At 66.9% G+C, this 57,671-nt stretch carries 52 protein-coding genes and 1 pseudogene (2 of these 53 cut by a window edge); 22 read left to right on the top strand and 31 right to left on the bottom strand.

The window, feature by feature from the left end; all coding sequences use genetic code 11:
* Nucleotides 1-898 carry the 5' portion of a histidinol dehydrogenase gene (gene hisD / locus ACWEFV_RS04670; RefSeq protein WP_450069206.1) on the bottom strand. Its footprint begins 431 nt before the window's first position, so 898 of the gene's 1,329 nt are visible here — the first part of the coding sequence; its start codon is at nt 896-898; its stop codon lies beyond the left edge, outside the window.
* A gap of 104 nt (nt 899-1,002) precedes the next feature.
* Here hisD and ACWEFV_RS04665 point away from each other — a divergent pair, with 104 nt between their 5' ends.
* Nucleotides 1,003-1,413: a nitroreductase family deazaflavin-dependent oxidoreductase gene (locus ACWEFV_RS04665; protein WP_135454472.1), complete on the top strand. Its 411-nt coding sequence runs from the start codon at nt 1,003-1,005 to the stop codon at nt 1,411-1,413.
* Nucleotides 1,414-1,434: 21 nt separating this feature from the next.
* On the top strand, nt 1,435-2,070 hold the full coding sequence (gene rhtB, locus ACWEFV_RS04660) for a homoserine/homoserine lactone efflux protein (protein ID WP_450069205.1): 636 nt from the start codon (nt 1,435-1,437) through the stop codon (nt 2,068-2,070).
* Between the two features lie 112 nt (nt 2,071-2,182).
* Here rhtB and ACWEFV_RS04655 read toward each other — a convergent pair whose 3' ends face one another.
* Entirely contained in the window at nt 2,183-2,593 is a 411-nt protein-coding gene (locus tag ACWEFV_RS04655) for an SRPBCC family protein (protein ID WP_450069204.1), read from the bottom strand.
* Between the two features lie 99 nt (nt 2,594-2,692).
* Between ACWEFV_RS04655 and ACWEFV_RS04650 the strand changes: the two genes are divergently transcribed.
* The gene (locus tag ACWEFV_RS04650; RefSeq protein WP_450069203.1) at nt 2,693-3,511 is read left to right on the top strand and encodes a helix-turn-helix domain-containing protein; all 819 of its coding nucleotides are present in this window, start codon (nt 2,693-2,695) and stop codon (nt 3,509-3,511) included.
* On the opposite strand, the gene nadC is transcribed toward ACWEFV_RS04650, so the two are convergent.
* The 3 genes from nadC to nadA are packed head-to-tail and all read right to left on the bottom strand — an operon-like array spanning nt 3,508 to nt 7,006.
* Nucleotides 3,508-4,365, bottom strand: a complete 858-nt coding sequence (gene nadC / locus ACWEFV_RS04645; protein ID WP_450069202.1) for a carboxylating nicotinate-nucleotide diphosphorylase — start codon at nt 4,363-4,365, stop codon at nt 3,508-3,510. The two genes, ACWEFV_RS04650 and nadC, sit on opposite strands and share 4 nt — an antisense overlap.
* Entirely contained in the window at nt 4,365-5,966 is a 1,602-nt protein-coding gene (locus ACWEFV_RS04640; RefSeq protein ID WP_450069201.1) for an L-aspartate oxidase, read from the bottom strand. Before ACWEFV_RS04640 ends, nadC begins: the two co-directional genes overlap by 1 nt.
* Nucleotides 5,963-7,006 (bottom strand): quinolinate synthase NadA, encoded by a 1,044-nt coding sequence (nadA, locus tag ACWEFV_RS04635; protein WP_135454459.1) that lies wholly within the window; start codon nt 7,004-7,006, stop codon nt 5,963-5,965. The genes ACWEFV_RS04640 and nadA overlap by 4 nt, the downstream gene beginning before the upstream one ends.
* 46 nt (nt 7,007-7,052) lie before the next feature.
* On the opposite strand from nadA, the gene ACWEFV_RS04630 reads away from it, so the two are divergent.
* From ACWEFV_RS04630 to ACWEFV_RS04620, 3 genes are all read left to right on the top strand, one after another.
* The gene (locus ACWEFV_RS04630) at nt 7,053-7,745 is read left to right on the top strand and encodes an NUDIX hydrolase (protein WP_167857845.1); all 693 of its coding nucleotides are present in this window, start codon (nt 7,053-7,055) and stop codon (nt 7,743-7,745) included.
* Nucleotides 7,746-7,787: 42 nt separating this feature from the next.
* Complete coding sequence (locus tag ACWEFV_RS04625; protein ID WP_450069200.1) at nt 7,788-9,119, top strand: lipase family protein; 1,332 nt, start codon at nt 7,788-7,790, stop codon at nt 9,117-9,119.
* Between the two features lie 102 nt (nt 9,120-9,221).
* Entirely contained in the window at nt 9,222-9,386 is a 165-nt protein-coding gene (locus ACWEFV_RS04620) for a hypothetical protein (protein WP_450069199.1), read from the top strand.
* 52 nt (nt 9,387-9,438) lie between these two features.
* Here the strand turns inward: ACWEFV_RS04620 and ACWEFV_RS04615 are convergent, their stop codons facing one another.
* The 3 genes from ACWEFV_RS04615 to bioB all read right to left on the bottom strand — a co-directional run bounded on the left by ACWEFV_RS04615 (nt 9,439) and on the right by bioB (nt 11,434).
* Entirely contained in the window at nt 9,439-10,113 is a 675-nt protein-coding gene (locus ACWEFV_RS04615; RefSeq protein ID WP_450069273.1) for a DUF2567 domain-containing protein, read from the bottom strand.
* Nucleotides 10,114-10,175: 62 nt separating this feature from the next.
* Nucleotides 10,176-10,415: a biotin synthase auxiliary protein BsaP gene (gene bsaP / locus ACWEFV_RS04610; RefSeq protein ID WP_167857844.1), complete on the bottom strand. Its 240-nt coding sequence runs from the start codon at nt 10,413-10,415 to the stop codon at nt 10,176-10,178.
* A gap of 11 nt (nt 10,416-10,426) precedes the next feature.
* Nucleotides 10,427-11,434 carry a biotin synthase BioB gene (gene bioB, locus ACWEFV_RS04605; protein WP_135454451.1) on the bottom strand — a complete coding sequence of 336 codons (1,008 nt, stop codon included), beginning with the start codon at nt 11,432-11,434 and terminating at the stop codon, nt 10,427-10,429.
* A 96-nt stretch (nt 11,435-11,530) separates the two neighbouring features.
* Here bioB and ACWEFV_RS04600 point away from each other — a divergent pair, with 96 nt between their 5' ends.
* Nucleotides 11,531-12,148 (top strand): TetR family transcriptional regulator, encoded by a 618-nt coding sequence (locus tag ACWEFV_RS04600; RefSeq protein WP_450069198.1) that lies wholly within the window; start codon nt 11,531-11,533, stop codon nt 12,146-12,148.
* An 11-nt stretch (nt 12,149-12,159) separates the two neighbouring features.
* On the opposite strand, the gene ACWEFV_RS04595 is transcribed toward ACWEFV_RS04600, so the two are convergent.
* Genes ACWEFV_RS04595 through ACWEFV_RS04580 form a run of 4 tightly spaced genes read right to left on the bottom strand, consistent with a single transcriptional unit; the run spans nt 12,160 to nt 15,897 of the window.
* Nucleotides 12,160-12,669, bottom strand: coding sequence for a 2'-5' RNA ligase family protein (locus tag ACWEFV_RS04595; protein ID WP_450069197.1), 510 nt, complete (start codon nt 12,667-12,669; stop codon nt 12,160-12,162).
* A gap of 1 nt (nt 12,670) precedes the next feature.
* Complete coding sequence (gene bioD, locus ACWEFV_RS04590) at nt 12,671-13,348, bottom strand: dethiobiotin synthase (RefSeq protein WP_135454445.1); 678 nt, start codon at nt 13,346-13,348, stop codon at nt 12,671-12,673.
* Nucleotides 13,345-14,493 (bottom strand): 8-amino-7-oxononanoate synthase, encoded by a 1,149-nt coding sequence (locus ACWEFV_RS04585; protein WP_450069196.1) that lies wholly within the window; start codon nt 14,491-14,493, stop codon nt 13,345-13,347. The genes bioD and ACWEFV_RS04585 overlap by 4 nt, the downstream gene beginning before the upstream one ends.
* 60 nt (nt 14,494-14,553) lie before the next feature.
* A complete protein-coding gene (locus tag ACWEFV_RS04580) occupies nt 14,554-15,897 on the bottom strand; it encodes an adenosylmethionine--8-amino-7-oxononanoate transaminase (RefSeq protein ID WP_450069195.1) in 1,344 nt (447 codons plus the stop codon).
* A gap of 46 nt (nt 15,898-15,943) precedes the next feature.
* On the opposite strand from ACWEFV_RS04580, the gene ACWEFV_RS04575 reads away from it, so the two are divergent.
* From ACWEFV_RS04575 to treZ, 4 genes are read left to right on the top strand one after another with little or no spacing between them, the layout of a single operon-like run.
* Nucleotides 15,944-18,115: an acyltransferase family protein gene (locus ACWEFV_RS04575; RefSeq protein ID WP_450069194.1), complete on the top strand. Its 2,172-nt coding sequence runs from the start codon at nt 15,944-15,946 to the stop codon at nt 18,113-18,115.
* Nucleotides 18,116-18,119: 4 nt separating this feature from the next.
* Nucleotides 18,120-20,288, top strand: coding sequence for a glycogen debranching protein GlgX (gene glgX, locus ACWEFV_RS04570; RefSeq protein ID WP_135454438.1), 2,169 nt, complete (start codon nt 18,120-18,122; stop codon nt 20,286-20,288).
* Nucleotide 20,289: 1 nt separating this feature from the next.
* On the top strand, nt 20,290-22,557 hold the full coding sequence (gene treY / locus ACWEFV_RS04565) for a malto-oligosyltrehalose synthase (protein WP_450069193.1): 2,268 nt from the start codon (nt 20,290-20,292) through the stop codon (nt 22,555-22,557).
* The gene (gene treZ, locus ACWEFV_RS04560) at nt 22,550-24,283 is read left to right on the top strand and encodes a malto-oligosyltrehalose trehalohydrolase (protein ID WP_450069192.1); all 1,734 of its coding nucleotides are present in this window, start codon (nt 22,550-22,552) and stop codon (nt 24,281-24,283) included. The genes treY and treZ overlap by 8 nt, the downstream gene beginning before the upstream one ends.
* On the opposite strand, the gene ACWEFV_RS04555 is transcribed toward treZ, so the two are convergent.
* Nucleotides 24,277-24,768, bottom strand: a complete 492-nt coding sequence (locus ACWEFV_RS04555) for a winged helix-turn-helix transcriptional regulator (protein WP_450069191.1) — start codon at nt 24,766-24,768, stop codon at nt 24,277-24,279. The two genes, treZ and ACWEFV_RS04555, sit on opposite strands and share 7 nt — an antisense overlap.
* 52 nt (nt 24,769-24,820) lie before the next feature.
* Between ACWEFV_RS04555 and ACWEFV_RS04550 the strand changes: the two genes are divergently transcribed.
* Nucleotides 24,821-25,987, top strand: a complete 1,167-nt coding sequence (locus tag ACWEFV_RS04550) for an MFS transporter (RefSeq protein ID WP_450069190.1) — start codon at nt 24,821-24,823, stop codon at nt 25,985-25,987.
* 49 nt (nt 25,988-26,036) lie between these two features.
* Here the strand turns inward: ACWEFV_RS04550 and ilvA are convergent, their stop codons facing one another.
* Complete coding sequence (gene ilvA, locus ACWEFV_RS04545) at nt 26,037-27,317, bottom strand: threonine ammonia-lyase IlvA (RefSeq protein ID WP_450069272.1); 1,281 nt, start codon at nt 27,315-27,317, stop codon at nt 26,037-26,039.
* Between the two features lie 150 nt (nt 27,318-27,467).
* Between ilvA and ACWEFV_RS04540 the strand changes: the two genes are divergently transcribed.
* Together ACWEFV_RS04540 and ACWEFV_RS04535 are read left to right on the top strand one after the other, a co-directional pair.
* A complete protein-coding gene (locus ACWEFV_RS04540; RefSeq protein ID WP_450069189.1) occupies nt 27,468-27,905 on the top strand; it encodes a lipoprotein LpqH in 438 nt (145 codons plus the stop codon).
* 73 nt (nt 27,906-27,978) lie between these two features.
* Complete coding sequence (locus tag ACWEFV_RS04535) at nt 27,979-28,209, top strand: hypothetical protein (protein ID WP_135454428.1); 231 nt, start codon at nt 27,979-27,981, stop codon at nt 28,207-28,209.
* On the opposite strand, the gene ACWEFV_RS04530 is transcribed toward ACWEFV_RS04535, so the two are convergent.
* Nucleotides 28,203-28,607, bottom strand: coding sequence for an SRPBCC family protein (locus ACWEFV_RS04530; RefSeq protein ID WP_135454426.1), 405 nt, complete (start codon nt 28,605-28,607; stop codon nt 28,203-28,205). The genes ACWEFV_RS04535 and ACWEFV_RS04530 overlap by 7 nt on opposite strands.
* Before the next feature lie 136 nt (nt 28,608-28,743).
* On the opposite strand from ACWEFV_RS04530, the gene ACWEFV_RS04525 reads away from it, so the two are divergent.
* Nucleotides 28,744-29,577, top strand: coding sequence for a class I SAM-dependent methyltransferase (locus ACWEFV_RS04525; RefSeq protein ID WP_450069188.1), 834 nt, complete (start codon nt 28,744-28,746; stop codon nt 29,575-29,577).
* Between the two features lie 11 nt (nt 29,578-29,588).
* Here the strand turns inward: ACWEFV_RS04525 and ACWEFV_RS04520 are convergent, their stop codons facing one another.
* Entirely contained in the window at nt 29,589-29,969 is a 381-nt protein-coding gene (locus tag ACWEFV_RS04520) for a MerR family transcriptional regulator (RefSeq protein ID WP_450069271.1), read from the bottom strand.
* 64 nt (nt 29,970-30,033) lie between these two features.
* On the opposite strand from ACWEFV_RS04520, the gene ACWEFV_RS04515 reads away from it, so the two are divergent.
* Nucleotides 30,034-30,516: a PPOX class F420-dependent oxidoreductase gene (locus ACWEFV_RS04515; protein WP_450069187.1), complete on the top strand. Its 483-nt coding sequence runs from the start codon at nt 30,034-30,036 to the stop codon at nt 30,514-30,516.
* Here the strand turns inward: ACWEFV_RS04515 and dnaE are convergent.
* The 7 genes and pseudogenes from dnaE to lspA all read right to left on the bottom strand — a co-directional run.
* Nucleotides 30,482-34,033 (bottom strand): DNA polymerase III subunit alpha, encoded by a 3,552-nt coding sequence (dnaE, locus tag ACWEFV_RS04510; protein WP_450069186.1) that lies wholly within the window; start codon nt 34,031-34,033, stop codon nt 30,482-30,484. The two genes, ACWEFV_RS04515 and dnaE, sit on opposite strands and share 35 nt — an antisense overlap.
* A 69-nt stretch (nt 34,034-34,102) precedes the next feature.
* Entirely contained in the window at nt 34,103-34,750 is a 648-nt protein-coding gene (locus tag ACWEFV_RS04505; protein ID WP_450069185.1) for a TetR/AcrR family transcriptional regulator, read from the bottom strand.
* A gap of 72 nt (nt 34,751-34,822) precedes the next feature.
* Nucleotides 34,823-35,998 (bottom strand): RNA polymerase sigma factor, encoded by a 1,176-nt coding sequence (locus ACWEFV_RS04500; protein ID WP_450069184.1) that lies wholly within the window; start codon nt 35,996-35,998, stop codon nt 34,823-34,825.
* Nucleotides 35,999-36,027: 29 nt separating this feature from the next.
* Entirely contained in the window at nt 36,028-36,405 is a 378-nt protein-coding gene (locus ACWEFV_RS04495) for a YciI family protein (RefSeq protein WP_450069183.1), read from the bottom strand.
* 31 nt (nt 36,406-36,436) lie between these two features.
* The gene (gene rarD / locus ACWEFV_RS04490) at nt 36,437-37,336 is read right to left on the bottom strand and encodes an EamA family transporter RarD (RefSeq protein ID WP_450069182.1); all 900 of its coding nucleotides are present in this window, start codon (nt 37,334-37,336) and stop codon (nt 36,437-36,439) included.
* A gap of 50 nt (nt 37,337-37,386) precedes the next feature.
* Nucleotides 37,387-38,310 (bottom strand): RluA family pseudouridine synthase, encoded by a 924-nt coding sequence (locus tag ACWEFV_RS04485; RefSeq protein ID WP_077739357.1) that lies wholly within the window; start codon nt 38,308-38,310, stop codon nt 37,387-37,389.
* A gap of 164 nt (nt 38,311-38,474) precedes the next feature.
* Nucleotides 38,475-39,086: pseudogene (lspA, locus tag ACWEFV_RS04480) on the bottom strand (signal peptidase II); the annotation flags it as partial.
* A gap of 45 nt (nt 39,087-39,131) precedes the next feature.
* Here lspA and ACWEFV_RS04475 point away from each other — a divergent pair.
* Together ACWEFV_RS04475 and ACWEFV_RS04470 are read left to right on the top strand one after the other, a co-directional pair.
* A complete protein-coding gene (locus ACWEFV_RS04475; RefSeq protein ID WP_450069270.1) occupies nt 39,132-40,100 on the top strand; it encodes an asparaginase in 969 nt (322 codons plus the stop codon).
* Between the two features lie 22 nt (nt 40,101-40,122).
* Nucleotides 40,123-40,587, top strand: a complete 465-nt coding sequence (locus ACWEFV_RS04470; protein WP_450069181.1) for a hypothetical protein — start codon at nt 40,123-40,125, stop codon at nt 40,585-40,587.
* Here the strand turns inward: ACWEFV_RS04470 and ACWEFV_RS04465 are convergent.
* A complete protein-coding gene (locus tag ACWEFV_RS04465) occupies nt 40,569-41,951 on the bottom strand; it encodes a DNA polymerase IV (RefSeq protein WP_450069180.1) in 1,383 nt (460 codons plus the stop codon). The two genes, ACWEFV_RS04470 and ACWEFV_RS04465, sit on opposite strands and share 19 nt — an antisense overlap.
* Nucleotides 41,952-41,983: 32 nt before the next feature.
* Here ACWEFV_RS04465 and ACWEFV_RS04460 point away from each other — a divergent pair, with 32 nt between their 5' ends.
* The gene (locus tag ACWEFV_RS04460) at nt 41,984-42,202 is read left to right on the top strand and encodes an RNA-binding S4 domain-containing protein (RefSeq protein ID WP_450069179.1); all 219 of its coding nucleotides are present in this window, start codon (nt 41,984-41,986) and stop codon (nt 42,200-42,202) included.
* 25 nt (nt 42,203-42,227) lie between these two features.
* On the opposite strand, the gene ileS is transcribed toward ACWEFV_RS04460, so the two are convergent.
* Both ileS and ACWEFV_RS04450 read right to left on the bottom strand, forming a co-directional pair.
* Nucleotides 42,228-45,383 carry an isoleucine--tRNA ligase gene (ileS, locus tag ACWEFV_RS04455; RefSeq protein WP_450069178.1) on the bottom strand — a complete coding sequence of 1,052 codons (3,156 nt, stop codon included), beginning with the start codon at nt 45,381-45,383 and terminating at the stop codon, nt 42,228-42,230.
* A 313-nt stretch (nt 45,384-45,696) separates the two neighbouring features.
* Nucleotides 45,697-46,263 (bottom strand): hypothetical protein, encoded by a 567-nt coding sequence (locus ACWEFV_RS04450; RefSeq protein WP_450069177.1) that lies wholly within the window; start codon nt 46,261-46,263, stop codon nt 45,697-45,699.
* A 135-nt stretch (nt 46,264-46,398) separates the two neighbouring features.
* Here ACWEFV_RS04450 and ACWEFV_RS04445 point away from each other — a divergent pair, with 135 nt between their 5' ends.
* The 3 genes from ACWEFV_RS04445 to ACWEFV_RS04435 all read left to right on the top strand — a co-directional run bounded on the left by ACWEFV_RS04445 (nt 46,399) and on the right by ACWEFV_RS04435 (nt 50,695).
* Complete coding sequence (locus ACWEFV_RS04445; RefSeq protein ID WP_450069176.1) at nt 46,399-46,767, top strand: XRE family transcriptional regulator; 369 nt, start codon at nt 46,399-46,401, stop codon at nt 46,765-46,767.
* A gap of 47 nt (nt 46,768-46,814) precedes the next feature.
* Complete coding sequence (locus tag ACWEFV_RS04440; RefSeq protein WP_135454393.1) at nt 46,815-47,549, top strand: hypothetical protein; 735 nt, start codon at nt 46,815-46,817, stop codon at nt 47,547-47,549.
* A gap of 164 nt (nt 47,550-47,713) precedes the next feature.
* Nucleotides 47,714-50,695, top strand: a complete 2,982-nt coding sequence (locus tag ACWEFV_RS04435) for an MMPL/RND family transporter (protein WP_450069269.1) — start codon at nt 47,714-47,716, stop codon at nt 50,693-50,695.
* Nucleotides 50,696-50,720: 25 nt separating this feature from the next.
* Here ACWEFV_RS04435 and ACWEFV_RS04430 read toward each other — a convergent pair whose 3' ends face one another.
* The 5 genes from ACWEFV_RS04430 to pks2 form a co-directional block, all read right to left on the bottom strand.
* Nucleotides 50,721-51,911 carry a PE-PPE domain-containing protein gene (locus ACWEFV_RS04430; RefSeq protein WP_450069175.1) on the bottom strand — a complete coding sequence of 397 codons (1,191 nt, stop codon included), beginning with the start codon at nt 51,909-51,911 and terminating at the stop codon, nt 50,721-50,723.
* Nucleotides 51,912-52,039: 128 nt separating this feature from the next.
* Nucleotides 52,040-52,744: a GAP family protein gene (locus ACWEFV_RS04425; RefSeq protein WP_450069174.1), complete on the bottom strand. Its 705-nt coding sequence runs from the start codon at nt 52,742-52,744 to the stop codon at nt 52,040-52,042.
* Nucleotides 52,745-52,774: 30 nt separating this feature from the next.
* Nucleotides 52,775-54,499, bottom strand: coding sequence for an AMP-binding protein (locus ACWEFV_RS04420; protein ID WP_450069173.1), 1,725 nt, complete (start codon nt 54,497-54,499; stop codon nt 52,775-52,777).
* Nucleotides 54,500-54,535: 36 nt separating this feature from the next.
* Nucleotides 54,536-55,951, bottom strand: a complete 1,416-nt coding sequence (locus ACWEFV_RS04415; RefSeq protein ID WP_450069172.1) for a condensation domain-containing protein — start codon at nt 55,949-55,951, stop codon at nt 54,536-54,538.
* Nucleotides 55,952-55,985: 34 nt separating this feature from the next.
* On the bottom strand, nt 55,986-57,671 hold the 3' end of the coding sequence (pks2, locus tag ACWEFV_RS04410; RefSeq protein WP_450069171.1) for a sulfolipid-1 biosynthesis phthioceranic/hydroxyphthioceranic acid synthase. It continues 4,593 nt past the right edge of the window; the window shows 1,686 of its 6,279 coding nt (coding positions 4,594-6,279); its start codon lies beyond the right edge, outside the window; it ends in the stop codon at nt 55,986-55,988.

The following is a 57,671-nucleotide window of genomic DNA, read 5'->3' as shown; positions in this document are numbered from 1 at the left end:
GCTGGCGGGTGAGCTCGCGATCGGTGGCCTCGGCCAGCGCCTCACTGTCGGTGACCAGCACGCTGGCCGCCATCTCGTCGTGCTCGGCCTGGCTGATCAGATCCGCGGCGACGTGTACCGGATCGGCCGTGTCGTCGGCAAGGATCGCGATCTCGGTCGGGCCCGCCTCGGCGTCGATGCCCACCTGCGAGCGGCAGATCCGCTTGGCGGCGGTCACGTAGATGTTTCCGGGGCCGGTGATCATGTCGACCGGGGCCAGCTCGGCACCGTCGGTGTCGGTGCCGCCGTAGGCCAGCAGCGCCACCGCCTGCGCACCACCGACCGCCCACACCTCGTCGACACCGAGCAGTGCCGCGGCGGCCAGGATGGTCGGGTGCGGCAGGCCGTCGAATTCCGCCTGGGGCGGGCTGGCGATCACCAGCGAATCGACGCCGGCGGTCTGCGCGGGCACCACGTTCATCACGACGCTCGACGGGTAGACGGCGTTGCCGCCGGGCACGTACAGCCCGACGCGCTCGACCGGCACCCAGCGTTCGGTGACGGTGGCACCGGGCGCCAGCGTGGTGGTGGTGTCGGTGCGGCGTTGATCGGCGTGCACCGCGCGCGCCCGGTCGATCGCGACCTGCAGCGCGGCGCGTACGTCGGGGTCGAGGTCGGCCAGGGCGGCAGTGAGCCGGGCCGCGGGGACCCGCACGGTGTCGGGGCGGATGCCGTCGAAGGTATGGCCGTAATCCAGGGCGGCCTCGGCGCCATGCTCGGCGACCGCCTCCACGATCGGGCGGACCTTGGGCACCACTGCGTCCACATCGACTCCGCCGCGGGGCAGCGCGGATCGCAACTGCGCGGCGTTCAGCACGCGGTTACGCAGGTCGATACGGGACATCTGAAACTCGGCCATCGGTTCAATTGTCCCTGATCAGTCCAGTTGATAAAAATCCGTCGTCCACTGCCGCCGGCACGACCCGCCGTAGGGTAGTTCCAGACTGCCGAATGGAGCCCTAGATGTCCGCGAAAGACCACCCGAACAACGCCCCCGGCGTACCGATGCTTATGCCACCTGCGCTGGAGCGGTTCCAGATCAAATACATCAACCCGCTGGTGAAACCCTTTTCCAGGCGCTTGCCTGGTTTCACCGTGATCAAGCATCGGGGTCGCACCTCCGGTACGCCGTACGAGACGATCGTCACCAGCTACCGCAAGGGCAATGTCTTCGCGGTGACGCTCATGCACGGCAAGACCAACTGGGTGAAGAACGTGATCGCGGCCGGCGGGGCCGACGTGCACCTGTTCCGCGGCGACATCAAGATCACCAACCCGCGCGTCCTGCCGGCGGGCACCGACGATCCGACCCTCCCCCGGATCCCCCGCAGCGCGGCCCGCCGGATGGGCGTCTTCGTCGCAGATATCGTTTGACACGGTCGCCAGACTGCATACATGACCTGGCAGATCTGGCTCGCGTTTCTCGGCGCGTCGATCGCCATCAGCGTGTCCCCCGGAGCCGGGGCGATCCAGTCGATGGCGACCGGCCTGACCCATGGCGTACGGCGCGGGTCGTGGAGCGTGCTCGGACTCCAGATCGGTCTGCTCCTGCAACTGGTGTTGGTCGCCGTCGGCTTGGGCGCCCTCGTCGCCAAGTCGATGTTGGCCTTCCACATCGTGAAGTGGATCGGTGTGGCCTATCTGATCTACCTGGCGATCCAGCAATGGCGTAGCGCCTCGCAGGACCTTCGCGACCGGATGGGCGGCACCGGCGAGCGCGGCCGGCCGGCCTTGGTGATGCGCGGATTCCTGGTGAACACCACCAACCCGAAGGGCTTGGTGTTCCTGGTCGCGGTACTGCCGCAGTTCGTGGTGCCGACGGCGCCGTTGCTGCCGCAGTACCTGGCGATCGGGGCGACCATGGTCGCCGTCGACGTGGTCGTGATGAGCCTCTACACCGGTCTGGCAGCCCGGCTGCTCACCTGGCTGCAGACACCGCGGCAGCAGACCATCCTCGGCCGGGTGTTCTCCGGGCTGTTCGCCACGGCCGCCGTGGTGCTCTCGCTGGTGCGCCGCGGCGCGGCGGCCTAGGAGCCCTCTGTCGAGCACCAAACCGAGGATTTCAGCCACATACTGACCGGAATCCTCGGTTGAGTGCTCGAAGCCTGCCGTGATCACCGACCGGCAGGCTCCGCAATCCCGGCTAGCCAGTCGACGTGTTCTCCATCGCGCTCTTGATGATCGGCGCGGCCTGCTCCATCGCGGCCCGCAAGGGACCGGCGGCGTCGTCTGGCAGGACATCACGCGACCACAGGAACCGGCAACGGTGCGGGCCGTCGGCCACCACCTGCATCACCGCATTGTCGTGTTCGGGGCGCGCGGCGTCTCCGATCAGTGAGTAGGCGATTCGACGAATCGGCTCGTCGCGGCTGACCAGGCGCTCGCGGGCAACGAATCCGTCCGCGAACGTCACGACGCGAACATCGCCGTCAGCCTCAGAAGACGCCACGAAGCCCGGTGCCATGCGTACCGGGCCCTCCGCCCAGTCGCCGATCACCTGCCAGACCCGCGAACTGTCAGCTTCAACGTCGAACTCAATGTGGATTGATGCCATGGCACCAGTCTGGTCGGGCGCCGGCCCGGTGTCTTGAACATTCTTGCGGGCTGTCGGTGCCGTCCGCGGCTGTCGGTCCCGATCGCTAACGTGCAGAAGGTGTTGACCGCCCAGACGCTGATTTCCCGGCCGGATTTCAGCATCGCCACCTGGAGCTGCACCGGCGAGCACGCTGACTGGTCCGAGCCCGAACGCCCGGTCGACGGGCGGTTCGTTCTGGTGCGCTCGGGGCGCTTTCACCGTCGTGGATCGGGCGGCGCGGTGGAACACGATGCGACGCTCGGCTACCTCGGTACACCCGGGGAGCCCGAACATTTCGCCCATCCGCACGGCGGCGACGCCTGTACGTCGTTGCAACTCAACGCCGAAAACTGGTGGCAACTCGCCGGGGAGCCGGAACGGACCGGCCCTGCCGCCGTGTACGTGGACGCCCGGCTTGAACTGGCGCACAGGCGGCTTCTGGCCGCCGGTCGCGCTGATCCCGACTACCAGCTCGCCGAGGGGCTGGTGCAGCTGGTCGGTGCGGCGCTGCGTTCGGCGGCGCAACGGCCGATACCGGCCGGATCACCGGCTCGGCTCTCTGAGCGGCGGTTGGTGGCACAGGCCCGCGAGGCGATCAGACAGGCCGATGACGCTGCCGTGGGCCTGTTCCCCCTGGCAGCTACTCTCGGCGTATCCCCGTACCGGCTGAGCCGCTCGTTCAGCAATGAACTCGGGGTGTCGGTGACGCGGTACCGCAACCGGGTCCGGGTCGAACGGGCGCTCGACCACCTACACCGCGGCGAATCCACGATGGCCGACGTCGCGGCCACGCTGGGCTTCGCCGACCAGGCTCACTTCTGCCGCACGGTGCGCGCGCACACCGGGTGGACGCCCACCGCGACCCGACGCGAATTACGCCGAGCCGCTGCGGATTAGGTGTCCAGGCCGATATCGAGCACCCGCACCGAATGGGTGAGGGCGCCGATCGCGAGGTAGTCAACACCGGTTCCGGCGTAATCGGCGGCGCTGTCCAGCGTCAGGCCGCCCGAGGATTCCAGCAGCGTCTTGGGTGAACGCGTGTCCCGGCGCTGAACCGCAATCTGGGTCTGCCAGACCGGGAAGTTGTCCAGCAGCACCAGTTCCACGTCGGCCGAGAGCACATCGTCGAGTTGTTCGAGCGAATCCACCTCGACCTCGCACGGCAGGTCCGGCGCCTCGGCCCGGACGGCCTTGAGCGCGGCCAGCACCGACCCGGCCGCCGCAACGTGGTTGTCCTTGATCAGCGCGGCGTCGCCCAGTCCCATACGGTGGTTGACGCCGCCGCCGACGCGTACCGCGTACTTCTGCAGCGCACGCAGGCCCGGCAGCGTCTTGCGGGTGTCGCGGATCTTGGCGTTGGTGCCGGCCACCGCGTCAACCCAGGCCGCGGTCGCGGTGGCGATCCCCGACAGGTGGCACATCAGGTTCAGCAGCGTGCGCTCGGCGGTGAGCAGCCCGCGGGTCGGCGCCTCGACCGTGAGGATCGCCGAACGGGCGTCCAGCCGGGCGCCGTCCTCGACGCGGTCGATCACGCGGTAGCCGTCAGCGCCGAGCACCTCGTCGAGCACCAGCAGCGCGATGTCCACACCCGCGGCCACGCCCGGCTCCCGGTTGACCACCGAGGCGGTGGTCATGGCATCGGCACCCACGGTGGCCAGCGTCGTGATATCTGGTCCGTAGCGCAGGTCTTCTTCGAGCGCCCGCGTGATCGTGGCCCGAGCCTCGGCCAGCTCGATATCCGAAAGTGCCATCAGCACACCACCGTTGCGGTGTCGAGGGCGGGACAGCCGGCTACGGCGCGAATCGTCACGGAATGCTCCTGAGCGGGGTCGGTTTCGGGGTAATCGCCGCGATGGTGGCAGCCACGGCTTTCGGTACGGGCCAGGGCGGCCACGGCAATTGCGCGTGCCGTCGCGGTGAGGGCAGCGTCCTCGAAGCTCTGGCGGTTGGCGGGCTGCACCGAGCGCGCATCGGCAAGAACGGCATCGAGCTGACGTAGGCCTCCGGCGTTGCGGACCACAGAGGCATGTTCAGACATGGCGTGCTGCAAGGCATCTCGGTCAACCGAGCCATAAGGCCGGTCCTGCGGTGCCTGTGCACGCACCGAACCTGCTGCGCCGGCGTGCTCGGCGGCGAGCCGGCCGGCCCGGCCGCCGACGACGAGTCCTTCCAGGAGGCTGTTGGAGGCCAACCGGTTGGCTCCGTGCATCCCCGTGCGGGCCACTTCCCCCGCGGCGAAGAGCCCGGGCAGTTCGGTGCGTCCATGCACGTCGGTGACCACGCCGCCGCAGCTGTAGTGCGCGCCCGGAACCACCGGGATGGGTTGGTGGGTCGGATCGACACCGGCCGCCGCACACGCCGCCGCCACCGTGGGAAACCGGTCGGCGAACTGGGCGATACCCCGGGCATCGAGGTACACGCACGGGTCGCCGGTGGCGCTCAGCCGGGCGTCGATGGCTGCAGCGACCACGTCCCGCGGAGCCAGGTCCCCCATCGGGTGCACCCCGTCGGTCACCGAGTTACCTTGCGAGTCAACGAGTATGGCGCCTTCACCGCGCAGCGCCTCGGTGATGAGAGGGCGACGCCCACCGCTGTTCTCGGCATACAACATGGTCGGGTGGAACTGAACGAACTCGATGTCGCGGACCGGAACACCGGCCCACAGCGCGAGAGCGATGCCGTCACCCGTGGAGCCACTGGGGTTGGTGGTGGCCGCGTACACGTGACCGAGGCCCCCGGTGGCCAGGATGACCGACGGCGCGTGGATGATCCCCAAACCGTCCTCGTTGCGGACCAGCACCCCGGTCACCGTGGCGTCGTCGCGCAGGACCTGCAGCGCCACATGGTCACGGCGGATGTCGAGATTGGCCGCCGCAGAGTCGAGAGCCCGCTGCACTTCGGCCCCGGTGGCATCGCCGCCGGCGTGGATGATCCGGCGCCGGGTGTGTCCGCCCTCGCGGGTCAGCGCCCAACGCCCGGGAGCGGTCTCGTCGAACTGTGCGCCGTCGGCCACCAAATCAGCCACCGCGTCATAGCCGGCCGCGACGATGGAGCGCACGGCATCCGGGTCACACAGGCCGCCCCCGGCGGCGACCGTGTCGGCGACGTGCGCCTCGACGGAGTCGTCAGTGTCGGGCAGCACCACGGCGATCCCGCCCTGGGCGTAGAACGTCGCGGTCTCGCGGGCCTTGCTGAGCACCACCACCCGGCGGCCGCGGCGATGCGCGGCCAGGGCCGCCACCAGGCCCGCGACCCCGGTGCCGACGACGACGACCTCAGCGCGCTGTTGCCACAGCGTTGAACTGCCGCAGGCGAAGCGGCTCGATCCCCGGGCGCTGCCCGTCGGGGTCATTCGCCGCCGCCGGGCTGGCCAATCGCAATCATGCGCTGCACGCTGGCACGACCCAGGCGAGCGGTTTCGGGATCGACGTGCACCTCGTCGGCGCCTTCGACCAGGCTCCGCAGCAACGCGGCCGGGGTGATCATCTTCATATAGGTGCACGAGGCGCGGTCGTTGACCGCCAGGAACTCGACTTCGGGTGCAGCCCTGCGCAACTGGTGCAGCATGCCGACCTCAGTCGCGACGAGAACCTGCCGCGCCCGAGTCTCCCGAGCGGCGTCGAGCATGCCGCCGGTGGACAGGATCTTCACCCGCTCCTCCGGGACCGCGCCCTCACCGGCGAGGTAGAGCGCCGAGGTGGCACATCCGCATTCGGGGTGCACGAAGAGTTCGGCGTCGGGGTGCGACCGGGCCTGGTCGGCCAACTCGTCGCCGTTGATCCCGGCGTGCACGTGGCATTCTCCGGCCCAGACGTGCAAGTTCTTGCGGCCGGTGACGCGCCGCACGTGTGCGCCCAGGAACTGATCCGGGCAGAACAGCACCTCGCGGTCCTCGGGGATCGAGGCCACCACCTCGACGGCATTCGACGAGGTGCAGCAGATGTCAGTCAGGGCCTTCACCGCAGCGGTGGTGTTGACGTAGGAGACGACGACCGCGCCGGGGTGCTCGTCCTTCCAGGCCTGCAGTTCGTCGGCGGTGATCGAATCGGCCAGCGAACAACCGGCCCGCTGATCCGGAATCAGCACGGTCTTGTCCGGGCTGAGGATCTTGGCCGTCTCGGCCATGAAGTGCACGCCACAGAACACGATCGTGTCCTCGGGGGCCTCGGCGGCGATACGCGAGAGCGCCAGAGAATCACCGACGTGGTCGGCGACGTCCTGGATGGCCGGCAACTGGTAGTTGTGCGCCAACAGCGTCGCACCGCGCAGCTCGACCAAACGGCGGATCTCAGCGGCCCATTTCTCGTCGCCGTCTACGCCGGAATAGCCACCGGGGCCATCGACGATCTGATCTGCCAAGCCCCCCGCAAGGGTGCCATTGAGAGCGGTCACGCCGACCTCCTCCACTGAGTCAGGTTTTCGACTTATAATCGAAAACATGCCACATATTAGCACCGCGCACGAAGTGCTTGCCGCCGTGTTCCAGGTTCGCGGCCTCGACACCAGGCAGCCCACCCTCAACGTGCTGCTGTGGCAACGCGCGCTGGATCCGGAGCGGGGCAAATGGTCTCTGCCGGGCGGGCGACTGGAGGACGACGAGGATCTGACCAGCTCAGTACGGCGACAGCTGGCCGAGAAGGTGGACCTGCGCGAGATCGCCCACCTCGAACAATTGGCGGTCTTCTCCGATCCCGCCCGAGTGCCCGGGATACGGACGATCGCGTCCACATTCCTGGGCCTGGTGCCCTCCTCGTCCACCCCGACCCTGCCGCCGGACACCCGCTGGCATCCGGTCAGCGATCTGCCCCCGATGGCGTTCGACCACGCGCCGATGGTCGAACACGCACGCACCCGACTCGTGGCCAAGATGTCGTACACCAACATCGGATTTGCCTTGGCGCCAAAAGAATTCGCCCTCTCCACGTTGCGTGACATCTACAGCGCGGCGCTCGACCATCAGGTCGATGCCACCAACCTGCAACGGGTTCTGGAACGTCGCAAAGTGATCACCCCGACCGGCACCACCGCGCGATCCGGCCGCAGCGGCGGGCGCCCGGCAGCGCTGTACCGCTTCACCGAATCCAGGTATCGCGTCACCGACGCATTCGCCGCGCTGCGCCCGCCCGGGTGAGTCGACTGGATTCTTAGACCCTTCTTAAGCAAGAATGCCCGGATGGACTTGGGCAGTGCGGCCAGCGTCTCCGGAGCCGAATGGATCGGTCGGGCACCTCACGAGGTGCTCGACCGGGCGGCGCGACCCCGGCTCCCCCACGACGATGCGTTCTACGTCCCGCCTGCGGGTTTCCAGCACGCCGAGCCTGGCACCGTCCTACGCAGCCGCGATGTCGAACTGGCGTTTCTTGGCCTGATTCCGCAGCGCCTGCAGGCCACGCAGCTGCTGTACCGCTCCACTGACCGCAACGGCATCCCCGAAGCCGCCGCCACCACCGTCATCGTCCCGGTCGACGCGGCACCGGACTGCCCGGTCGTGTCGTACCAGTGCGCGATCGACGCCATCTCGGCCCGGTGCTTCCCGTCCTACGCCCTGCGCCACCACGCCAAAGCCACCGGCTCCCTGGCCCAACTGGAATTCCTGCTGATCTCGGCCGCCCTAGCCGAGGGCTGGGCGGTCTCGGTTCCCGACCATGAGGGTGTCAACGGCATGTGGGGCGCGCCCTACGAGCCGGGCTACCGGGTGCTCGACGGCCTGCGTGCGGCAATCAACACCGAACACCTGTCGCTGTCACCGTCGGCGCGCATCGGTCTGTGGGGATACTCGGGCGGCGGCCTGGCCAGCGCCTGGGCCGCCGAGATGGCCGGCAGCTACGCACCTGAGCTCAACATCGTCGGCGCCGTCCTCGGATCGCCCGTCGGCAATCTCGGAAACACCTTCCGCCGGCTCAACGGCACCGTGTTCTCGGGCCTGCCGGCCCTTGTGGTGGCCGCCCTCTCCGACATCTATCCCAGTCTCAACCGAGTCATCGCCGAGCACGCCACGACCGAGGGACGCAAAATCCTGGACCGGTTGCACCGCATGACCACCGTGGAAGCCATGGTGCAGATGTTCCGGACCGACATGGCCGACCTGGTCGACATGCCACTGGAGGAAATCCTCGACGGACCCGAAGTCAGTGAGGTGTTCGAGGACACCAAACTCGGTGTGGCCGTGCCGGTTCCGCCCGTCCTGATCGTGCAGGCCGTGCACGACGAGATCATCTCGGTCGGCGACATCGACGAACTCGCCGACACCTATCTGGCCGGCGGCGCCGACGTGACCTACCACCGCGACATGTTCAGCGAACACCTGCTGTTGCACCCATTCTCGGCGCCGATGGCGCTGCGCTGGCTGAGCGACCGGTTCGCCGATCGCCCGCTGACCGCAAACCTGGTGCGGTCCAAGTGGCCGACGCTGCTCAATCCGATCACTTACATGGGCATGGCACGGCTGGCCCGAATCGCCACCAAAGTCGCCTTGGGGCGCACGGTCCGACGACGCCCACTCTGACCTGCCTGGCGCCGGCAGAAATCGGGGTAGATGCGGTATGTCCGTCAGCCCCGACGGTGGCCCTATGCGGCGGCGTCCATCGTCTTCGTCATGGCTATATGTATGCGGCAACCCCAAGGGCGGCCCGCGCACTGCACCGGGGTGAAACACGCGAATTTTCTATCGACGAAGCCCTACACCGGACCCGGGGCATGGGTGTTCTTCGTCGGATACGGGACGTCGTTGGCCACCCTGGTTCTGGTCGCCATGCTCACCAACCGCAGGTAGTACCGCCGCTACCCATATCTGGCCGACTCTCCGCAGCAGCCCGGGAATCGAATCAAGACCCCGGCGGACTGACCACCGGCGGGATCACCGGATAGGTCGGCGTCTGAACCGGGGGCCAGGCGCCCAGGTCATCGCGCACCGTCGAGACCGCGATCAGCGCGTAGACCATCGCTGCCATGGCAGCCGGGAACAGAATCGTCCCCGCGATCTGCAGCGGCGTATGCCCGAAAAACACCGACGCGGCTTCCACCACGTAGTGGACACGGTGTTCCGGGGTGACCGGTGCGCCCGCGATATCGAGCGAACCGAACCTCCAGTGTGCAAGTGCCGCACCGACTCCCGCCGCCACCGCCGTCGCCACCGCACAACCGGTGACCAACGCAGCCACCATCACCGGCCCGCGATGCGCGGTCCACTGCCACACTGCCACCGCGGCCACGACCGCCATGACGACGAGCAAACCGACGAACATGAACGCCGACGTGAAGAAATGGTCAGACTCACCGCCCAGATAGGCGTGCACCCGGTCGCCGCTACGGGTCAGAGCCACCACGCCGTGCACGCCGGGGGCCACGAAGGCCCACAGGGCACCGAGGACGGCACCAACCACGGCCAGTGCACCAATGACGATCAGCACCGCCCGCTCCCGCGAAACTCGCGGTGCGCCGGGGATATTGGCGGGCGCCAGGCCGACAGACAGCATCTGCTCTTCGCCCGAGAGGCTCATCGGTGCCTTCTGCTCTTCGCCCGAGAGGCTCATCGGTGCCTTCTGCTCTTCGCCCGAGAGGCTCATCGCCGCGTATCCAGGTCCGTCGAATCCACCTGCCCATGCCTCGAGCACTTGGCCCACCACCCGGTCGGCCGCACTTGCACGATCATCCGGCGGCCGCACTCGGCGCAGAACCGGGGTGGTTCCAGGCCGAGTTGAGCCGCGGTGGGAAGCACAGTTCCCTCCGCCGCGTCAGCCTGGACCCCGGTGTAGACGTTGTATAGGCCGGCGCCGACGGGCGCGGGCAAATCGTGAACCATCACCACCAGTTCTACAGGCTGGCGTTCAGTGCCTTGATCGGCATCTGCAAATCATCGAGCAATTCCAGGTCCGACTCGGCCGGGCGACCCAGCGTGGTCAGGTAGTTGCCGACGATGACGGCGTTGATGCCGCCCAGGATGCCCTGCTTGGCGCCGAGGTCGCCGAGAGTGATCTCGCGGCCACCGGCGAAGCGCAGCATGGTGCGCGGCAGCGCCAACCGGAACGCGGCCACGGCCTTCAGCGCCTCAGAGGCCGGCAGCACCTCGAGATCACCGAACGGTGTGCCCGGGCGCGGATTGAGGAAGTTCAGCGGCACCTCGTGCGGGTTCAGCTCGGCCAGGTTGGCGGCGAACTCCGCACGCTGCTCCAGCGTCTCCCCCATGCCCAGGATGCCGCCGCAGCAGACCTCCATACCGGCCTCACGCACCATCTCCAGCGTGCCCCAGCGCTCTTCCCACGAGTGGGTGGTGACCACATTCGGGAAGAACGACTGCGCGGTCTCCAGGTTGTGGTTGTAGCGGTGCACGCCCATGTCCTTGAGGCGGTCCACCTGCTCCTGGGTCAGCATGCCCAGCGAGCAGGCGATCTGGATGTCGACCTCGTTGCGGATCGCCTCGATACCTGCGGCCACCTGGGCCAGCAGCCGCTCGTCGGGGCCACGCACCGCGGCCACGATGCAGAACTCGGTGGCGCCGGTCTTGGCAGTCTGCTTGGCGGCCTCGACCAGGCTCGGGATGTCGAGCCAGGCGCTGCGCACCGGGGAGGCAAACAGACCCGACTGCGAGCAGAAGTGGCAGTCCTCCGGGCAGCCGCCGGTCTTGAGGCTGATGATGCCCTCGACCTCGACCTCGGGGCCACACCACTTCATCCGGACCTCGTGGGCCAGGGCCAGCAGCTCCTCGAGCTTGTCGTCGGGCAGCTGCAGCACCTGCAGCGTCTGATCCCGGTCGAGGCCGACGCCACGCTCCAGAACCTGCTCGCGAGCTACGCCCAGTACATCTACGGCTGCCTGCGTCACCGAAAAGTCCTCCTGTGGATCGTCTGCCGGCCGGGCCGACGGTTGAACACGTCGGCCGAGCCGATACTTGAACACCGTTCAGGCTAGGGTAACGGTGTGCAACTCCACAAACCCGACGTGGTGGATGCGGCGACCGCCATCCTGGACAACTACGGCATCGCCGACCTGACGATGCGGCGTCTGGCCCGTGAGCTCAGCGTCAGCCCGGGCGCCCTGTACTGGCACTTCGCCAACAAACAGGAACTGCTCGGCGCCGTTGCCGACCGCATTCTGCAACCCGTCCGCACCGAGGGCGCCGCAACAGCGTGGCCGAGCCGAATCCACCAGACCTGCGTGGCGTTGCGTGACGCACTGCTGTCGCACACCGATGGGGCCGAGCTGGTCTCATCCAGTTTTGCCGCCGGGAAGTCCCAGACTGTCGGCGCAATCGTGGGGCAGCTCGCCGATGCCGCGAAGCAGGCCGGCGTGATGTCGCCGGATGACGAGCTGGCCGCCCGCACCGTGCTCTATTACGTGCTGGGCTTCACCGCCGACGAGCAGTCCCGACTGCAGTGGGACGCCGCGGGTGCGCTGGCCGATGAGCAGTCGGTGCTCGACCGCGATACGTCACGCCAGTTCGCGTTCGGCCTGCAGTTGCTGGTCGACGGTCTGGCCGTGCGGGGCGCCAGCACCCTCGGCTCCGGACGCGACATCCCGCAACGCAGCCGGGGCTGATCGCCGGCCGATCAGCCGATCGGGTGTTCGAGGCGCTTGTCGCCGTCCCAATGCCGTAACCCCGTCACCTGGCCGACGATCTCGGCGGGACGTCCGGCGATCCGCACGGCTGTGGCCAACCTCGCCGGAGCCACCCGCCGGGCCAGCGTGACATGCGGGGTCCAGTTCCCCGGTTCAGCGTGTGGCATCGGGGCCGGGTCCATGAACGGCAGGCACAGTCGGTACGTATCAGCCTGGATGCCGAGCAGATCATCGGTAGGCACCAGCAGCCGCGCCAGCACTCCGGCCGAACGCCCGAAGATCAGGGTCGCACCGAGCCGGCACGGCAGCGGGAATCGGTCCACGAGTTCGGTCAGCACCGCATCGGCCTCGGCGTCGATGCGCTGGGCGACAGTCAGCGTCGCATGCGGCCGGCTGGCCGGCGCCTGGCTGGGAATGTCCTTGTCGCGCAGCGTATCCCATATTCCGCGGACCGCGGCCTCGGTGTCCGGATCGAAGACCAGCTCGACGGAGTGCACCACGTCAGATCAGACCGATCAGCCAGTCCCGGTCGAACGCGTCGGCGCACAGTGCCTCGAACTCCGCGGCACTCGCGCCGCCGGCCCCCGCGGGCAGCACCGCACGTACGGGCGCCAGCTGCGCCAGGGCCTCCCGGTTGCCCGACTCTGTGACGCCGGGATGCTCCGGCCATGCTCCGATCACCAGCCCGGCACATGGAATCCCCTGCCCAGCAAGCGATTCCAACGTCAATGCGGTGTGGTTGAGTGTGCCCAGTCCGGGCGACACCACCACCAGGACAGCGGCGGACAGATCGGCGGCCAGATCACGCACCGTGACGCCGTCGGCACCCAATTCGACGAGGAGGCCACCGGCACCCTCGACCAGGGTCAGCCCGCCGGCGATCTCGGCGGCACGCACCGCGTCCACCAACTCCGCGCGGGTCGGCAACGCACACCCGGCCCGGTCCGCGGCCGCGACCGGCGCCAGCGGCTCCGGATAACGCCATCCCCCATGCAAGTTGTCCACCCCGGACAGCCGCTGCACCTCACCGAGGTCGTTGTCGCCGTCGACGGTTCCGGTCTGCACCGGCTTGCAGACCGCGACGTCGAGGCCGGTCAGGCGTGCCGCGCACGCCAGCGCGGCGGTCGTCACTGTCTTGCCGACGCCGGTGTCGGTACCGGTGACGACCAGCGTGCTCACAACCGGGCCTTCGACAGCACCTCGGTCAACACCTGACGGGCCAGGTCCATCTCGTCGGCGGTCAGCGAGGCCCTCGCAGTCAATCGCAGCCGTGAGGTTCCCTCGGGCACCGTCGGCGGCCGGAAGCACCCCACCCGCACGCCGCGGTCCAGACAGGCCGCGGCCGCGGCCACCGCCACCTCGGGCTCACCGAGGATCACCGAGACGACCGCCGAGTCCGGCACCGCGGTGTCCCCGGAAATCCGGGCGAGTTCGGCGGCATGGTCCAACACAGCTTGCGCGCGCTGCGGTTCGGCGATCAGCACCCGCAGGGCTGCCCACGCCGCACCGACGGCCGCCGGCGCCAGACCGGTGTCGAAGATGAACGGGCGGGCCGCATCGATCAGGTGGGCGCGCACGACTTCCGGACCGAGCACCACGCCGCCCTGGCTGCCCAACGCTTTCGACAGCGTCGTCGTCATCACCACATCGGGCGCCCCGGCCAGCCCCTCCTCATACAGCAGGCCCTGCCCACCCGGTCCGCGCACACCGAGCCCGTGTGCCTCATCGACGAGCAACAGTGCGCCGTGGCGGCGGCAGACCGCGTGCAGCTCGCGCAGAGGTGCCAGTACGCCGTCGGCGCTGAACACCGATTCGGTCAGCACTACCGCGCGTTCCTCGGTGCGCGCCGACAGTGCGGCATCCACCGCGTCGATGTCACGGTGTGGAGTGACGGTCACCCGGGCACGCGACAACCGGCAGGCGTCGACGAGCGACGCGTGCGTCAGCGCGTCGGAGACCAGCAGCGAGCCGGGACCGGACAACGCGACGACGGCGCCCAGGTTGGCGGTGTAACCCGAGGAGAAGACCAACGCCGACTCGGCGCCGACGAACGTCGCCAGGGCGGTCTCGAACCCTTCGTGCAACTCGGTGTTACCGGTGACCAAGCGTGATCCACCGGCACCTGCGCCCCAGGTCCGCAGCGCCTCGATGCCACCATCGAGGACCTCCGGGTGCTGCGACAGCCCCAGGTAGTCGTTGGAGGCCAGGTCCAGCTCGGTGGCTACCGCGGGACGCGTGCGCAACTCGCGGCGCAGGCCGGCTTGTCGACGTTGCTGCTCGACGCCGGCCAGCCAGGCCAGCGGTGAAAGATCGGTTCGCGTCACGCGGTGCTCCTCGGTGCCGACAAGTTGAACACGTCGGCGGTGCCGACAATTGAACACCGTTCAGGTTAGTGCACGAGCCACGCCGATCATGCCTGCGGTGATCTGTTCCACCTCCGCCGTCGTGCAGATGAAGGGCGGCATGGCATAGATCAACTTGCCGAACGGGCGCAGCCAGACGCCGTGGCGCAACGCCGCCAAGGTGGCCACCCGCATGTCCACCGGCTCGCGCATCTCGATCACACCGATGGCACCGAGCACCCGGACGTCAGCCACTCCCGGCAATGCGCGGGCCGGCTCGAGACCTTCCCGCAGCCCCGCCTCGATCTCGGCCACCCGGGCCGGCCAGTCGCCGCTGACCAGCAGTTCCACCGCAGCGACACCGACCGCGCAGGCCAACGCGTTGGCCATGAACGTCGGCCCGTGCATGAGGGCTCCGGGCTCCCCCGCGCTGATCGTCCGCGCGACCTCCCGCGTGCACAGCGTGGCGGCCAGGGTGATGTAGCCGCCGGTCAGCGCCTTGCCGACGCACATGATGTCGGGACTGACCCCAGCGTGCTCGGCGGCGAACAACTTGCCGGTGCGGCCGAATCCGGTGGCGATCTCGTCAAAGATCAGCAACACATCGTGGCGATCGCAGATCGCACGCAGATCTGACAGGTAACGCGGGTCGTGAAAGCGCATGCCCCCGGCGCCCTGCACGACGGGTTCCACGATCACGGCGGCGAGCTCGTCGGCATGGTCGGCCAACTGCCGCTCGAACGCTTCGCTGTAGGCCGGTTGATAGTCGGCGGGCACAGGTGGCGCGAACTCCTGCGCCACCAGCACGTCCGTCCAGAGGGAGTGCATGCCGCCGTCGGGATCGCACACGCTCATCGGGGTGAACGTGTCGCCGTGATAACCGCCACGCCAGGTCATCAGCCGGTGCTTGGCGCCCCTGCCCCGGCTGCGCCAGTACTGCAGCGCCATCTTCACCGCCACCTCGACGGACACCGACCCGGAATCGCTGAAGAACACCGTCTCCAGGCCCTCGGGGGTCAGTTCGACCAGCAGTTGGGCCAGCCGTGCGGCCGGTTCATGGGTCAGACCGCCGAACATGACGTGGTTCATGGTCGCGAGCTGGTCGGTGATCGCACGGTCCAGCACTGGGTGCCCGTGTCCGTGCACGGCAGTCCACCAGGACGCCATCGCATCGATCACCTCGATCGGTGCGCCGTCGGTAGGGTCGATCACAGTCAGCCACGCGCCTTTGGCACCCACCGCCACCACGGGCGGAAGTGTGTCGGAACCCATGGCACTGTAGGGGTGCCAGATGTGGTCCGCGTCGATGGCATTGATCTGCGCTGGGGTCAGCTCAGCCACAGTCGGGCAGCCTAGCTCTTTGCTCACCGAACGTGACGCACGCATCCGAAATATGAGCGGCAGGCCGATGTTAGGTAAATTGGCCTCGACCATGAAAACCCTTGATGCCCCCCGGACGGAGCCCGGCGCCGATTCCGGTTCCGTTCCGCGCGCCGCCATGGGTACCCGAGCATCGGGTTTTTACCGCCATGATCTGGATGGACTGCGCGGCGTCGCGATCGCCCTCGTGGCGATGTTCCACATCTGGTTCGGCAAGGTTTCCGGTGGTGTCGACGTTTTCCTGGCGCTGTCGGGATTCTTCTTCGGCGGCAAGATCCTGCGGATCGCACTCAACCCGGAGGCGCCGCTGTGGCCGCTTCCCGAAGTGGTCCGGTTGATTCGGCGATTGCTACCCGCACTGGTCGTGGTGCTTGCCGCAGCCGCGCTGATGACAATCCTCGTGCAGCCCGAGACCCGCTGGGAAACGTTTGCTGACCAAAGTCTGGCGAGTCTGGGCTACTACCAGAACTGGGAGCTGGCCAACACTGCCGCGAACTACCTTCGCGCTGGTGAGGCGGTCAGCCCGCTGCAGCACATCTGGTCGATGTCGGTCCAGGGACAGTTCTATCTGGCATTCCTGTTGTTGGTCTTCGGGTTCGCTTTCCTCGGCCGTCGACTGTTCGGCCGGCACCTGCGCACCGCGTTCATCGTTTTACTGAGCGCGCTCACCATCGCGTCCTTCGTGTACGCGATCATCGCGCACAACACGGACCAGGCCACCGCCTACTACAACAGCTTTGCGCGCGGCTGGGAGCTGCTGATCGGCGCACTGGCGGGGGCCTTGGTCCCGGCGGTGCGCTGGCCGATGTGGCTGCGCACCGTCCTGGCCACCGTCTCGCTGGCCGCGATCCTGACCTGTGGCTGGTGGATCGACGGTGTCAAGGAGTTTCCCGGGCCGTGGACGCTGGTTCCGGTCGGCGCCACCGTCATCTTCATCCTGACCGCCGCCAACCGGGTCGACGATCCGAACGCGGGCCAGCGGTTGCCCGCACCCAACCGGATGCTGGCGACAAAGCCGTTCGTGTCGCTGGGCTCGATGGCCTACTCGCTCTACCTGTGGCACTGGCCGTTGCTGATCTTCTGGCTGTCTTACTCGGGCCACGCCCACGCCAACTTCCTCGAGGGCACGGTCGTGCTGCTGGTTTCGGGTGTTCTGGCCTGGCTCACCACGCGCTACATCGAAGAGCCGCTGCGCTCACAGAAGGCCAAGGCCGCCCCCGCCGCCGCGCCTGCCCTTCCGTTACGGGTCCGTCTGCGCCGACCGACGATCGTCCTCGGCTCCATCGTCGGCCTTCTCGGTGTCGCGCTGACGGCCACCTCCTTCACCTGGCGTGAGCATGTCACCGTGCAGCGCGCCAATGGCAAGGAGCTGTCGGGGCTGTCGGCCCGCGACTATCCGGGAGCGCGCGCACTGGTCGATCACGCGCGGGTGCCCAAGCTGCCGATGCGCCCCACCGTGCTCGAGGCCAAGGACGATCTGCCCGCGTCGACCACCGACGGCTGTATCAGCGATTTCGGCAACACCGACGTCATCAACTGCACGTACGGCGACAAGGACGCGACGCGCACCGTCGCAGTAGCGGGCGGGTCGCACGCCGAGCACTGGATCACCGCGCTGGACCTACTGGGCCGCCGGCACAACTTCAAAGTGGTCACGTACCTCAAAATGGGTTGTCCTCTGACCACGGAGGAGACGCCACTGGTGATGGGCGACAATCGCGCATACCCGAAATGTCATGAGTGGAACGAAAAGGTGATGGCCCAGCTCATCACCGATCGCCCCGATTATGTGTTCACCACCTCGACCCGGCCGTGGAACATCAAAGACGGCGACGTCATGCCCGGCACCTACATCGGCATCTGGGAAACCCTCTCCCAGAACAACATTCCGATCCTCGCGATGCGCGACACGCCGTGGCTCACCCGAAATGGCCAGCCGTACTTCCCGTATGACTGCCTGGCCAACGGCGGCGATTCCATCTCGTGCGGCATCGAGCGGTCCAAGGTACTCTCCGACCACAACCCCACGCTGGATTTCGTCGGAAGGTTTCCTCTGCTCAAGCCACTCGACATGAGCGATGCGGTGTGCCGTAAGGACTATTGCCGAGCGGTCGAGGGAAATGTGTTGCTGTATCACGACTCCCATCACATCTCCACGACATACATGCGCACGATGACAGGTGAACTGGGCCGCCAGATGGCAGCTGCCACCGGTTGGTGGTGAAGCCATGCCGCCGCCATCCGCAGTGCCGCCGTCCTCCATCCCCACGCCGATGTCGACTGTCTGGCCCGGTGAGCCCTACCCGCTCGGCGCGACCTATGACGGTGCGGGCACCAACTTCTCGTTGTTCTCCGAAGTCGCCGAACGCGTCGAGCTGTGCCTGATCGCCAAGGACGGCACCGAGCACCGGATCAATCTCGAAGAGGTCGACGGCTACGTCTGGCACGCCTACCTGCCGACGGTCACGCCGGGACAGCGGTACGGGTATCGGGTGTACGGCCCCTGGGATCCGGGCAGCGGACATCGATGTGACCCCAGCAAGCTGCTGCTGGACCCCTACGGCAAGTCGTTCCACGGCGACTTCGATTTCAGCCAGGCCCTGTTCTCCTACGACCTCACTGCCGACCCGCCCGGTACCGGAACCCCGCCCCAGGTCGACTCCCTGGGACACACCATGACCAGCGTGGTCATCAACCCGTTCTTCCAATGGGGCTCGGACCGCGCACCCAAGACCCCGTATCACGACACGGTGATCTACGAGGCGCACGTCAAGGGGATGACCGAGACCCACCCGGGGATCCCCGAGGAACTCCGGGGCACGTACGCGGGGCTCAGCCACCCGGTGGTCATCGAATACCTCCAGTCGCTGAACATCACCGCGATCGAACTCATGCCGGTACACCAGTTCATGCACGACCACCGGCTACTGGACCTCGGGCTGCGAAACTACTGGGGCTACAACACTGTCGGCTTCTTCGCCCCACACTTCCAATACGCGGCCACCCGGCACGCCGGCGGTGCAGTGGCCGAGTTCAAGACCATGGTCAAGGCGTTCCACGACGCGGGTATCGAGGTCATCCTGGATGTGGTGTACAACCACACCGCCGAAGGCAACCACCTCGGTCCGACCATCAATTTCCGCGGCATCGACAACGCCGCCTACTACCGGCTGCTCGACGGACAACCCGAGTACTACAAGGATTTCACCGGGACCGGCAACAGCCTCAATGCCCGGCACCCGCACACATTGCAACTGATCATGGACTCGCTGCGGTACTGGGTGCTGGAGATGCACGTGGACGGGTTCCGATTCGACCTCGCCTCCACGCTGGCCCGCGAATTCTATGACGTGGACCGGCTTTCGGCGTTCTTCGATCTGGTCCAGCAGGACCCGGTGGTCAGCCAGGTGAAGCTGATCGCCGAGCCGTGGGACGTCGGCGAGGGCGGCTACCAGGTCGGCAATTTCCCCGGCCTGTGGACCGAGTGGAACGGCAAGTACCGCGATACCGTGCGGGACTACTGGCGCGGCGAGCCCTCGACGCTGGGCGAGTTCGCGTCCCGGCTCACCGGCTCGTCTGACCTCTACGAAGCCACCGGCCGACGGCCCGGAGCCAGCATCAACTTCGTCACCTGCCACGACGGGTTCACCCTCAACGACCTGGTGTCCTACAACGAGAAGCACAACGAGGCCAACGGTGAGGACAACCGCGACGGCGAAAGCCACAACCGGTCGTGGAACTGCGGTGTCGAGGGGCCGACCGACGACCCGGAGATCCTGGCCCTGCGCGCCAAGCAGATGCGCAACATCATGGGGACATTGATGCTGTCCCAGGGCACCCCGATGATCGCCCACGGTGACGAGATCGGTCGGACCCAGTTGGGCAACAACAATGTGTACTGCCAGGACTCCGAGCTTTCCTGGGTGGACTGGTCGTTACTCGAGACCAACGCCGACCATCTGGAGTTCACCCGCAAGGTATTGGCCTTCCGCAAGCGCCATCCGGCATTTCGGCGTCGCCGGTTCTTCGAGGGCAAGCCGATCCGAAGCGGTGACCAGGTCCGCGACATAGCGTGGCTCACCCCGGCGGGTACCGAGATGACCCCGGAAGACTGGGGCACCGGGCTGGGTACCTGTGTCGCGGTGTTCCTCAACGGCGATTCCATCCCGGCCCCCAACGCCCGAGGTGAACGCGTCGTCGACGACACGTTCCTGTTGTGCTTCAACGCAAATGACCACGAGCAGGACTTCGTCACCCCGAACGGCGATTACGCCGCCGAATGGACGGGCGACCTGGATACCGCCAGCCCGACCGGCGATTCCGATCTGGTTGTCGCCGCGGGCGAGAAGATCTCGCTACAGGCCCGCTCGCTGCTCGTGCTGCGCAAGACGGCCTGACATGCCGGGCCCGGTCCTGTCCACGTATCGGCTCCAGATGCGCGGGGACTGTTGCACATTCGATGATGCGGTGAAGCTGCTGGACTATCTCGACCGGCTGGGCGTCTCGCATCTGTATCTGTCGCCGATCCTGACCGCCGCTCACGGATCCACACACGGATACGACGTCACCGATCCCACCACGGTATCGGCCGCTCTCGGCGGCCCGGACGGACTGCGGCGGCTGTCCGAGGCCGCCCGTGCCCGCGGCATGGGCCTGATCGTGGACATCGTGCCCAACCACGTCGGCGTGGCCCACCCCGAGCAGAACCATTGGTGGTGGGATCTGCTGCGGTATGGCCGCGGCTCCGCCTATGCCGACTACTTCGACATCGACTGGGATATCGACGGCGGACGAATCGTATTGCCGGTCCTGGGTTCCGACGACGATGTCGCCGACCTTGCGGTCGACGGCGAAGTGCTGCGACTGGGTGATCTCGTGTTCCCGGTGGCGCCGGGAACCGGCGTGGGCACCGGCAGCGAGGTCCACGACCGCCAGCACTACCGGCTGACCGGATGGCGCACCGGGATCTGCGGTTACCGTCGCTTCTTCTCGATCACCTCCCTGGCGGCGTTGCGCCAGGAGGACCGTGCCGTCTTCGACGCGAGCCACGTGGAGATCAAGCGCTGGTTCGACGAGGGCCTGGTGGACGGCCTGCGCATCGACCATCCGGACGGATTATCCGACCCCGCAGGCTATCTGCGCTGGTTGCGCGAACTCACCGGTCCCGAAGCCTGGATCGTGGTCGAGAAGATCCTGGCCGCCGACGAGAGCCTCGATGCGTCACTGCCCGTCGACGGCACCACCGGGTATGACGCGCTGCGCGAGGTCGGCGGACTGTTCATCGCCCCGACCGGGGAGACCGCACTCACCGCGGTGAGCGGGCGGCCGGACCGCGACGCCGAACGCACGCTCAAGACCGCGGCGGTCACCGACACCCTGGCCAGCGAATTGGGTCGACTGTGCCGAGCGATCACGCCGGTGACCACCCGGCAGGATCCCCAGCTGCGGGCAGCGGTGGCCACCCTGATCAGCAGGATCGGCGTGTACCGCAGTGACTATCCGGCGCTCGGCGCGATCCTTCCGGTCGCGCTGCAGGAGACATCTTGGGCCGCACCGGAACTCACCGATACGCTGTCGACCATCGCGACGGCACTGTCCACCAGCGCCGAGGTGGTGTCCCGGTTCAACCAACTGTGTGGGGCGGCGACGGCCAAGGCCGTCGAAGACTGCCTGTTCTACCGCGACGCCCGACTGGTATCGCTCAACGAGGTCGGCGGTGCACCGGAGTTGTTCGGGGTGTCCACCGCCGAGTTCCACCAGCGGACGACGACGCGGATGCGCGCCTGGCCGAGGACGATGACGACGTTGTCGACCCATGACACCAAACGGGGAGAAGACGTCCGCGCCCGCATCGGGCTGCTGTCCCAGGTGCCGGCGACATGGGCGGATTCGGTCGAGCGGTGGACCGCCGCGTCCACTCCCCCGGACCGGGGCTCCGCACTGTTCCTGTGGCAGAACATCTTCGGCGTCTGGCCGGTGGACGGCGTCGTCACCGACGAGCTCCGTGCCCGGTTGCACGCCTACGCCGAGAAGGCGACCCGGGAAGCTGCCACACGAACCTCCTGGCATGACCCGTGCGTGGACTTCGAGAACGAGGTGCACGGTTGGCTGGACCGGGTACTCGAGGGGCCGGTAGCGGCCGAATTGACGGCGCTGGTGGGTCGACTCGACGCGCACGCCCGAAATGACAGCCTGGGCCAGAAACTCATCCAACTGACTGCGCCCGGCATTCCCGACGTCTACCAGGGCACCGAAACGACCGAGGACAGTCTGGTCGATCCGGACAACCGGCGCCCCGTCGACTATGCGGCACTGCACGATGCGTTGGAGCGCGGGGGCGATGACAAGCTGCGGGTGACGATGGCTGCGTTGACCCTGCGCCGTGCGCGGCCGGCGACCTTCCTGGCCGGCGGCTACACGCCGCTGCCCGCCACCGGTAGCGCCGCAGCACACCTGGTGTCGTTTCTGCGCGGTCAGGATGTCGTGGTGGCCGCGTGCCGGTGGACCGTTGGACTGGCCGAAACCGGCTGGGCCGACACGGCATTGCCGTTACCCGACGGCCGGTGGCTGGATCGGCTCACTGGCCGGCAGTGGACCGGCCTGGTGCCGCTGACCGACCTGCTCGCCGATTCGCCGGTGGCCTTGCTGGAGCGCACGGATGACTGAATTCACCGTGTGGGCGCCGAAGCCCGACCGCGTGCGGGTCGACGTGGACGGAGCGCTGCACGAGATGACGCGCGCCGCCGACGGCTGGTGGCGCGCCGAGGCCAGCTGCCCCGCCGATGCCCGGTACGGGTTCGCCCTCGACGACGATCCGGCGGTACTGCCGGATCCCCGCTCAGCACGTCAACCCGACGGCGTGCATGAACGCTCGCAGCTGTGGCGGCCCGCACCGGACGCCTGGACCGACGCCGGGTGGGCGGGCCGGTCCATCTGCGGCGGGGTGATCTACGAACTTCACACCGGGACCTTCACTCCCGCAGGCACATTCGATGCCGCCATCGAGAAACTCGATCATCTCGTTGATCTCGGTGTCGATTTCGTGGAGTTGATGCCGGTCAATGCCTTCAACGGCCCCCACGGCTGGGGTTATGACGGGGTGCTCTGGTACGCGGTGCACGAACCCTACGGCGGACCGGACGGCCTCATCCGACTGATCGACGCCTGCCACGCGCGTGGACTCGGCGTGCTGATCGACGCGGTGTTCAACCACCTCGGCCCGTCGGGCAACTACCTGCCGCGGTTCGGTCCGTATCTGTCGGCCGGCCGCAATCCGTGGGGCAGTTCGATCAACCTGTCCGACGCCGACGCCGACGAGGTTCGCACCTACGTCATCGACTGTGCGCTGCGCTGGATGCGCGACTTCCACGCCGACGGTCTGCGTCTGGATGCGGTGCATGCGCTGGTGGACACCACCGCGATCCATCTGCTCGAGGAACTGGCGGCCGAGACCGACGCCCTGGCCGAAGAACTCGGCCGTCCTCTCTCCTTGATCGCCGAGAGCGACCTGAACGACCCCCGGCTGATCACCCCGCGCGACCGCGGTGGCTACGGCCTGACCGCACAGTGGGACGACGACGTCCACCATGCGATCCACACCGCGGTATCGGGTGAACGGCAGGGCTACTACGCCGATTTCGGATCGCTGGCCACCCTGGCACAGACGCTCAAGCATGGATACTTCCACGCCGGCACCTATTCATCCTTCCGCCATCGTAGGCACGGTCGCCCGTTGGACACCGCCACCATTCCGGGTACTCGGCTGCTGGCTTACACCCTTACCCACGACCAGGTAGGCAACCGTGCCGTCGGCGACCGGCCATCGCAGCTCCTGACATTCGGCCAGCTGGCCGTCAAGGCCGCGCTTGCGCTCGGATCACCCTATACGGCAATGCTTTTCATGGGCGAGGAGTGGGGATCCTCCTCACCGTTCCAGTTCTTCAGTTCGCATCCCGAGCCGGAACTGGCCCGCGCCACCGCCGAGGGTCGCAAGGCCGAGTTCGCCGAGCACGGCTGGGATGCCGACGAGATCCCGGATCCGCAGGACCCGGAGACATTCCTGCGGTCCAAACTGAACTGGAACGAGGTCTCCGACGGAGATCACGATCGGCTGCACAGGACCTATCGGGAGCTGATCGCGTTGCGGCGCACCGAGCCCGACCTCGCCGATCCGTGGCTGGATCACATGTCGATCGACTTCGACGAGCAGCAGCGTTGGATCGTGCTGCACCGTGGCACCCTGTCGATCGCCTGCAACCTCGGCTCCGACCCGGTTTCCGTGCCGGTGACAGGAGAACTGGTCGCGGCCTGGGAAGAACCCGACATCGGTTCCTTCGCTACGACATTGGCCGCTCACTCGTTCGCAATCCTGCGCACCGAGCGCGTTCAGTAGTCCTTTCGCACGGACGCGCTGTCCGGATCCACCGGGGCGCCGCGCGAGTTCGTGGGACGCAATTCCGCGAGTGCGAGACCCCGCTCGTCGACGAGTACCGAGCGAGCCTCGTCAGCCTCGAACGCGTGCCGCTCACCCCACTGGCGCAGCGCCACCACGACGGTGAAGAGGTCACGACCGGCCTGGGTGAGCGTGTACACCTGCCGGCGGCCCGATGCGGCCACCTCCCGATCGAGGATGCCGCGCTCGACGAGTCGGCGCAGCCGGTCGGTGAGGATATTGCGCGCGATCCCGGTGCGCTGCTGAAAGTCGGTGAATGCCCGGGCTCCATCCATGGCGTCGCGGACGATCAGCAGACTCCAGCGATCCCCAACCAGGTCGAGAGTGCGCGCGACAGGGCAGGTGGGATCGGTCCAGGTCACGTCGTCGCTGTGCGGCACCGAGTCGGCCATCACTCCCCCTGAAGAGTTGCTGATTGAAACCATTCTGCCGTAACCTCCGATTAGTTGCAATATGCAACCAATCTGAGGAGTGTGCATGGAACTGACTCTCGGCCTGCGAATGTTCTTCGCCACCGTGTGTGCGGTGGCCGTCGCGACGATCTACGCGGCGCAACCCGTCCTCGCCGGGATCGGCCGCGACCTTGGCGTGCCGGAGGCCGATCTGGGCTGGATCGTCACGGCCGGGCAACTCGGTTATCTGGTCGGGCTGGTGGTTCTCGTCCCATTCGGCGACATCGTCGACCGTCGTCGGCTCATCAGCGGACACCTTCTGCTGGCCGCGATCGGGGTGGCAGTGGCAGCTGCGGCCCCCCAAACCTGGCTGCTGCTGGCCGGTTTGGCGCTCGCCGGACTGTTCGCGGTCGTGGTCCAGACCACCGTCGCCTACGCTGCGGCCCTGTCCGCGGCCGAGGACCGCGGCCGCACCCTCGGCATGGTGACCTCCGGAGTCGTCGTCGGCATCCTCGGTTCACGCGTCGCGGCCGGTGCCCTCGCCGCCGTGTGGGGGTGGCGCAGTGTCTATGTCGGGCTGGCGGTCCTGCTGGTTGTGCTGGCAGGCCTGGTCCCGAAACTCCTGCCGCCCGACCCACGGCGCGAACAGGTCGTTTACCGCGACGTACTGACGTCGTTGGCCCGACTGTTCCGCGAACGCCTTTTCGTCTCGCGCGGGCTGATCGCGTTCTTTCTGTTCGCGTCCTTCGGGACGCTGTGGAGCGGCCTGGCGCTGCCGCTCACCGCGGCTCCGTGGCATCTGAGCACGGCACAGATCGGCCTCTTCGGAATCGCCGGCCTTGCCGGCGCGCTCGGCGCGGCCCGGGCAGGACGCTGGGCCGACTCCGGGCTCGCGAGCGCCGTCACCGGCGGGGCACTCGCACTCCTGGTCGTGTCGTGGCTGGCGATCGGGCACGCATCATGGTCGCTGGTACTGGTCGTGCTGGGTGTGATCACGCTCGATTTCGCCGTGCAAGCGGTGCACGTGAGCAATCAGCACCTGCTCACGACGGCCCACCCGCATCGCACCAGCAGCGTGATCGGGGGGTACATGTTCTTCTATTCACTCGGCTCGGCCCTAGGGGCGACCGCCACGACCGCGGTGTACTCGGTTGCGGGGTGGACCGGCTCCAGCATCCTCGGCGCTGCGTTCGCGGCCGGTGCACTCGTTGTCTGGTCGGTCAGCCGAGCGGCGCACCGAACGCCACGATGACCGCGACCACCATCAACCACCGCGCGTGCGGGGCATCGAAGCCTGAGCCTCAGGTCAGATACCGGTATGTCGGTGACCCCGGCTCCAACAGCTCGACGTGGATGTCGGAATCCTGCATCCGGACCAGCAGACCTTCCAGATCCGTCGCCGCGCTCAACTCGACGCCGCACAAGGCCTCGCCGGTCTCCCGGTTGTTGCGCTTGACGTACTCGAACAGGGTGATGTCATCACCCGGCCCGAGAACCTCATCGAGGAAGCGCCGCAGCGCCCCGGGTTCCTGCGGGAAGTCGACCAGGAAGTAGTGCTTGAGGCCCAGGTGCACCAGCGACCGTTCGACCACCTCGCTGTAGCGGGAGACGTCGTTGTTGCCACCGGAGATCAGGCAGACCACGGTAGATCCCGGCTCGATGTCAGCCTCCAGCAACGCGGTCACCGACAGCGCTCCGGCGGGCTCGGCGATGATTCCGTCGTTCTGGTACAGGTCCAGCATCGCGGTACAGACGGCGCCCTCGTCGACCGTGGTGAGAGCGACCATGTCACCGGCGGCGGCCAGTGCGGCATAAGGCAGCGCTCCGGCCCGTGCCACTGCCGCACCATCGACGAACTGATCGACGTGTTCGAGGGTCACCGGTTCGCCGGCAGCCAGCGCGGCGATCATCGATGCCGCGCCCGCGGGCTCCACACCGAGTACCGACGTGTTCGAGGCACGCTCGGCGAGATATGTGGTGATACCGGCGATGCAGCCGCCGCCGCCGACCGGGACGATCACCACGTCGGGCTCCTGGTCGAGCTGCTCGAGCAGCTCGGCGGCGATGGTGCCCTGGCCGGCCATCGTGCGCACATCGTCATAGGGGGGTACGAGGGTGGCCCCGGTACGCGCGACATCCTCCAGCGCCGCGGCAGCCGCCAGGTCGTACGTCGACCCTCCCGCGATGAGCTCGATGAACTCGCGGCCGTGGTATCGGATCCGGTCCCGCTTCTGCTTGGGGGTCTTGGCCGGTACATAGACGCGGCCATGGGTGCGCATCGACCGGCACGCCATCGCGAAGCCCTGGGCGTGGTTGCCGGCCGAGGAACACACGACGCCGGCGGCCAGCTCCTCGGGCGAGAGCTGGGCCATCAGGTTGAAGGCCCCGCGCACCTTGTAGGAACGCACCGCCTGCAGGTCCTCGCGCTTGAGGTAGACGTTGGCCCCGGTAGCTTCCGAAAGGCGCTCGTTGAACTGCAGCGGACTGCGGGTGACCACCCCGGAAATTCGCTCGGCGGCCTCGTCGATGTCGGCCGCGTTCAGCGGCGCGGCCAGCGGGGACACTCGGGAGCCTTTGCTCAAATCGGCAGTCACCGTTCAATGGTGCCACTGGCCAGCGGTTTCACTGCACCTGGGTAGGCGCACACGCCGATATCCGGGTGCGCGCACCACCAAACCGCCGAGATTCACGACATGTGGTTGAACAGACCCCGAACTGGGAAAACAACCATCATGCGGCGCACTCAGCAGCGGATGCGGTGGGCGGCGGCGCCCACCGCGATGGTGGTCGCGCTTGCCGCGTCCGCGTGTGCGGCGCCCACCACGAGCCCCGCCGATGCCAACACCGCGCGGGTCTTCATCGACAACCAGGAAATGCCGACGTCCTACAAGGTGCAGTGCACGCAACTGTCCTGGTTGTGGACCATCGAAACGGAGCCGCAAACACCCGGGTTCACCGCGATCATCCAGACCGGAGCCACTATCGAGCCCAAGGTCATGCGGCTCCGGGACCTGACCGGCTTCACCGGGAGCGCACTGGCCGAGGCGTCGGACACCCACGCCAGCATCGAGGGCTCCGCATTCCACCTCAGCGGCACAGCACACGGCTCCTTCGCCGACCGCCCGACCAAACCGGCCGAGGTTCAGTACCGGATGGAAGCGCACTGCTGAGCAGTCGTAAAACGACACGCCTGATCCAAGGTTTCGGCTAGCCGAAATCATTGTTGCGAGCTATCGTCAACATATGACCACCGCCGGGAACTTTCGTAGCGTCACCTCCCGGGCCGATCACCAGGTCGACATCGCCGGTGTGCCCTGGCCGACCTACAAGCTGATCGCCCTGGCGATCGGCGCCCTGGTGCTGGTGGTCGTCGGCGTGGCCACGATGAGTGCGGCACCCGCCGTACTCTCCGCGGCCGCGGTCACCATCGTGGTGTGGCTGGGGTTGGGGCGCATCTCCCCCTCCGATCAGTGACCCTCCAGCAGTCTCCGCAGGGTCTCTAGATCCGCCGCCACCGCGGCAACATCCGCCTCGAACTGTTCATCAGTCATCCCCGGTCGCTGCCGAATCGTGAACACGACTTCGCACGACGTGCCGTCGACCCCGGCCGGGACGACCCGCATCGGGTTGTAGACGGCCTCACCCGAGGGCAGACGCACCACATGATCGAGCACGCCCAGCGCGTTCGTCGCCGTGAATTCGACGGTGACCTCGCCCATCGGCGAATCCGCCACCCATCCTCGCGGACCGAGGCGCAACCCGCCCTCGGCCAGTCCCGCCGCCCACGTGGCCAGCTGCCGCGGATCCGCGGCGTACGAGTACGCCGCGTCGGGAGCGACGTCGATCCAGACGCTCACATGCCTGCTACGCATGGTTCCACCGTAGGCTGCCGCTAGCCCGCCGCGCACCCACGCACCCGGTGCAACCGATGCGCCGACCTGTGATCGCAAGGGCGGTAAACGTTTTCGCCCAACTGTTCAGCCGCACATCGGGTGTACGGTCGGGTTTGTGCATATTGCGACGACGGGCCTCACACCGGTAGAGGAAACCGCTTTCCTGACGCTGTACGCCAGGGCACTCGACAGCCGGTGGGCCCGCCCGATCCTCGGCGACACCATGGCCGATGAGTCCGTCGGCCAACTCGATTACGACTTCGCCGGTCTGGGGGTGCAGACCAGCGTGGTGTGTCAGTCGGCGCTGCGGGCCAAGATGCTCGACGACCGGGTGCGTGCGTTCGTGACCAGCCATCCCGATGCCGTCGTGGTCGATCTCGGCGGCGGTCTCGACAGCGGAGTGCACCGCGTTTCGCCGCCGGCCACAGTCGACTGGTACAACGTGGACCTGCCGGGGATCAGCCAGCTACGGGACCGTGTGCTGCCTCCTCTCCCCCAGGCACATACGGTCGCCGCATCGTTGGCCGACCGGGACTGGACCGACCCGATTCCCTCCGATCGACCCACCATGTTGGTGGCCGACGGACTGTTCGCGTTCCTCAGCGAACCGGTGATCGCCGGCATCTTCCGGCGGATCACCGAACACTTCGAATCCGGGGAACTGGCGTTCAACGACTACGGCCGGATCGGCTGGATGAGTCGGGCGGCGCTCAAGTTCTTCCCGGCCAAGATGTTCAAAGACGTCGGAAGCCAATGGGGCTACCCAGGTTTCAAAGATGCCCACCACCCCGAAACCTGGAGCCCGCGAATGCAACTCGTCGAGGAGTCCAGCCTGACCCACCAGCCGGAGGTCGACCTCTTTCCCGGCCTGCTGCGGATCGCCACGCGGGCCACCGGACTCAGCAAGGCCACGGCCCGCAAGGCGCGCATCCTGCGGTACCGGTTCTGACGGCTCCTCCATCAGGCCGGGAGTTCGTGATGAATCCCGCACGTGCACAATTCGATTGACGGGCACGTGCACCGCATACCCCACTCGATGACGGCCCGCGCCCGGGCCAGCGCCTCCAGCTGGGCATCGATCTCGGCGAGTTTGGCCTGCGCCAGCTCACGAGCCACCGGCCGGCCCGGAGTGTCATCCTTGAGCAGCAGCCCGATCTCGGTCAACGAGAACCCGGCGACCTTGCACAACCTGATCACGTCCAGCCGCAGCAGGACCGACTCCGGATACCGGCGCTGCCCGCCCACGCGCTCCGGCGCGGGCAGCAGCCCGACCTGTTCGTAGTAGCGCAGCGCGGTCTGGGCGACCCCGGTCCGCTGCGTGACATCTCCAATGGTCAGCATCGCGCGCATCTGCCCTCCTCGCCGGACTTGACTTAGAGTCAACTCTAAGTCGTTGACTGGATGCATGCCGCATACCGACACCACGCTCGAAGCCCTCGGCCGCTCCCATTACGCGCTGTTGCGCAGCTTCCGCCACGACGGCACAGCCGTCGACACCCCGATCTGGTTCGTGCTCGACGGCCCAACGGCCTTGTTCCGCACCAAGATCGGCCCGAAAACCCGCAGACTCAGCGCCCGACCCGACGTCGAACTGGTGGTCTGCGACTACAAGGGACGAGTCACCGGGAGCACCTGGCTGAGCGGCCGGGCCACCGTCCTGGGCGACGAGGACGCCCAACGGGCCAACCGCGCCCTGCACCGGCGATACGGATGGCAATGGAACATCGTGCCGCTGCTGAAGATCCCTGGCGTCACCAACGTGCACCGCGACCTGCCGTTGCGGGAGAAGCTACGGAGGGCGCGAGATCGCGCGCTGTGGCCCGACAGCGCGATCGTGAAGATCGACCTGGCTGCTACCCCAGACAACCGGGACCGAGCAACGCCTTGAGATCACCCATCAATGCCGAGGACGGTGTCACCCGCAGCGACTGATCCAGTTCCAGCGTTGTGATCCGCTCACCACTGATCAGCCGCAGATGCACCTGGGAGGTGCCGGGATGATTGGCCAGCACCTGCTTGAGCGCAGTCACTTTGTCGATCGTGCACTGGCGGGTGGGCAGGCTCACCGCCAGCGGCCGGTCGGCCTGGGCGCTGCTGAAGTCAGGCACGACAAGTTCGTGGGCGATCAGCGAGATCCGGTCATCGCGCGCCGCCACTTTCGCCTTGACCAGTACCACCACGTCGTCCGCGATCTCGTGACCGAACAGCGAGTAGGTCTGAGGGAAGAACAGCACCTCGATACCACCGGTGAGGTCTTCCAATTGGGCCGAGGCCCAAGGCAAGCCGTTCTTGTTCACGCGACGGTTGACCGAGGCCAGGATACCGCCGACCACCACCTGCGCATCGTTGGCGACATCGCCGTCGAGAATTGCCGGGATCTGCGTGTCGACCTGATTGGCCAGCAGGTGGGCGACCCCGTTGAGCGGATGGCCGGACACGTACAGCCCCAGCATCTCGCGTTCGAGTGCGAGCTTGTGCTTGTCCTCCCACTCCTCCTCTGGCACCTTGATCGTGAACACCGCGTCCGTGCCGCCGCCGTCATCCGCCCCGCCGAACAGGTCGAACTGGCCCATCGCCTCGGCCTTCTTGGTGCCGAGCACCGAATCGACGGCGTCGGTGTGCACCAGGAACAGCCCCTTGCGGGGGTGGCCGAGCGAATCGAACGCGCCTGCCTTCACCAGCGATTCGGTGACCTTCTTGTTGCAGGCGGCGATGTCGATCTTGTTGAGGTAATCGGAGAAGTCGGTGTACTTGCCCTTCTCGGTGCGGGTACTGATCAGCGACGCAACGACATTCGCGCCGACGTTGCGGATCGCGCCGAGCCCGAACCGGATGTCATTCCCGACCGAGGCGAAGTTCTGCACCGACTCGTTGACGTCGGGCGGCAGGACGGTGATACCGAGCCGCCGGCAGTCGGCGAGGTAGACCGCCGCCTTGTCCTTGTCGTCACCGACCGAGGTCAGCAGACCGGCCATGTACTCGGCGGGATAGTTCGCCTTGAGGTAGGCCGTCCAGTAGGACACCAGTCCGTAGCCGGCCGCGTGGGACTTGTTGAACGCGTACCCGGCGAACGGAAGGATGGTGTCCCACAGGGCTTTCACCGCGGCTTCGGAGAACCCGTTCGCGGTCATGCCTTCCTTGAAGCCCTTGTACTCGGCCTCGAGCACCTCAAGCTTCTTCTTACCCATGGCCTTACGGAGCGCGTCGGCCTTACCCATGGTGTAGGAGGCGACCTTCTGCGCGATGAACATGATCTGCTCTTGGTAGACGATCAGGCCGTAGGTCTCGGCGAGGATCTCTTTGAGCGGTTCCTCGAGCTCGGGGTGGATGGGCTTGATCGCCTGACGGCCGTTCTTGCGATCGGCGTAATCGTTGTGGGCGTTCATGCCCATCGGACCGGGACGGTACAGCGCGAGCACCGCCACGATGTCGTTGAAGCCGGTGGGCTGCATGCGGCGCAGCAGGTCACGCATCGCGCTGCCGTCGAGCTGGAACACGCCCAGCGTGTCGCCGCGGCCGAGGAGCTCGTAGGCAGCCGGATCATCGAAGGGCAGCGTGTCCAGATCCAGGTCGATCCCCCGGTTCGCCTGGATGTTCTCCAGGCAGTCACCGATGATCGTCAGGTTCCGCAGGCCCAGGAAGTCCATCTTCAGCAGGCCGATGGCCTCACACGACGGATAGTCCCAGCCGGTGATGACCGCGCCGTCCTGGGGCCGCCTCCACAGCGGGATCGCGTCGATGAGCGGCTCGGAGCTCATGATCACCGCACAGGCGTGCACACCCGCGTTGCGCACCAGACCTTCGAGGCCACGCGCTGTCTCGAAAATGGTCCGCACATCCGGATCTGTGTCGATCAGGGCGCGGACCTCGGCGGCTTCCTTGTACCGCTCGTGGTTGGGATCGGTGATCCCCGACACCGGGATGTCCTTGGCCATGATGGGCGGCGGCAGCGCCTTGGTGATCCGGTCTGCGATCGCGAAACCCGGCTGGCCGTAATGCACGCGGGCCGAATCCTTCAGCGCTGCTTTGGTTTTGATGGTACCGAAGGTGATGACCTGGGCCACCCGGTCGCTGCCCCACTTGTTGGCCGCGTACCGCAGCATCTCGCCGCGGCGGCGGTCGTCGAAGTCGATGTCGATATCAGGGGCCGACGGTCGTTCCGGGTTGAGGAAGCGCTCGAACAGCAGACCGTGCGGAATGGGGTCGATGTTGGTGATACCCAGCGCGTAGGCCACCAGTGATCCGGCGGCCGATCCACGGCCCGGCCCCACGCGGATCCCGACCGACCGGGCGTAGTTGATCAGGTCGGCCACGATCAGGAAGTAGGACGGAAAGCCCTTGTCGCAGATGACCTTGATCTCGTAGGCCGCGCGGTCGGTGTACTCGGTGGGCACGGCCGCGCCACGAAACCTGCGCTCCTCCAGCCCGGCCTGCACCTCGTGCGCCAGCCAGGAACCCTGGTCATGGCCGTCCGGGACCGGGAACACCGGCATGCGGTCGGTGGGCGTCCAGACGTCGGCATAGGACTGCACCCGCTCGCCGATGAGCACCGTGGAATCGCATGCGCCCGGCACCTGGGAGTCCCACAGTGCGCGCATCTCCTCGGCCGATTTGAGGAAGTAGCCGTCGCCGTCGAATTTGAACCGGTTCGGGTCCGACAGGGTCTTGCCGGTCTGAATACACAGCAGCGCTTCGTGATTCTGCGAAGCCTCGCGCGTCACGTAGTGACAGTCGTTGGTGGCCAACGGTGGGATGCCGAGCTTCTGCCCGACCTCCAGCAGGCCCTCCCGGACGCGGCGCTCGATATCGAGGCCGTGGTCCATCAGCTCCAGGAAGAAGTTGTCGGGGCCGAAGATGTCGCGCCACTTGGCGGCGGCCTCCAGCGCCTCCTGGCGTTGGCCCAGCCGCAGCCGAGTCTGCACCTCGCCGGACGGGCAACCGGTGGTCGCGATGATGCCCTCGGCGTGTTCGGCGATGATCTCGGCGTCCATGCGCGACCACTTACCGAGCTGACCTTCGAACGAAGCCAACGATGACAGCTTGAACAGGTTGCGCAGACCGGTCGCGGTTTCCGCGACCATCGTCATGTGCGTGTAGGCGCCGCTACCCGAGACGTCGTCGCTCTTCTGGCTCGGGTCACCCCACTGGACGCGCTTGGTCTCGAACCGCGAGGCGGGCGCGATGTACGCCTCGATGCCGATGATCGGCTTGATGCCGACCTTGGTCGCCGAGTTGTAGAACTCGCTGGCGCCGAACATGTTGCCGTGGTCGGTCATGCCGATCGCCGGCATGCCCAGACGCTGTGCCTCGGCCAGCATCGGAGTGATCTTCGCGGCGCCGTCCAGCATCGAGTACTCGGTGTGGTTGTGCAGGTGTACGAAGGACCCCGAAGATGAACCGCTCATAGGGATGCCAGTCTATGGCGCCCCACCGACACCGCCGCGCGTGTCGCCACGCGTGTCTTTGCCGACGAGTCAGAGATCACGATCGGCGGAAGATAGCAACCCGTTGCCAATCACCAGATGCAGTTGCTTAGCAATCGCAAGGACATCGACAGGCCGGCGCTGCCACCCACTGTAGGCACCCACTCCCCACAACATCGCGTACAACAGTTCGACCAGACTCGCCTGCTCGGTGTGCGGCGGCAGCTCGCGCCGGTCGACCGCTTCGGTGATCAGTTCGCCGAGGAATCCGTGGGTGGCCGCGACGGTAACGGCGGATAGATCTGGATGGCGGTACGACTCCAGCCGGGCGTTGACCAGAAACCCCACCACCGCACCGTCCCGATGCCACACCGCCACCACGGCATCGATGTACGCCCGCAGCCGATCCAGTGTTCCATCATGCTGTTTCGCGATGTGAATGCACGACGTGACAACCTCGTGCGCCTGCGCCAGCAGCGCCTGGTAGAGAGCCTCGCGACTGGCGAAATAGTAGTTCAGCGTCGGCCGGCTCAAGCCGCTGCGCTTGGCGATCTCCTGGAAGGTCGTCGCCGCATAACCGCGTTCGTTGATGACTTCGTAAGCCACTTGCATGATGCGCCCGCGGGTTTGCGCGGCATCGGCACCGACCGGGCGGCCCGGCCCTCGACGGCCGCCAAGAGATCTGCCACGCGGAGTCATCGAGCAAACCCTATGGCATTGCCATTACGGGGTCAAAAGGTCGCTCCGCAAATGCAGCCCTTCAGTACGGAATCACCGGAGACTCCGGACGCACCCGTTCAGGTAGGCCCGCAGCGCGTCGTCGGTGGTCAATTCGATGGCGCGGCAGTATGCCGCCGCGGCCTCATCGATCCGTCCGGCCTCGGCGAGCAGATGGCCGCGGGTGACCCACATCGGCTGAAACTCCTCAGCCACCGGGTCCGTGATCGCGTCGAGGGCATGCAATCCCGTGTCGGCACCGTCGATTTCGCCGTCCAATGCCGCCAGGGCCACCGCGGCGCCCAGTGACGGCCCCACCCGGATCAGTGCCCGATACAACTTCCGCAGTGCGCGCCGGTCGACGTCGGCGGCGCAGTGCGCCGATTGAATTGCCGCCTCGTATTGAAACCGGCCCGGCCGCCCGAAACTGTGGGCCCGGGCGAGCAACCGTTCCCCCCGCGCGTACAGGTCGTGGTCCCACCGGCCGCGGTCCTGGTCGTCCAGCGCAACGAAGTTGCCGTGCCGGTCGAGGCGCGCCGGACGGCGGGCTTCACACAGGCAGATCAGTGCCGCCAGGCCCAGTACTTCGGGCTCCTCGGGCAGCAGCTCGACGAGCACCGTGACCAGATGCAGGGCCTCCGACGACAGCGATTCGACGGCCGACCGCTGAGGGACCGACAACCAGTCGATCGAATATGCGCCGTAGACCGCTTCGAGTACCTCAGGCAGTCGTGCGGCAAGGTCGGTGCGCTCGGGCAGCGTGAACGGGATTCCCGTATCCCGAATGCGTTTCTTCGCCCGCACCAGCCGCTGCGACATGGTCGCCGGGGCGATGGCGAAAGCCGCGGCGATGGCGGCTGCGTCCACGCCCAGCACCGTCTGCAGCATCAACGGGGTACGGATGTCGGACGCGATGGCCGGGTGTGCGCACACAAGCATGAGCTCGAGCCGACGGTCGGGAATCGCCGCCGGCTCAGTCTCGTCGTCGGCGATGTCGTGGTCCTCGGTCCACGGCCCGGTCAACCGGTGAGCCGGCGATTTCCACATGTCCCGCAGCCGATTACGCGCGACTGTCAGCAACCACGCTTCAGGGTTGCCCGGCACGCCGTCGGCGGGCCAGCGCTGTAGCGCGCGCTCAACGGCGTCGGCCAACGCATCCTCGGCGGCAGCGATGTCGCGGCATTGCGCGGCCAGCAGCGCAAGCAGCCGGCCGTAGTACTGGCCGACCACTTGCGTGAGCCGCTCCCTGGCCTGCGTACTCAGGGCGTGTACCAGCCCCGGCCCCGGCCGTAGGTCACCGCGACGGGCCTGATCTCGATCGAACCCCAAGCCGCGGCGGGGCATTTCGCCGCCCAGGCCAATGCCGCGTCGAGGTCGGTCACCTCGATGACGAACACCCCACCCAACCGCTCCCTGGTGTCAGCGAAGGGTCCGTCCTGGATCTCGGCGGCGCCGGTGCGCGCGGTGTAGGTCGTCGTGGCCGACGCCGATTGGAGCACTTGCGTGCCGACGAGCACACCGGCGGCATCCAGGTCGTCGGCATATCGGGCGAACGCGGCCCGGGCCGGCTCCATGTCCTCCTCGGTCAGGCCCGCCTCCGGTCCCTCCTGGTAGTGCATGAGTAGGCAGTACTGCACGGTGTCCTCCTGGGTTCTCGATTCCAGCCTGTCACCGTGATGACGATTCAGGTTCCACCTGATCGACAATGTCGGCCGTCGAATCGGCCGGTTTCCTCCGCAGTGCACTGAACGTCATGATCACCAGCGCCACCCAGATCAGGGCGAAACCGACCCACCGGCCGGGTGGCATCGGCTCATGGCCGACGAAAACACCCCAGGCCATCTGCAGGCCGGGGTTGAGATAGAAGAGCAGGCCCAGCGTCACCATCGGAAGCCGCTGCGCGGCCGCGGCGAACAGCAGCAACGGCACGGCGGTCACCGGGCCGGCGAGCAACAACAGCACCGCGTGCCAGGGACCGTGGTTGAGGAAGTTCCCCCTGCCCAGTACCTCCAGCGTGATCACGTAGCCGGCGGCGAGCGGAAGGGCCAGCAACGTTTCCACGGCCACGCTCACCCGTGGGTCGGCCTGCACGACTTTCTTGACGAGGCCGTACACCCCGAAGGACAGCGCGAGGATGACCGCGATGTAGGGCGGTGCGCCCAGTTCGACGGTCAAAATCGCCACCGCGATGAGGGCCAGGCCCAACGCGACCGCCTGCCATCGGTTGATCCGTTCGCGGAACACCAGCACACCCAGCAGCACGCTCACCAATGGATTGATGAAATACCCGAGCGCTGCGTCCACGACGTGACCGGTGGTGACGGCATAGATGTACGTCCCCCAGTTGATGGCGATGAGGACGGAGGCCGCCAGCAGTTGCAGCCAGGTACGCAGCGTCAATCGCCGAAGATCACCGAGTCGCCGGGCCGCCGCCAGCACCAGCAGCAGGAACAGTGCGCTCCACACGATGCGGTGCGCCAACACCTCCGGCGCTCCCGCGGGCAGCAACAACAGGAAGAAACCGGGGCACAATCCCCACCAGATGTAGGCACCTGCGCCGTACAGCACGCCGGAGCGCCCTGCACCGACTTGCTGCGGAGGTGCCTGCACACCCACGGCTAGTGGCGGCGCAGGACGTCGAGGGCGGCCTGCAGGTCGGCCGGGTACGGGCTGGTGATCTCGACGCGCCGGCCGTCAGCCGGATGCGCGAAGGCCAGGGACCGGGCATGCAACCACTGACGTTCCAGCCCAAGCTTTTTCGCCAACGTGGGGTCGGCGCCGTAAGTCATGTCGCCGCAACAGGGGTGATGCAGCGCGGCGAAGTGCACACGAATCTGATGGGTCCGGCCGGTCTCCAGCTCGATGTCGAGCAGGCTGGCGGCCTGGAACGCCTCGACGGTGTCGTAGTGGGTGATGCTGTGCCGGCCACCCTCGACGACCGCGAACTTCCAGTCGTGACCGCGGTGCCGCCCGATCGGCGCGTCGATGGTCCCACTCGACGGATCCGGGTGCCCCTGCACCAGCGCGTGATAACGCTTGTCCACGGTGCGCTGCTTGAACGCCCGCTTGAGCACCGTGTATGCCCGCTCGGACAGCGCCACCACCATGACGCCGGAGGTGCCGACATCGAGTCGGTGCACGATGCCCTGGCGTTCGTGGATCCCCGAGGTGCTGATCCGGAATCCGGCGGCGGCCAAGCCGCCCAACACGGTCGGGCCGTGCCAGCCGACCGTGGCGTGCGCGGCCACTCCCGGCGGCTTGTCCACCGCCACGATGTCATCGTCGGCGTAGAGGATGTCCATGCCCTCGATGTCGACCGGAGTGTTCTCGACGGGGGCGGGCGCTTCCGGCAGCCGGACCTCCAGCCAGGCCCCGGCGACGAGCTTGTCGGACTTCGCGGCCGGGGCGCCGTCGATGTCGACGCCGCCGTCCTCGGCCATGGCCGCCACTGCCGTACGCGACAGCCCGAGCAGCCGGGCCAGCCCGGCGTCGACTCGCATCCCTGCCAGGCCCTCGGGCACCGGCATCGACCGCGTGGTCACTATGACGTCTCGGCCTGGCGACCGACCGGACTCGACCCGTCGGGGTCGGTCACCGGCTCGGCGTCACCGGTCTTCTCGGCCTCAAGGTCCTTCGCGTCCTTCGCGTCCTTCGCGTCCTTCGCTTGAGCGTCGTCGGCGGGTTCCGGTTCGGCGTCCTCCGGTGCGGGATCGTCCTGACGCCGGCCGACCTCAGCAGTCTCGTCGTCCGGCTGGCGCCGGCCGACGGTATCGAAGTCGAAGCCGAACAACGACAACGCCACCAACAGAATGGCGCCGCCCACCACCGCCGGGTCGGCCACATTGAACACCGGCCACCAGCCGACCGAGAAGAAATCCACCACGTGGCCGCGCAGCGGTCCGGGCGCGCGGAAGAAACGGTCGATCAGGTTTCCGGTCGCACCGCCCAGGATCATGCCCAGGCCGATCGCCCACCACGGGGAGACCAGCCGGCGACCCATCCAGACGATGCCGATCACCACGCCGGTGGCGATGAGCGTCAGCACCCAGGTGTACCCGGTTGCCATCGAGAACGCCGCTCCGGAGTTGCGGACCAGGGTCCAGGTCACGGTGTCACCGATGATCGATACCGGCTGGCCGGGTGTCAGCAGGCGCACCGCGAGCACCTTGGTCACCACGTCGATGAACAGCACCACGGCAGCGACGGTGAGCAGCAGGCGCAGCCGCCGCCGAGGCGGCGCAGCGGTTACGGAGGACGATTTCGCGTCCCCGATTGCGTCGGTCACCGGCTCGGCCGGGCCTGACGTTTCATCAGTCACTCTCCTATCATCCCAAACAGTCGATGCGGGACAATCTGCACCGTGATGGAGCCCGTGAACCTGCCCGAGCACCCGCCCAGGCGCCTCGTCGTCATCACCACCGGCGGCACCATCTCGACCAGCACCGACGCGACCGGAATCAGACGCCCGACACGCACCGGGGCTGAGCTGACGGCCGGGATGGCCGTGGCGGCACAGGTCGACATCGTCGACGCGATGGCGACCGACAGCGCTCTGCTGACACCCGCCGACTGGGACCGGATTGCAGACGCGGTCAGCGTCGCCGCGGCCCACGCCGACGGCGTCGTCATCACACATGGAACCGACACCATGGAGGAGACCGCCCTGTGGCTCGACCTCATCTACGGTGGAAACGTCCCCGTGGTGCTCACCGGGTCGCAACGCAGCGCAGATGATCCCGACAGTGACGGACCGGGCAACCTGCGTGACGCGATCACCGTGGCGGCCGGCCCGCAGGCCCGGGATCTCGGCGTGGCGGTCAGCTTCGCCGGCACGGTGTGGCAACCGCTGGGCCTGCGCAAGCGTCATACCCACGAGTTGGACGCGTTCACCGGAACCCCGCTCGGAACGGTCACCGACTCCGGATGTGCGATCACCACCGCGAAAACGCGTGCTTTTCTCGGTGAACTGGCCGCGGCGTCAGCGCCCCGGGTCGACATCGTCGCCGCCTACCCGGGAGCGGATGCGGCAGCCCTCGACGCCTGCGTCGCCGCCGGAGCGCGGGGCATCGTGGTCGAGGCGGTGGGTTCGGGCAACGCGGGGGCCGCGTTGATCGACGGGGTCCGCAGGCACTGCCTCGACGGGGTGGTGATCGCGATATCGACCCGGGTTCCCGACGGCCCGGTCGCCGCGCAGTACGGCCCCGGACGGCAACTCGTCGATGCCGGCGCAGTGGTGTTGCCCCGGCTGCGCCCACCCCAGGCCCGGGTCCTGCTGATGGCCGCGTTGGCCGCCGCCCGACCGGTTGTCGAGGTCATCGAATCCTGGGGTTGACGCCGCGTGTTCAATAGAGAACGTGCGTTTCCACATTTCGGCGGCGGCTGCCGTCGGCCTACTGGCGCTCAGCCCGCTTCCGGTGGCACCGGCCCTGCCTTCGCCGCCCGGCGTCGAGGAAATCGACAGCTACCCCATCGCGGAGGGCAACTACAGCTCGCCCACCGATTTCTACGGACTGTTCTTCCGGACCCCCGACGGTCGTCATTGCGGGATCGGCCCAAACGGCGGCCCGGTCGGTTGTGACGCCGTGCCGATGGACGCACCGGCAGGCAGCAACCAGATCCTCGTCAACAGCGGCGGACCCGCCTCCTACCGGCACTCCGACACCGCCTCGTTCACCCGGGACGTCGACGTGCTGCCCGAGGGCCACCGACTGGAGAACTGGGGCGCCAGTTGCGGAGTCGGCTATCAGGGCACGGTGACGTGCAAGACGTACGGGGAGCACGGCTTCATCCTGAGCAGCACCTACGGCGTGCTCTGGTAGTCGGCCAATCCGCTGAGATAGTCACCCCAGTCCAGGCTGGCGACCGGGTCGGCCCTGCGGAAACCCGGCGTGTCGTCGGGGAATGTCCTGGCCGGCCCAGGCCCGCTGGCCCGAGTCTCGAAGCGCACGGTCATCACCCCGTGTCCAGCGCCCTGAACCCAGCCGTGCCCATGGTCGGGGTGGACCACGTCGTCGCCGATGCGCCAACCGGTTTGGGTTACCTGGGCCGCCTCCGTGGCCTGGTGGTGGGAGTCTGAGATGTCGTCGAGCTGCTCCAGGTCCGGGAACAACGATTCCTGCCTGCTATCGGATAACCCCGAAAAGCCAACGCCGACAAGGCGAATCGGACCGATCTCAACGGGATCGAGCAGCAACCGGCGGGCAGTACCGATCAGGGTGGCCACCTCGGTGGTGGCGTAAGCGAGTGTGGCCGAACGAGTCAGCGTGCTCATGTCGGACTTCTTCAGCTTGACGGTCACGGTACGGGCGCCGCGGCCGTCCTTCTCCAGGCGCCGGTGCGCGTGTTCGCCGATCGGTCCGATCGCTTCCTGAAGCTGACGCAGTGTGGTGAGATCCTCGGGGAATGTCGACTCCGCGCTGATCTGCTTGGCCTCGGCCCGCTCGGCCACCGGACGATCGTCGATTCCGCGGGCCAGCCGATGCAGCGCAGTGCCCGCCGCCGTGCCGAGCACGCTGGCGGCCTCGGCATCCGACAGCGCGGCCAACGCACCCACCGTCTCGATGCCCAGCCGGTGCAACTTCTCCTCGGCCACCGGGCCTATCCCCCACAACTTGCGCACCGGTAGGCCGTCGAGCAGCCGCGCCTCCTCGTCGCGGCGGACGACCCGGATTCCGTCGGGTTTGGCCAACCCCGAAGCGATCTTGGCGATCTGCTTTCCTGATCCGGCCCCCACGGACGCCACCAGCCCGGTCTGCTCGCGCACCTTGGCTCGCAACTGCTGGCAGAATTCCTCGACATCGGCCGCCGTGGCGCCGACCAGTTCAACAGGTTCGCCGAAGGCCTCGTCGAAGGACAACTGCTCGAGCACCGGGACGACGCTGCGCACGGTATCCAGCGCGCGCCGACTCGCCACGCCGTACACCGCACCGCGGGGCGGCAGCACGACCGCGGGTGCACCGACGAGCCGACGGGCCTGATGCATCGGCATGGCCGAGCGCGCGCCGTAGCGGCGCGCCTCATAGCTGGCCCCGGCCACCACGCCGCGGCCGCCCAGGCCGCCGACGAGCACGGGCCTGCCGCGCAGGGTGGGACGGGTCAGTTGCTCGACGGATGCGAAGAACGCATCCATGTCGAGGTGCAGAACCCAGCGTCCGCCCGCGCCCGTGACCTCGGCGCCGTTCATAGTTGTGATGCTATGGCGCTAGCCTGACCTGCATGACGCCGGATGACGTACCGATCAGGGACGAGTCGATTCGCCTGGGACAGTTCCTCAAGCTGGCCTCCCTGATCGACAGCGGCGCCGACGCCAGGGCCGTCATCGCCGACGGCCTGGTCAGCGTCAACGGCGAAGTCGAGCTCCGGCGCGGCCGCCAGCTACGCCCGGGCGACACCGTGTCACTCGGTGACCGCACGGCCCGGGTGACGGGCACCTGATCCGCCGGTACCTGATCGGGGCGCATCACGCCTTTGCGATCGCGACCCGCACCCCGTCCCCGATCTCGGCACCGTCGGCGACGGCACCGAACTCGAAACTGGTGGCCAGGATTTCACCGGCGATGAGATCTCGATGCGCGCGGGCCCACGGCTCATACTGAGCCGGAACCGAGATCTGCACCGAGATGCGGTCGGACACCTCAAGGCCGGTCGACTTGCGCAGTTCCTGCAGTTCGCGGATGCGGTCCTTGGCCCAGCCCTCGGCCTCCAGTTCCTCGGTAACCGTGCCGTCGAGCACCACCAGGCCTGCGCCGTCGGGCAGGGCCGTGGTCCACTCCGGGTCGGCGGCAACCAGTTTGGCGGTGTACTCCTCCGGCTGCAGCACCACCGGACCGGCGGTCAGGGTGCCGTCGGGATTGACCACACCCTCCCCCGCCTTCACGGCCTTGATCGCGGCCTGCACGTCCTTGCCGATCCGGGGGCCGGCGACGCGGGCGTTGACGGCCAACTCGAACCGACCGTAGGTGTCGATGTCGGCGGTCAGCTCAACCTGCTTGACGTTGAGCTCATCGGCGATGAGATCGGCGAACGGCCCGAGGGCGGCCGGATTTTCCACTGCCACAGTCAGTTTCGGCAGCGGCAGGCGCACCCGCAGCTTCTTGGCCTTGCGCAGCGAGGACCCCACCGAGCACACCTCGCGCACCTGGTCCATCGCGGCCACCAGGTCGGCGTCCTTCGGCAGCACGTCGGCCTCGGGCCAGTCGGTCAGATGCACCGATCGCTCACCGGTCAGACCCTGCCAGATCACCTCGGTGGCCAGCGGCAGCAGCGGTGCCGCCAGTCGGCAGGTCACCTCCAGCACGGTGTGCAGGGTGTCGATGGCCTCGGCGTCCTCTTCCCAGAACCGCGAACGTGACCGGCGCACATACCAGTTCGTCAACGCCTCGGTGAACTGCCGAAGTTCGTCGCAGGCCCCGGAGATATCGCACGTGTCCAGCGAGATGGTCAGATCGTCACGCAGTTGGGCCAGCTTGGCCAGGATGTAGCGGTCCAGCACGTTGCTCGAGTCGGTCCGCCAGGTGCCCTTCTTCGGCGCGTACAGCGCCAGGAAGCTGTAGGCGTTCCACAACGGCAGCAGCACCTGACGGACGCCCTCGCGGATGCCCTGCTCGGTGACGATCAGGTTGCCGCCCCGCAAGATCGGCGAGGCCATCAGGAACCAGCGCATGGCGTCGGACCCGTCGCGGTCGAACACCTCGCTGACATCCGGGTAGTTGCGCAACGACTTGCTCATCTTCTGACCGTCGTTGCCCAGCACGATCCCGTGCGCCACACAGGTTTTGAAGGCGGGCTTGTCGAACAGCGCGGTCGCCAGCACGTGCATGGTGTAGAACCAGCCGCGGGTCTGGCCGATGTACTCGACGATGAAATCACCGGGGAAGTGCGCATCCACCCCGTCCGTACCGGTTCCGTCGAACCACTCCTGGTTCTCGAACGGGTAGTGCACCTGCGCGTACGGCATCGACCCGGAGTCGAACCACACGTCGAACACGTCCTCGATGCGGCGCATCGTGGACTTGCCGGTCGGATCGTCCGGGTTGGGCCGGGTCAGCTCGTCGATGAACGGCCGGTGCAGATCGGTCGGCCGGACACCGAAATCGCGCTCGAGCTCGTCGAGGCTGCCGTACACATCGATCCGCGGATACGCCGGGTCATCAGACTTCCATACCGGAATCGGGCTGCCCCAGTACCGATTTCGCGATACCGACCAGTCACGTGCATTGGACAGCCACTTACCGAACTGCCCGTCCTTGACGTGCTCGGGATACCAGGTGATCTGCTGGTTGAGCTCGACCATCCGGTCCCGGAAATCGGTGACCTTGATGAACCACGACGACACCGCGCGGTAGATCAACGGGTTACGGCACCGCCAGCAGTGCGGGTAGGAGTGCTCATAGGTCTCGTGGCGCAGCAGCACCGCGCCGTTGGCCGCCGCAGGCCCGTCGCTGTTCTTGAGGTCGCGGATGATCTGCGAATTGGCGTCGAAGACGTGCTGACCCGCGTAATCGGGCACCGATGCGTCGAATCGGCCCTTCGAGTCCACCGGGGTGACCGCGACGATGTCGGCGGTGTCCGCGGTGGCCTTGTCGTCCTCGCCGTAGGCGGGGGCCATGTGCACGATGCCCGTGCCGTCCTCGGTGCTGACGAAGTCAGCGGCCAGCACCTGGAACGAGTTGGGTGCATCCATGAAGTAGGTGAAGGGCGGCAGGTACCGCGTCCCGAGCAGATCCCGCCCGGTGTAGCTGCCGAGAACTTCGGGTTCTTCCCCGAGCTCGCGCGCGTACGCGGCAAGCCGCGCCTGAGCCAGGACGTAGCGCCGCCCGTCGGGGCCCTGCACCAGGACGTAGTCGATGTCGGGGTTGACCGCGACGGCCTGGTTGGACGGCAACGTCCACGGCGTCGTCGTCCAGATCAACAGGTGCGCACCCCTGAGCGGGCCGTCGGTCACGGTGAAGCCCACCGTCACCGCCGGATCCTGGCGGCTCTGGTAGACATCGTCATCCATCCGCAGCTCGTGGTTGGACAACGGGGTCTCGTCGTTCCAGCAGTACGGCAGCACCCGGTTGCCCTCGTAGGCCAGGCCCTTGTCCCACAGCTGCTTGAAGGCCCAGATCACCGACTCCATGAAGGTCGGATCCAGGGTCTTGTAGTCATTGTCGAAGTCCACCCAGCGCGCCTGACGGGTGACGTAGGCACGCCATTCGTCGCTGTACTTCAGCACGGAGGCACGGCAGGCCGCGTTGAACTTCTCGATGCCCATCTCTTCGATCTGGGCCTTGTCCGCGATGCCGAGTTGACGCTGCACCTCGAGCTCGGCGGGCAGCCCGTGGGTATCCCAACCGAACCGGCGTTCCACCTTGTAGCCACGCATGGTGCGGTAGCGCGGCACGATGTCCTTGACGTAGCCGGTGAGCAGGTGGCCGTAGTGCGGCAGACCGTTGGCGAACGGGGGCCCGTCGTAGAAGACGTATTCCTCTGCATCCGCACGGCGCGCGATGCTGGCCCGGAAGGTGTCGTCGGCGGCCCAGTAGTCGAGCACCTCAAGTTCCCGTTCCGGGAAGTTGGGTGCGGCCGGCTTGGGGTACCCGGCCGACGTTGAAGACTCCGATTGGGCAGTCACTGGCGCGTCTCCTGTGCCTATGACGCGGCCGGGCCGCGTCCGGGGCTCCCCACTCGGGGAGCCTGTATGTCCAGGCACGGGGACGACGTCGCACGGGTGCGCAAGCGCCGCGGTACCACCCCGCTTGCGCGCTGCACTGCAGCGCGCCGCTCAACTTTCGGGCGATCACGGGCCCACCCGTCCGGTTCTACTGGGCTACGCCGAATCCGAACACTCGATCCGCAGCTGTTCTTCCGAAGGCTCCCCGGTGATGGCCGGATCAGCGCCGATCCGCCCAGTCTAATGAGCCCCGCAAATCAATCGGAAATCAGATCTAACCCGAGGTGACCTCGATCAGTGCCAGCGGAAACTGCTCGGCCAACTCATGGACCGTGCACTGGTCGAACCTGCGGCTGTCGAACCGCCAGAGCAGTCGCATGGTGGTCTCGGTGTCGCACTGGACGTGCAGCGCCAACGGGTGTTCGAACTGCCCCGCCCGCGGCCCCTCTCCGTACGCGAAGCTCATGTCCACCCCCGCGTGCTCGCCGGTGTCGACGCCCGGACGTGCGGCTGCGAGCAATTCGGGCCCCGACAACCCCCTCTGGGAGACACATGGCACTCCGACGCGGCGATATCCCGCCCGCTCGGGACCGCTCACGACATCGACGGTCAGTAGTCCGTCCCCGATCGCGCGGGCGACTGTCCGGCCCAGCGCGGCCAGCAGCAATTCCTCGGCGGTGCAGCCCATCGCGGTCCGGGCTCCGTGCAGCTCGGCGGACAATACGTCGTCCAACGAACTGGACACCGTTGCCAGGTCTGAGGCAACCGGTGGCCCGACCGTGCCATAGTCAGCGATCCACGAGCCGGTGCCGGCCGCGTCGGGCAGGACGGAAACAGACATATCTGTAACGTTAGCTAGATAGTCCCAAAAATGGGAGAGCTGTGCCAAAAGTCTGACATTGTTGTCAATAACGTCATTGCTGGCATCGCCGTGGTTCGCTGCGACCAACTGCAGGTTCGGGTCTATTGTGTTCTGATGCCGCGAACCGACGAGAACGGCAGGCAGCTCAAGGCCCTGCTCGACTATCTGCTGGACGGCGAGGTCGACGCCAAGGCCGTGTACAGCGCGCTGGGTGTCTCCAGCAGCACGTACTACCGGCGCGTGAAAGAGGCCGACTATCCCAACGCTGAGGAACTGCGTCAGGTAGCCGACCGCTTCCACCTCAACTATCCCGACCTGCAGATCCGGTTCGGGCTGATGAGTCGCCAGGAAGTGTGGCACTACATGGAGTCGTCGCCGGTCACCGTGGCGCCCGTGGACACCGCCACCCGTGTCCGCCCGGCCGTCCACCGGCCCACGAAACTGTCCCACCTGACCCCACGCGCCGACGCACCTCCGCTGTAGGCCGCCGGCACGTCAGCTGTCCGCAACACCGTCCGAGGCAAATTGTTATGTCCGTCGCCACACTCATCGCGATCACACTGGCCTGCATCCTGTGGAGCCTGTGGATCAGGCGAGTCACCTGGTCATGCCGATGGGAAGTGGCCGCCACCCTGAACATCGCGCTGCAGGGGGTGGCGGTGCTGCTGATGTCGCCGTGGGCGTCGGAGACCATCGGACAGGTGCTGTATGAGCTGACGGGCAAGTGGAACGTCGAGGACTACATCGGCCATGACGCCTACATCGTCGCGGCGTCGGCCATCGTCTACAACTCCCTGGGCCGCCTCCAGGACGACAACGCCATGCAGCGCTCCTTCAAGCAGTACGTCGAGCGCCCGGCCACCATCTGCATCCCGGTGCTGCTGGCCACCTTCTCGATGGGCAACGGCGCCGCGGTGTACCGGGCCGATTTCTTCCAGGTGCCGACGGATTTCTGGCTGAGCGTCTACTGGATCCTGCTCTGCGGCACGTTGCTCTACCTGCTGGGCTACGGGGCCCGCGCCATGCTGATCCTGCGCAAGGACCCGCGGTCGCGGCGGATCGCCAACATCTACCTGTTCGCCTCGGTCAGCGGAATGCTTGCCTGCGCGACCCGGATCGTCACGTCGCTGGTACCGGCGCTGCAACCCATCGAGAACGGCCGTCTGGTATGGATTTTCGCCTGCGGATGCGGCGCGATCTTCGCACTCGCCTCCGCGCATTCCTGGCGGATCAAGACCCGGTGGCTGTCTCCGAGCAATCGGTGAGGTCGAGGCGCACATCAATTCACTGCCACCACGGCGCCGACGGGTGCCCACCCGCTCGCCCGTAGGATCGTAAAGTGCCGCCGCCCACAGAATCTACGAGCACCGCCGAACACTCCTCGCTGTTCGTCCGGCTCGGCTCGTTGATAGTGCGCTGGCCCTGGCTCATCATCGGAATCTGGTTGGCCATCGCGGCCGCGCTGCCGCTCACGTTCCCGTCGTTGACGCTGATGGTGCAGCAACGCCCGGTCGCGATCCTGCCGTCGCACGCGCCGGTTACTCTCGCGACCCGCGAAATGACCGAGGCGTTTCACGAATCCGGCTCGGAGAACGTCCTACTCGTCGTCTTGACGAACGACAAGGGGCTGGGTCCGGCCGATGAGGCGACTTACCGCACCCTCGTCGACAACCTGCGCAAGAACGACAAAGACGTCGTGATGCTGCAGGACTTCATCAGTGCCCCTCCCCTGCGCGAGGTCATGTCCAGCAAAGACGGCAAGGCCTGGATCCTGCCGGTCGGCATCGCTGGGAACGTCGGTTCACCGCAGTCATATGCGTCCTATACCCGCGTCGCCGATATCGTCAAAGACAGCGTGCATGACGTCTCGCTCACCGCGAGCCTCACCGGACCCGCCGCCACCGTCGCCGATCTCACCGACATCGGCGAACGCGACACGACCGCCATCGAGATCGCCACGATCGGCATGGTGCTGGTGATCTTGCTGATCATCTACCGAAATCCGGTCACGATGCTGCTGCCGTTGCTGACCATCGGGGCATCGCTGGTCACCGCACAGTCGGTGATCGCCGGCCTGGCCTCACTCGGCATGGGGATCTCCAACCAGACCGTCGTGTTCCTGACCGCCATGATGGCCGGAGCCGGGACCGACTACGCGGTCTTCCTGATCAGCCGATATCACGACTATCTGCGTGAGGGGCTGGAATCCGATCGCGCGGTCGTAGAGGCGCTCGGCTCGATCGGCAAGGTCATCGCGGCGTCCGCCGCCACGGTGGCCGTCACCTTCCTCGGGATGACCTTCGCTCAGCTGGGTGTGTTCTCCACGGTGGGCACCGCACTGGCAGTCGCCATCGGCATCGCATTGCTGGCCGCGTTGACGCTGTTGCCTGCCGTGATGGTGTTGGTCGGCCGTCGCGGCTGGATAGCCCCGCGCCGTGATCTCACCACCCGGATCTGGCGGCGATCCGGGATCCGCATCGTGCGCCGGCCGTGGTCTCACCTGGCCGCCAGCCTGGTTGTCCTTGCGGCGCTGGCCAGTTGCGCGACCCTGGTCCAATACAACTACGACGACCGCAAAGCACTGCCGGCGCACGCCGAGAGTTCGATGGGGTATGCGGCGCTGGAGGATCACTTCCCGATCAGCTCGGCCATCCCGCAGTATCTGATCATCCAGTCTCCGAACGAACTGCGCACGCCCCAGGCGCTGGCCGACCTGGAGCAGATGGCCCAACGGGTGAGCCAGCTTCCCGGAATCGCGGTCGTACGCGGAATCACCCGGCCGACCGGAGAATCCCTGCAGCAGGCACGGCTGAGCTATCAGGCCGGTGAGGTCGGAACCAAGCTCAACGACGCGTCCACACAGATCAACGGGCGCGCAAGCGATCTCAACCGGCTCACCGACGGCGCTGATTCCCTGGCCACGAGTCTCCTCGATGTACGCACGCAGGTCACCCGCGGCGTGGCCGGAGCACGTGGCCTGGTCGATGCCCTGGCGACGATGCAACAGCAAGTCGGCGGCAATACGACACTTCAGCAGATCGACAGCGCGGCAAAGCTTGTCAGCAGTATGCGGGCACTCGGCGACTCGCTCGGTTCGAACTTCTCCGATCTGACCAACGGAATGCCGTGGATCGATCCGGTCCTGCGCGGACTGGACACCAGCCCGGTCTGCCTCACCGACCCGGCCTGTCTCGAGGCCCGCGGATCACTGCGACGGCTCGCCGCCGCACGCACTGACGGAACCTTCGATCAGATCGCTGCCCTGGCACGGGATCTGCGAGCCACTGATCCCGTGCAGACCCTCGATGACACGGTCAAGAAGCTCAGCGCCACCGTCGAGACCGCGAGCAAAGCCATGCAATCCATGGGACTGGCCAATCCGGCCCAGGCGCGATCACAGCTGGGCACGCTGCAGAACGGCGCGGATACCCTCGCCGACGCCAGCCGGCAGATCGCAGACGGAGTGTCCCAACTGGTCACCGAGACCAAACGAATGGGATCGGGGCTCGACGAGGCATCGGCTTTCCTGCTCAACATGAAGACCGACGCGGCCAGCCCGCCGATGTCCGGGTTCTACGTGCCCGCCCAGATTCTCACCCAGGACGAATTCCGTAAGGCCGCAGCGACATTCATCTCCCCCGACGGCCATACCGCGCGCTATCTGATCCAGACCGACATCAATCCGTTCGGCACCGAGGCGATGAACCTGGTCAATGCGATCAGTGACACCGCGCGCGGCGCCCTGCCGAACACCGCTCTCGACGGATCCTCGGTATCGATCGCCGGATATCCGGCGATGCTGCGCGATACCCGCGACTTCTACAACCACGACATCCGGCTGATCATCGCGGTCACGATCGCGGTCGTGCTGCTGATCCTGGTTGTCCTGCTGCGGGCCTTTGTGGCTCCGCTGTATCTGATCGCCTCGGTGGTGATCTCGTATCTGTCGGCCTTGGGCATCGGTGTCGTGATGTTCCAGTATGTGCTCGGCCAACAGTTGCATTGGAGCGTGCCCGCACTGACCTTCATCGTGCTGGTCGCTGTTGGCGCCGATTACAACCTGCTGTTGATATCTCGAATACGCGACGAGTCACCGCATGGTGTGCGGTCGGGTGTCATTCGCACAGTCGGATCCACCGGCGGTGTGATCACCGCGGCCGGTCTGATCTTCGCGGCATCGATGTTCGGGTTGTTGTTCGCCAGCATCAGCACGGTCGTGCAAGCCGGATTCGTGGTGGGTGTGGGGATTCTGTTGGACACATTCCTGGTGCGCACCTTGACCGTTCCCGCGATCGCCACCCTGATCGGGTCGGCGAACTGGTGGCCGTCGGATTTCGTGACAGGTCAGCTCAACCGGCTCAGAAGCCGGCTGAGGGTGGCCGCCAAGCGAGGAACCCAGCCCGGCAGCTGAGCCCGGGCGGCAAAGGCGAAGTGGTCTAGCCGATCCCCGGGAACAGGTTCTTCAACTGCTGAGCCGCGTTGTCCATATTGGCCTGGTCGGTCGGGCTGAGCTTGACGTCCTTCACAGCCTTGTCGATGTTGGCCTGATCGGTGGGGCTCAACTTGACGCCCTGCACGGCCTTGTCGATGTTCTCCTGGTCGGTCCGGCTCAGCTTGATCGTGGGCTGCGACGCGGGGGCCGGTTGTGGCGGCAGTTCCGACAGGCCGGTGCCGGCCTGCCGCAACCAGTCCTCGACGTTGGCCCGGGCCACCGGATCCATACCGGTTGCCGGGGCACCCGGATAGTCGTTACGTGAGTAGCCGGCATCCACCATGGGCCGCACCACACCGTCGAGCTGATCGACCAGCTCGTTGGGAACACCCAGGTCGCGAAGCGGTCGGGTCAACGGCAAGAGCTTGGTGGGCAGGAACATCGCCGTCTGCGTCGCACCACGGGAGTTGACCGTGACGAAGACGTTCTGCGGCGGCACGTCCCCGGGCGCGCTGTACGAGGTCTCGGTGTGCAGGTACTCAAGGGCGACAAGCGAATTCGCCAGGGCCAGGAAGTTGTCCGGCCGGTCTGGGAAGTCGGCGATGAAATCGTATTCGCCCACCACCAAGGTGGTGTCGTACTGACTCTCCACCGGACCGCGCACCGTGTAGTCGATCAGCGGAACGTACGTTCCCGGCGTCAGCGACGACAGCACCGAATGGCTGAACGGCGTCACCGACTGCGGGGGGCCGAACAGCGTGAAGGACACGCCTTCCGGGGCACGCGCACCGGGATCCTGCGAGAGGCGCGCCAGCGCCTCGCTGAGCACCAGCGCGCCCTCGGAGTTGCCGACCACCACGGTCTGCCCGGGGGTGCCCGCCAGCGCGGTCTTCAGGTTGCGGGCACCGATGTCCACCGAATCGCCCACGCTGTCGGTCGAGATGTCGTTGCCGGGCCACAACTGGTCCGGCAACCGGCCATACACCATCCCGGCGGGGTACTCGACGATGTGCCGGTTCGCATTCGGGTAAAAGCCGCGGCCCACCCTGTTGGTGATCTGGTCCCACGGGATGCCGGGCCCGCGGGCGCCGCCGAAGATCAGCGCGGACTCGGCCGACGCCGTCCCGGCGCCGAACACCGTTCCTGCGGCGACAAGACCGACGGCGAAGGATCCGGCCAGCAGGCCCTGCGGCACGCGTCGAACGGCATCTCGTGACCGGCTCCGACCACGGACTGCTTCGCGACGCCGACGTCCTCCGTTGACTCCAGGCATCCTGCCGTCTCCCTTCTGAGCACCACCCGTCGGCGGTGTCATGCTGTCGCTCATATCCCCAGCAGGCCGATCGTGATGAACAAAGCCCCTGCCGCAGTAAGAATCATCGCCACGTCGCGCCGCGTGCACGAACGGATCCAGGTATGCACGCGGGTCATCCACACCAGCGTACGTTGTGGGGCGATCAGGTAACTCAGGAGTGGGATCTCCACGAGTGCAAAGGCCACCAGGTTGAAAGCGATCACCGCACCAACCTGTGTGCCGGGTGCGACACCGGACGCATGTATGACCGCCAGTGCCGCCAGGTAGTCGACCGAAGGCAACGCGATACCCAGCCCGCTGACACCGGCGACCCACAGCGAATTACCTTGCATCACTGCCCGTATCCGGTCTCGCAGACCGACTCGCGGCGCCGCGAGTGCCACTTGGCCGGAGCCGGACTCCTCAGGCGCCGCCTCTGCCGGTTGCGCCCGCCGCGCACCCACATTCGCCGCCACCAACGCCGCGGCGATCAGGGCGAGGATGCCGATCCCGATCTGCATCCTCGGCACGGTGAGCGTGCCTGCGGCCAGCGGTGCGGCGTCGAGGACAAGCAACGCCGTCCCGCCGACCACCAGGCCCATGAGGAACCCACCGCACAGGAACGCCAGCAATTGATGCACCGGCCGGGGTCGGTTCAGCATCAGCACGGTCAGCCCGATCCGCACCGGTTCGAGGCTGACCGCGATGGCCATCAGCAAAAGGGTTGCCCACATAGTGGTTTCAGCGCTTCGGTTCAGCCCCGATCAGGCGTCCAACCTCGCAAACTCCTGTCGGCGGTACAGCTCTGCACTCGCCTGACGACGGACCTTGCCGCTGGTGGTGATCGGGAGCGAGCCGGGGGCGACCAGTGCCAGGTCGGCGGGGTTGAGTCCATGCGCCGTCGAGATGGCGGAGATCACTTCGCGTTTCATCAACGTGAGACGCTCGGCCAGGGCCTCCGGGCTTTCGTCGGAACGCTTCTTGACCTCGATGACGGCGACCAGCTTCTCTTCCTCGTCGTGGTTCACCGCAATCGCAGCGACGCGCCCACGGGAGATCGCCGACACCGTGGCCTCGATGTCGTCCGGGTAGTGGTTGCGCCCGCGGACGATCAGGAGATCCTTGACCCGGCCGATGATGAACAACTCACCTTCGGAGATGAAGCCCAGATCGCCGGTCCGCAGCCAGGTTCCGTCGGGTACGCCGTCGACCGTCGCGCCGAACGTCTCCTGCGTCTCGTCGGGCCGGTTCCAGTACCCGGCCGCGATGTTCTCGCCCTGTGCCCAGATCTCACCGATCATCCCGGCGGGCACCTCGATACGGGTTTCCGGATCGACGATCCGTACCTCCGGGCTCTGCGGGGTCCCGTAGCTGATCAGCGCGGTTCCACTGGCACACCGCTCGGCGTGCCCGGCCGCCAGTTTCTCGGGCTCGAAATGAGCCACCACCGGCGGCTTCCCCGGCTCGCGCGTCGCGACGTACAGCGTGGCCTCGGCCAGACCATAGGACGGGCGAATCACCTTGCCCTGCAGATTGAATGCCGCGAACCGCTTGGTGAAGCGTTCGACGGTCGCCTGGTGGACGCGCTCGGCCCCGCTGATGATGCTCAGCACGTTGCCCAGATCGCAACCCGCCATATCGTCATCGGTGGTCTTGGCCGAGGCCAGGTCGAAGGCGAAGTTGGGTCCGGCGGTCAAGCCGGTGGGGACGCTGCCGAGCTGCTGCATCCAGCGTGCCGGCCGGGCCAGGAACGCCAGCGGGCTCATCATCACGGTGCGCCAGCCACCCAGAATCGGCGCAACGATGCCGGCCATCATGCCCATGTCGTGGTACAGCGGCAGCCACGTCACGACCGTTGTGTCTGACGGCGGCACCCGGTTGTAGTCCGGGTAGAAACTGGCCATCATCTGCTCGAAGTTGGCCGTCAGGTTGCGGTTCGACACCATCACGCCCGCGGGGATCCGCGTCGAGCCGGAGGTGTACTGGAGGTACGCGGTATCCGGAGCGGCCTCGCGCCTCAGGCGAACCGCCTTGCGGGCATCGAGGTCGAGCTTGTCGACCTCGAGCACGACGGGCGCCGGGTTGCCGTCCTGCGCCACCGCATACGGAGTCACAGTCTCGGAGATGGCGGACGTGGTGAGGATGACGGTGGGCGCCGCGTCACGGAGGACAGCGGTGACCCGCTCATCGTGATTGCCGACCATCGGCGTCGACAGCGGAACACAGACCACGCCGGCTTCCAGCGAAGCCAGGAAGGCGACGATGTAGTCCAGGCCCTGCGGTGCGAGGACCACGGCGCGGTCTCCCGATGCGGCGTGGGCCTGAAGCTCCCCCGCCAGATTTCGGATGCGCCGGTAGAGCTGGCCCCAGGTCAGGGTCTCCTCGACGCCATCCCAGTCACGTTCGTAATCGACGAAGGTGTAGGCGATATCGTTGGGCTGCATGCTCGCCCGTTCACGCAGCACGCCGTTGAGTGTTGACTCAGCCATCAAGTGTGCCTTCCTGTTCTGACTTCATTCCGCGACTCACTTGCGCGACCCTGCGCCGAGGTTCTCCAGCACCCGCGCACACGTCGATTTCAGCACCTTGACGTACCGACCGACCGATTCATGCGCTTCGGGGTTGTTCGGGTAGACCACCGAGACCGCCGTCCGGTCCTTCAGACGCACCAGGAACACGGTCATCTGGTACGAGTACACACCGTCGCTGAACATTCCGATCCGCATCGATTCCAGCTCGGTGGTGAGCAGGACCGACAATGGCGCCGCTCCGGCGTCCAGGAAGTTGATCACCTGGAAGTTCGGCCTCGGCCAATCCAATTCGGGTCTCAACTCCAGCACCCGGTAGAACGGGACATCCACGAGCTGATGTCCGGCGTCGAAGGATTTCTGTGCCGCAACGGCCGATTCGGCAAAGGACCTGCCCGCGATCGGAACGGTGATCGGCACCAGCCCGGTAAACCAACCCATCGTCATGAGATCGGCGGTGGTCTTGCGGGTATCGCTCGGGGTCAGCCCGTAGTAGGTGTCCGCTCCGGTCAACTCATGCTCGGCCAGCCCCGTGCAGGCGAGCATGCCACCGATGAAGCGGGCCCCGGCAGCGACGCATGCCGACTCGAAATTGGCTGTCTGCTCCTCGTCCATGAGGGTCTCGACCCACATCTCCGCTCCACACGGCTCGAGCGGATCGCCCAGGGGCAGTGGGAAGTCCGGCAGGCTGCCGTTGTTGCTCGTCGCGAAGTCGGCCCATGCCTTGACTTCCGGCGAGTCCGCCGTCAACGAGCCGAGAAGTTCCTTCTGACGAATGCAGAAGGCGTCGTAGCTCCCCGCCTCCGGAAGTGCCAGCGGAGCGCCACCACCGACGAGGGTGGTGTACATCGCGTGGAACTCCATGAGGGTGACACCCGCGAACGTCGCATCCATGTGCAGGTGGTCGATGCTCACGTAGATCGTGAATCGATCCGGGTACTGAACGATGCCGTAGGTGAAGCAATCCCAGTGCAACGGATCCGGTGTCGACAGCGTGAGCTGACGCAGCTCCTCCGACGTGAGATCGCCGTGCCGGGTGGGCACGAACTTGATGTCGGCCGGGTTCGTCATCTGGTGGCGCACGATGTTGTGGACATCGTGGTACTCGAACCAGCTGCGGAACGTGTCATGCCGGCGCACATGGGCATTGACCACATAGGTCATCGCCCTGATGTCGCATTGCCCTGGAATATCACATGTCACGATCACCAGACGGGAGTAGTCCAGGCCCTTGGCCCGCTGATCGACGAAGCCCCGCAGGTGCTGGGCCTGCATGTAGCTGACCGGCACGTCGCTGACAGGCGCTTCAGCGGCCTTGGCGCACGAACCGGGCGAAGCCCGCCAAGACACAGCAGAACCGGGCGGAGCTTCCCACTCCTCGATCGAACCGATCGCAACGGAACCTAACAGCAACGTGACTCCTCTATAAAATCAACCGAATTCAGCATCACGCCGTCGGTGTCAGCTCCGTGTCGGCACTGGCGATCAATTTCTCGCACAGCTTGTCGGCGAGCCCGCGAACGGTCGTGATGTCCGCCGGGCTGATCCGCACCCCGGTCTCGGTCTCGATCCTGGTCCGTACCTCGAGGTTGCCGAGCGAGTCGATGCCGTACTCGGCCAGCGGACGGTCCGGGTCGATCGAACGACGCAGCAGCACACTGATCTGGTCGGAGACCAGACGACGCAACCGCGAAGGCCATTCGTCCTGCGGAGTGGCATACAACTCCGTGAGGAAGCCGCTGGCGTCGGAATCCCCGGAACTGGCAGGACGGAACGACTCGGCGAACGGGACACGCTTGGCGAAGTCGGCAAGCCAGGACACACCCACGATCGGCGTGTAGCCGGCGTACCCGCGGTCGTGTCGCAGGATCGTCTCGAAGGCGTGTGCACCTTCGTCGGGAACGATCGCCGAGTCGGAGGCCTCGGCGAATCCGGTGCCCTTACCGATCTCGGTCCACGCTCCCCAGGCGATTGCACTGGAGCGCAGTCCTTCATTGCGCCGCCACCGGGTGAATCCGTCCAACCAGCTGTTGGCCGCCGCATACGCACCCTGCCCGGGCGAGCCCACCAGAGCCGCAGCCGACGAGAAGCAGCAGAACCAGTCCAGCGATTCCGACCGCGTCGCCTCGTGGAGGTTCCACGCGCCCACGGCTTTTGGCGTCCAATCTCGGGCCACCAGATCATCGGTGATGTTGGTCAGTGTGGCGTCTTCCACGACCGCCGCCGCGTGCAGGACACCCCGTAGCGCAAGCCCGGTGGCCGTTGCCGCCGACACCAGCGCCTCGGCGGTGGCCGCATCGGCGATGTCGCCGGTCACCACCTCCACCTCGGTACCGAGGCCCCGAATGCGGTCGAGTTCGACCAGCGCTTCGGCGGACGGCTGGGACCTGGCGTTGAGCACGATCCGGCCGCAACCGGCCGACGCCATCTTCTCGGCGAGGAACCGTCCAAGACCGCCGAGTCCACCGGTGATCACATACGCGCCGTCGGAGCGGAAAGCCGGTGCGTGCTCGGGCGGCACCACGGCCGTATCGGATCCCGACTCCGGGACCTCCAACACGAGCTTGCCGGCATGCCCTGCCGCATCCATCAGTTCCATCGCCGCCGCCCACTCGGTGAACGGATACGTCTTGATCTCCGGAAGGGGTAGTGCGCCTTCGGCAATCTTGCCGAACACGGTGTCCAGCAGACGACGGACGACGTCGGGTCGCCGCTGGCTCAGCGTCGACAGATCGACCGCGTGGAAGGACAGGCCCTCTCGGATCATCGCCGGCGTGAGGCTGGCGTCGCCGCGGAGATCGGCCACCCCGGTCTCCACGAACCGGCCGCCGAAGGCGAGCAGTTCCAGCCCGGCACGCTGCGCCGACCCGGTCAGCGAGTTGAGCACGACGTCGACACCGTATCCATTGGTGTCGCGGCGGATCTCATCGGCAAAACTCAGCGTGCGTGAGTCGTAGACGTACTTGATGCCCATGTCGCGCAACAGTTGTCGACGCTCGGGACTGCCCGCGGTGGCGAATACCTCGGCACCTGCTTCGCGTGCGATGGCGATGGCCGCCAGACCGAGGCCGCCGGTTGCCGAATGAATCAGCACCTTGTCCTGCGCCGATATCCGCGCCAGATCACGCAGCGC

The organism is Mycobacterium sp. NPDC004974, from assembly GCF_053600815.1.
This window is presented reverse-complemented; position numbering and strand designations above follow the sequence as displayed.

Coding starts and splice junctions, on each gene's coding strand:
- ACWEFV_RS04540 (WP_450069189.1), top strand. CDS start 27,468: ATGCGGCGCACTCAGCAGCGGATGCGGTGGGCGGCGGCGCCCACCGCG.
- ACWEFV_RS04445 (WP_450069176.1), top strand. CDS start 46,399: ATGCCGCGAACCGACGAGAACGGCAGGCAGCTCAAGGCCCTGCTCGAC.
- ACWEFV_RS04620 (WP_450069199.1), top strand. CDS start 9,222: ATGCGGCAACCCCAAGGGCGGCCCGCGCACTGCACCGGGGTGAAACAC.
- ACWEFV_RS04465 (WP_450069180.1), bottom strand. CDS start 41,951: ATGAACGGCGCCGAGGTCACGGGCGCGGGCGGACGCTGGGTTCTGCAC.
- ACWEFV_RS04625 (WP_450069200.1), top strand. CDS start 7,788: ATGGACTTGGGCAGTGCGGCCAGCGTCTCCGGAGCCGAATGGATCGGT.
- ACWEFV_RS04655 (WP_450069204.1), bottom strand. CDS start 2,593: ATGGCATCAATCCACATTGAGTTCGACGTTGAAGCTGACAGTTCGCGG.
- nadC (WP_450069202.1), bottom strand. CDS start 4,365: ATGGCACTTTCGGATATCGAGCTGGCCGAGGCTCGGGCCACGATCACG.
- ACWEFV_RS04665 (WP_135454472.1), top strand. CDS start 1,003: ATGTCCGCGAAAGACCACCCGAACAACGCCCCCGGCGTACCGATGCTT.
- rhtB (WP_450069205.1), top strand. CDS start 1,435: ATGACCTGGCAGATCTGGCTCGCGTTTCTCGGCGCGTCGATCGCCATC.
- treY (WP_450069193.1), top strand. CDS start 20,290: ATGCCGGGCCCGGTCCTGTCCACGTATCGGCTCCAGATGCGCGGGGAC.
- glgX (WP_135454438.1), top strand. CDS start 18,120: ATGCCGCCGCCATCCGCAGTGCCGCCGTCCTCCATCCCCACGCCGATG.
- ACWEFV_RS04575 (WP_450069194.1), top strand. CDS start 15,944: ATGAAAACCCTTGATGCCCCCCGGACGGAGCCCGGCGCCGATTCCGGT.
- ACWEFV_RS04535 (WP_135454428.1), top strand. CDS start 27,979: ATGACCACCGCCGGGAACTTTCGTAGCGTCACCTCCCGGGCCGATCAC.
- ACWEFV_RS04555 (WP_450069191.1), bottom strand. CDS start 24,768: ATGGTTTCAATCAGCAACTCTTCAGGGGGAGTGATGGCCGACTCGGTG.
- dnaE (WP_450069186.1), bottom strand. CDS start 34,033: ATGAGCGGTTCATCTTCGGGGTCCTTCGTACACCTGCACAACCACACC.
- ACWEFV_RS04475 (WP_450069270.1), top strand. CDS start 39,132: ATGGAGCCCGTGAACCTGCCCGAGCACCCGCCCAGGCGCCTCGTCGTC.
- ACWEFV_RS04425 (WP_450069174.1), bottom strand. CDS start 52,744: ATGTGGGCAACCCTTTTGCTGATGGCCATCGCGGTCAGCCTCGAACCG.
- ACWEFV_RS04505 (WP_450069185.1), bottom strand. CDS start 34,750: ATGACTCCGCGTGGCAGATCTCTTGGCGGCCGTCGAGGGCCGGGCCGC.
- ACWEFV_RS04640 (WP_450069201.1), bottom strand. CDS start 5,966: ATGACCCCGACGGGCAGCGCCCGGGGATCGAGCCGCTTCGCCTGCGGC.
- ACWEFV_RS04615 (WP_450069273.1), bottom strand. CDS start 10,113: ATGAGCCTCTCGGGCGAAGAGCAGATGCTGTCTGTCGGCCTGGCGCCC.
- ACWEFV_RS04420 (WP_450069173.1), bottom strand. CDS start 54,499: ATGGCTGAGTCAACACTCAACGGCGTGCTGCGTGAACGGGCGAGCATG.
- bsaP (WP_167857844.1), bottom strand. CDS start 10,415: ATGGTTCACGATTTGCCCGCGCCCGTCGGCGCCGGCCTATACAACGTC.
- ACWEFV_RS04450 (WP_450069177.1), bottom strand. CDS start 46,263: ATGTCTGTTTCCGTCCTGCCCGACGCGGCCGGCACCGGCTCGTGGATC.
- treZ (WP_450069192.1), top strand. CDS start 22,550: ATGACTGAATTCACCGTGTGGGCGCCGAAGCCCGACCGCGTGCGGGTC.
- ACWEFV_RS04580 (WP_450069195.1), bottom strand. CDS start 15,897: ATGCGTGCGTCACGTTCGGTGAGCAAAGAGCTAGGCTGCCCGACTGTG.
- ACWEFV_RS04550 (WP_450069190.1), top strand. CDS start 24,821: ATGGAACTGACTCTCGGCCTGCGAATGTTCTTCGCCACCGTGTGTGCG.
- ACWEFV_RS04515 (WP_450069187.1), top strand. CDS start 30,034: ATGCCGCATACCGACACCACGCTCGAAGCCCTCGGCCGCTCCCATTAC.
- ACWEFV_RS04530 (WP_135454426.1), bottom strand. CDS start 28,607: ATGCGTAGCAGGCATGTGAGCGTCTGGATCGACGTCGCTCCCGACGCG.
- ACWEFV_RS04460 (WP_450069179.1), top strand. CDS start 41,984: ATGACGCCGGATGACGTACCGATCAGGGACGAGTCGATTCGCCTGGGA.
- ACWEFV_RS04520 (WP_450069271.1), bottom strand. CDS start 29,969: ATGCTGACCATTGGAGATGTCACGCAGCGGACCGGGGTCGCCCAGACC.
- ACWEFV_RS04440 (WP_135454393.1), top strand. CDS start 46,815: ATGTCCGTCGCCACACTCATCGCGATCACACTGGCCTGCATCCTGTGG.
- ACWEFV_RS04630 (WP_167857845.1), top strand. CDS start 7,053: ATGCCACATATTAGCACCGCGCACGAAGTGCTTGCCGCCGTGTTCCAG.